Source organism: Arthrobacter sp. Marseille-P9274, from assembly GCF_946892675.1.
In the GTDB taxonomy this organism is placed as follows: domain Bacteria; phylum Actinomycetota; class Actinomycetes; order Actinomycetales; family Micrococcaceae; genus Crystallibacter.
Genome location: NZ_CAMPOV010000005.1, coordinates 1 through 54,350 on the forward strand (window position 1 = coordinate 1; position 54,350 = coordinate 54,350).

Below are 54,350 nucleotides of genomic sequence, written 5' to 3' on the forward strand. Positions count from 1 at the left end.
GGAACGGGGCCGGAACGGACACGCTCGCCGGCGTCACGGACGGCCGCTTCGGCGCCGCGGCCGGTGACCCCGCTGCCGGTGCCGCCGCCCAGGTCGGTGACGCCGTTGCCGGTGCTGCCTGTGCCGGGGAGGTGTGGGGCGGCGGGAACGTGAAGGCGTTTGTCGCGGTGACGATCCCGCTGGCGACCGCCGCGGGCGGGGACGAGCCGGGCGAACTGGCCGGGTACGGGCCGATCCCGCCCGGGATGGCGCGAAGGATCGCGGGCCTGGCGAAAACGTGGCTGCCGGTCATCACCGACGAACACGACAAAGCCGTGATGGTGGCCCGGGAGATGCGGCACCCGCCCGAATGGCTCAAACGCCACGTGCGACTGCGGGACGGGACCTGCCGAGGGCTGGGTTGCCGGACCCAGTGGAAGCACTGCGAACTCGACCACACGCTGGCGTGGGAACACGGCGGCAAGACCGAGCTGGAGAACCTCGCCCTGCGCTGCAAACCCGACCACCTGTCCAAACACAACGACGGCTGGCACACCACACAGGAGCCACACGGGGTGATCCGCCACCAGACCAGGACCGGGCAGACCTACACGAGCTACCCGGACGGGTCCTGGGTCTCCCATGGCATCAAGCCGCCACCGCCCCCGCCACCGGACCCCTTCAACGACACCACACCACCACCCTTCTGAGGCGAGTAGACGCCCAAGCAGCTGAACCCTGCCCGCGGCGCCAGGGTCGAAAGACGAACCCGACGAGCGCAGACGCCTACCAAACAGGCGAGTAATCCTGGCGGAGTAATTGGAGGTCTAGGCAGGAAGGTCCAACTGGGCCACCGATAAGGCAGTCTGTCCGGATCTCATGGGCCGGCCGAGGAAAACGCCGAAGCAAACTGCAAACTGTCAGCCGAAGCAGACTGCAAACCGTGAGCCGAAGCAGACTATTAATGGTCGGGACGACGGCAGCGGAAGGGAACCGCGAAGCAGGTCCCGCCGTCGCTAGTTACTGGCGCCGTGCGACAGCCGGAAAGGTGCCGCCGGGTAGACGCCGAGGATCTTGATCTTGGTGGTGAAGAACTCCAGTTCCTCGAAGGCGTGCACCATGGCCGGGTCCTCGGGGTGGCCTTCGACGTCCACCATGAACTTCGTGGCGGCGAACTCGTTGCCCTCCATGTAGCTCTCCAAGCGCGTCATGTTGATGCCGTTGGTGGCAAACCCGCCCAGGGCCTTGTAGAGCGCGGCCGGGACGTTACGGACCCGGAAGACGAAGCTGGTCACGGCCGGGCCGGGCAGTTCTGCGCGGGTGGGGACCGGGCTTTTGTCCGCCAGCAGGATGAAGCGCGTGGTGTTGGTCGGGTCGTCTTCGGCGTCGGTGGCCAGCACGTCCAGCCCGTACAGGTCCGCGGCCATTGGCGGGGCGAGGGAGACCTTGGTCGGGTCCTGCCACTGGCTGACTTCGCGAGCGGATCCGGCCGTATCGCCGGCGATGACTGGCTTGAGGCCGTGCTGGCGGATGAGCTTGCGGCACTGGCCGAGGGCGTGGATGTGGCTGTGCACCTCGCGGGCCTGTTCAATGCTGGACCCGGGGATGCCGAGCAGGCTGAAACGGATGCGCAGGTAATGCTCGCCGATGATCTGCAGCGAGGTCTCCGGCAGCATCGCGTGGATGTCCGCCACCCGGCCGGCGATCGAGTTGTCGATCGGGATCATCGCCAGCTGGGCCTCTCCGCTGGCGACCTTGGCGAAGGTGTCCTCGAAGCTGGCGCATGGCACGGCTTCCCAATCCGGGCGCACTTCAGTGCAGGCCATGTGGGAATTGGAGCCGGGTTCTCCCTGGTAGGCGATCGCGAAGGTCATGGATCGAATTATCCCATCAGGTGTTCTCGTCGCTGACCACCTCGACCGCCGAGACTTTTTCCATGACGCACAGGCCCTCCACCAGTTGGTCGAGGGATCCGGCGGCGTGCTGGATCCGCAGGTCCACGTGCAGCATGGCCTGACCGTCGTCGCGGCGGAAACGCCGCGTGCGGCTCAGAGCGGCTTCGAAACCCAGTTCGGCAGCCCGCTCCACCACGCGCTGCAGCACGCCTTCTTCGTACTGCACCTCCACGCTGAAGTCGCGGACCTTGTCGCCGGGCGAGACCCACCGGCCGACAGTCGCCAGAACGACGACGGTGGCCAGGTGCAGCAGGGTCGCCAGCACCGCGATCAGCGGCATCCCGGCCGCGCAGGCCATGCCGATGGCGGCGGTCATCCAGATGGACGCGGCGGTGGTCAGGCCGGACACCGCGTTGCGCCGGACAAAGATGACGCCGGCTCCAAGGAAGCCGATGCCGGTGACGATCTGCGCCGCGATGCGGGAGGGGTCCAGGACCACGTCGCTGCCGATCACATTCCCGAAGCCGTAGGCGGAGACCAGAGTGAACAGCGCCGAGCCCAGCCCCACCAGGGTGTGGGTGCGCAGCCCGGCGCTTTTAAGCTTGCGCTCGCGCTCGATCCCCACGACCGCGGAGAGCACGAAGGCCAGCAGCAGCATTGCGAACTGCGTCATTATCGTGTCCGGCAGCAGGTCGATCTCCAGCAATGCATACTCCTTCGCGGCCCCGTTATGCGGCTGCTCTCCAGCCTAATCTCCGGGGCAGGCGGTGCACGGCTAGGTGAGCCTGAGGAGGGAGAATGACGGCGGCGCGAACCCTATGGCGCCGAAGTGAACTTTGCAAAACATCGGCCGAAATCTGTCCTCCGGTCTCGGCTCACCGGAAGTTAAACGATACATTCGAAGGGACGGTGCAGTCCCCAGCTGTGCCGTTTTCTCTGCCCAGAGAACGATCGTATTGATTTCGATTCTGACACCCCCTAATTGAAGCGAGTATCAAAATATGAAAAAGACCCTTTCAACCGTGACGCTGGCCCTGGCCATCGCGTTCACCTCAGGAACGGCCGCCCACGCCAACACCGCCGACTACCCTGCCCCCGAGCAGGCCGTCACCGTCTCCGAGGCCCGCGTCTCGGCCGGCGACAGCGTTGTGGTTTCAGCGAGCGGCCTGGAAGCCAATGAAGAGGCCACCGTCGCCGTGGCCCAGAACCAGTCGGGCAAGAACATCGCCGAGATCGATACCGCGGCGAACGCCGAGGGCGAGGTCTCCGAAGAGGTCACGTTCGAGAAGCCGGGACGGCACTGGGTCACCGTGACCGGTGACGAGACCGGCGTGGTCGGGACGGCCTCCGTCGTCGTGACCGGCGGAGCGGGCGCTGCGGGCAAGGGCCCGGAGAAGCTTGACGTAGACCGCTCCGGCGCCACCACCGAGACCGATCCCGCGGTCCTGTGGGGCATCGGCGGAGCCGGTCTGCTCCTGGTAGCCGGCGCTGCCGGAACCGTGGCGCTCAAGCGTCGCAACAGCTAACAGCTAACAGGTAACAGCTGGAGCAGCTGAGCCGGTCGGTAGTCGGGGGGACTGCCGGCCGGCTCTACTGTTTAAGGACGGCCGGGGTAGCCGCCGGGTCGCGGTGCCTATAAGTCGCGGTGCCTAAAAGGGGGACGCAGTGCTTGGAAGGGGCAGTGCCTAGAAGGGATTGAGCAGCCGGTGCACGAACTGGCGGGTCCGCTCCTCGCGTGGCTCGCGCAGGACCTGGTCCGGGTGGCCGCGCTCCACGACGACGCCGCCGTCCATAAAGACAACCTCTGTGGCCACCTCGCGGGCGAAGGCCAGCTCATGGGTGACCATCACCATCGTCCAGCCTTCCTCGGCGAGTTCCTTGATCACGTGCAGCACGTCGCCCACCAGCTCCGGGTCCAGCGCCGAGGTGGGCTCGTCGAACAGCAGCAGGGCGGGCTTGAGCGCCAGCGCGCGGACGATGCCGACGCGCTGCTGCTGTCCGCCGGAGAGCTGGTGCGGGTACTGGTCCTTCTTGTCCTGCAGACCGACGCGGCGCAGCAGGTCCTCTGCCTCCCGGACGGCCTCGGCCTTGGGCCGCTTCTGCACCTGGACGGGGCCCTCGACGATGTTCTCCAGCACGGTGCGGTGCGGGAACAGGTTGTAGTGCTGGAACACCATGCCGGAGCGGTCGCGCAGGGCGGCGAGCTGGCGGCGGGAGACCTGCCTGCCGAACTCTACGGAAGGTCCGCCGCGGAAGGCGACCCGTCCGCCGTCGGGAATTTCGAGGCCGTTCAGGCAGCGCAGCACGGTGGTCTTGCCCGAGCCCGACGGGCCGATCAGCGCCAGGACCTGGCCCTGCGAGACTGAAAGGTCGATCGATTTGAGCACGTGGTTCTCGCCGAAGGACTTGCGCAGCTCCGTCACGGCCACGACCGGGTCGTTGGCGCCGCCTCCGGGCGGGGTACGGGAATCAGTGGGCGACATAGCGGCCCAGCCTCCTTTCAAGCCGGGTCTGTCCACTGGAGAGGACCAGGCAGAACACCCAGTAGACCGCGGCTGCCTCCAGGTACAGGAGCATGAATTCCTGGCTGAACGCCGCGATCTCCTGCGCCTGCCGGAACAGCTCGGTCACCAGGATCAGCGATGCGAGCGAGGTGTCTTTGACCAGCGAAATGAACGTGTTGGACAGCGGCGGGACGGAAACCCGCGCGGCCTGCGGCAGGATCACCCGGCGCAGCGTCAGTCCGCGCGACATGCCGATCGTGTGCCCGGCCTCCCACTGGCCCTTGGGCACGGAGAGGATGGCAGCGCGGATGATCTCCGCGGCATAGCCGCCCACATTGAGCGAGAATGCGATGAGGGCGCTGGGCCACGGCGGCAGCACGACGCCGATCGAGGGAAGCCCGTAGAAAATCACGAACAGCTGAACCAGCAGGGGCGTGCCGCGGATGACCGACACGTAGGCGCGGCCAATGGCAGCCAGGACGGCGTTGCCGCTCAACCGCATCAGGGCCACTACCAGGGCCAACAGCAGCCCGAGCGCGAAGCTGGCCAGGGACAGCGGTATGGTCCCCGTCAGGCCGGCCCGGACGATCGGCCAGAGCGACGTCCTGAGCAGCTCCCAGTCCACATTCATAGGTTCAGGCTAGTGCACCGGCGGAAGCGGACCGGCCCGGCACTTCCCGCGGCACGCCGGAAGTGGTTGAATCAGCCCATCGCGCGTGACGGGATCCAGCCCAGGGGGACCGGATGGCTGAACATGAACTGGCATTCCTCGCTACCAATGACCCGTGCGCGATCACACGGGGCCGGGCGATGCCCGTGGAACAGCCCGGATATCGGCTCATCGGGTTCCGCAACGCTGCGCGCGTGTACGGGTTGGAGGGCTCATGATTCATTCTGCCGAGGAACTGTTCGAAGCGCTCACGGTGGCGCTGGACGGCGAGTTGGACGCCGCCGTCGCGCTCCGCCACAGTCTGCACCAGTACCCCTGCCTGTCCGGGAAGGAAGCCCCGGCCGCGGCAACCCTGGCCACGGCGCTGGGCCTGCCGGTCAGGTCCATTGCGGGGACCGGGTTCATGGCGCGCACCGGTCCGGACTTCGGTCCGGCCGTGGGCATCCGCGCCGAGCTGGACGCGCTGCCGCTGTATGAGGCCACCGGGGTCGAGTGGGCCGCGGAGAACGGCGTCATGCACGCCTGCGGGCACGATGTGCACCAGGCCGCCATGGTCGCCTTCGTGCGGGCGGCCGGAAGGGTCCGGCTGCCCGCCGCGGTGGTGGCGATCGCCCAGCCGCGCGAGGAAGGGCACCCCTCCGGTGCGCGCGACATCGTGGACGAGGGAGGACTGGAGGCAGCCGGGATCGGAGCGGTGCTGGCGGTCCACGTCCACCACGCCCTGCCCGCGGGCTCCGTCAGCATCCTCGGCGGAAGCGTCAACGCCGCCTACGACGAGTTCACGATCACCGTGCACGGGCGGGGCGGGCACGGCGCCTACCCGCACCTGGCGATCGATCCCGTGCCGGTCGCGGCCCGGATCACGCTCGCGCTCTACGACCTCGTCCGCAGCAGCGTCAATCCGGTCGAAGCCGCGACGCTCACGGTCGGCATGCTCTCCGCGGGCACCGCCCGCAACATCATCCCGGACATGGCGGTGCTGGGCGGCACGCTGCGGAGCATGACCGTCGAGGACCAAGAACGTATGCACCGAGGCCTGCGCGAGGTCGCCGAGCACCAGGCGATGTCCTTCGGGGCGCGCGCGGCGGTAAGCATCGACCGCGGCGATCCCGTCCTGGTGAACGACGACGAAATGGCCCGCCTCGGCGCCCGGTGGGTCCATCGCGCGGGCCTGCCGCTGGGTGAGCCTCTTCGCAGCTGCGGCTCCGACGACTTCGCCTTCTTCACGCAGAAGGTGCCCGGGGTGATGGCCTTCCTGGGCGTGGACGGCCACGAGAGCATGGTCGCTCCGGAGCATCCGCGGGCGCTGCACTCCAGCTCGTTCCTGCCCGCGGACTCGGCGGTGGAACAGACGGCCCGGGCGCTCGCCGGCATGTACGTGGGCGCGGCGCTGCGGCTCGGCGTCGTCTCCGAGCCCTAAGGCCGGGACGGACCGAGCCGCAGCGTCCTACTGGGAGACGTCTTCGCCGAAGTACTTCTCGGAGATCTTGGCCAGGGTGCCGTCGGCGCGAAGCTCGTCCAGGGCCTTGTTGGCGGCGTCCACCAGTTCGGTGCTGCCCTTCTGGAAGGCCAGCCCCACCTTCGACTGCTCCTCCGTCGTGGCTGCGACCTTAATGTCCTTGTTGTTGTTGGTGGACTGGTAGTCGAGGTAGGTGAGGTTGTCGTTGATGGTTGCGTCGACGCGGCCCTGTTCCAGGAGGGAGACGGCCTGCGCCCAGCCTTCGACGGACTCTACGTTGGCGCCGGAATCCTTGGCGAGCGTGTACCAGTTGCTGGTCAGCGACTGCGCTGTTGTCTTGCCGTCCAGGTCTGCGAAGGAATTGATGTCCGAGTTGTCCGCCTTGGTGACGATGACGCCGTTGCTGACCGTGTACGGCTCGGAGAAGTCGTACTTCGCCTTGCGCTCGTCATTGATGGTGACCTGGTTGGCAATCACCTCGAAGCGGCCGGCCTCCAGGCCGGCGAAGATCGCGTCCCACTGGGTTTCCTCGAACTTGGGCTCCACGCCCAGTTTCTTCGCGACCTCGGTGATGACCTCGACGTCGTAACCCGTCAGCTCGCCGGCGCCGTCCTGGTGGAAGGAGAACGGGCGGTAGGTGCCCTCCGTGCCGACGGTCAATACGCCGTCCTGCTTCACCTGTTCCAGCGTGACGGGAGCTGCGCTCGCCGAACCGCTCGAGCCGTCCTGGGCGGGCTGGGAACTTCCGCAGCCGGCCACTGCAAGCGTGAGGGCGGCGGCTGCTCCGAGCAGGGAAAGGCGGCGACGATTCATTGCTTCAAATCCTTTGGACACTGGCCTGGCCGGCGCCTGTTGGCGGCGGCGACGTTGAACGCTAGCACGTACAACAAGCGCGCATCGGCTGATTGTTCCGAAGTGTGACAGGGCCGTGCCCTCCGTCCCGAATTCGGGCGGAAAGCACGGCCCCGCAGGCTACCTCAGGTTCTGCCCGCGGCCTGCAATGTACTCCCGGCTCCGCTGCGACCTGCAATGTACTCCAGGCTCCGCTGCAGCCTGCGACGTACTCCCGGTTCCGCTGCGAAACGGAAATCTGCCGACGGTTCAGAGCGGGGGTGGTCTTCCCCTTCGCAGCAAAGCGGCCGGGCCTAGACGTGCCGGTCCGGAGGCAGGTGGTCCAGGCCGGTGGTTCCGGGGCCGCCGGTGCCCGGGCGGTGGTCCGTGCTTTCCGGGACGCTGCCGGTTCCCGCCTGGCCCGCGGCGGCGGTGCCGGTGGGGCCGCTGTCGCTGACCTCGCCGCGCCACGCGCCGGTTTCGGCGCCGCGGGACTCGATGAACTCCTTGAACTTGCGCAGGTCCGACTTCACGCGGGCGCTGTCGATGCCCAGTTTTGCGCCGGCCTTCTCCACGAAGGTCTCCGGATCCCACGCGAAGCGCACGTTCACCCGGGTGCTGCCCTCGGCCAGCCGCTCGAACGTGACCGTGCCGGCGTGGGACTTGCCGTCGATGCTGCGCCAGGCGATCCGCTGGTCGGGAACCTGCTCCACGATCTCGGCATCGAACTCACGTTCAACGCCGCCAATCTTGGTGATCCAATGGTTGGCCGTATCCGTCAACTGGGCGACGGACTCCACGCCCGACATGAAATTCGGGAAGGACTCGAACTGGGTCCACTGGTTGTAGGCCGTGCTGACCGGAACGGCCACATCGATGGTCTCTTCAACAGTTTCCATGGTGTCCTCCTTGAGCTGGGGATCAATCGGTCCGCCGTCGCGGACCAGCCGTGGCCACTGGTCCCCACGCTACACACGAGGGCAGCCAGCGACAATGGAGAGCGAAGATCGCTAAGCGATCTCTACATGTGGCGCGAACCTCGCTGCCGGCGCCCAATATATTGCATGCCAGAGCGGCTCGCTCCCGTAAAATCATGTGCCATGCCCATCCCGTCGAAACACGGCGTGCACCGCCGTTCGCTGCTGCGCGACCACGTGTATGAATCCATCCGCGACGCTATCGTCGAAGGCACCCTCGTGCCGGGGGAACGGCTGCGCGACAGCGAACTCGAGGAATGGCTCGGCGTCAGCCGCACTCCTATCCGGGAGGCCCTGCTGCGGCTGGAACGCGCGGGGCTGGTGATCGCCGAGCCCGGCAAGGCCACCACGGTGGCACCCTATGACCAGCAATCCACCACCAGCGCCCAGCAGGTCGTGGCGGCAATGCATGAACTGGCCGCGCGACTGGCGGTCCCGTCGGTGGGCGAGGCAGAGATCGCGGCCATGGCCGGCGCCAACGCCGAGTTCGCCGACGCCCTGGAGAAGCAGGATGTCGACCGCGCGCTCGCGGCCGACGACCAGCTGCACGGGGTGCTCGTGGCGGCCTGCGGAAACGCCGCGGTGGCAGCCGTGCTCGAACAGTGGACTCCGGTGCTGCGCCGGGTGGAACGCAGGCGGTTCGGCAGCCTCGCCGCCCGCAACTCGGTGGAACAGCACTCACGGATCATCAGCTGTGCGGAATCCGGGGACGCCGAAGGAGCCGCGCTCGCCAGCCGCGAGAACTGGCTCTCCCTGCGCTACTCCGACGATGACGTGTCCGCGTGAACGGAGAATCCATGGCCGCAAACCCCGGCGCTGCGCCGGCACTGACCCCCGAAGAACGCCAGTCGGTGCGGCGCAGCCTGAAGTCCCCCGGGCTGCTCAAGACGGAAGTCCTGGGCGGCCTCGTCGTGGCGCTGGCGCTCATCCCCGAGGCCATCGCCTTCTCGATCATCGCCGGGGTCGACCCGCGGCTGGGACTCTTCGCGTCGTTCACTATGGCGGTCTCGATCTCCGTCCTGGGCGGGCGTCCGGCGATGATCTCCGCGGCCACCGGCGCCGTCGCCCTCGTGGTCGCTCCCTTGGTGGCATCCCACGGCATCGACTACTTCATCGCCGCCGTGATCCTGGCCGGCGTCTTCCAGGTTGCCCTGGCCGTGCTCGGTGTCGCCAAGCTGATGCGCTTCATCCCGCGCCAGGTGATGGTCGGGTTCGTCAATGCCCTGGCCATCCTGATCTTCCTGGCCCAGGTGCCCGAACTACTCGGCGTCCCGTGGCTGGTCTACCCGCTCACCGCGCTGGCACTGGTGATCGTCTTCGGCCTGCCGCGGCTGACCACGGCGGTGCCCGCGCCGCTGGTCGCCATCGTGGTGCTGACGCTGATCACCGTCCTGGCGTCCATCACCGTGCCGACGGTCGGTGACAAGGGGCAGCTGCCGGACAGCCTGCCGATGCTCTTCGTCCCGAACGTCCCGTGGAACCTGGACACCCTGCAGATTGTCTTCCCGTACGCCCTCGCGATGGCCTTCGTGGGCCTGCTGGAATCCCTGATGACGGCCAAGCTGGTCGACGACATCACGGACACACGCTCCAACAAAACCCGCGAGTCCTGGGGCCAGGGCGCGGCGAACATCATCACGGGCTTCTTCGGCGGCATGGGCGGCTGCGCGATGATCGGCCAGACCATGATCAACGTAAAGGCCTCGGGCGCCCGCACCCGCATCTCAACCTTCCTCGCCGGAACGTTCCTGCTGGTCTTCGTCGTGGCGCTCGGGGACATCGTGGCGCTGATTCCGATGGCGGCGCTGGTCGCCGTCATGATCTTCGTGTCCATCGCGACCTTCGACTGGCACAGCATCCGTCCCTCGACCCTGAAGATGATGCCGAAGAGCGAGACCGCGGTCATGCTGGCCACAGTCGCCGTCACGGTGGCCACCCACAACCTCGCGATCGGCGTCGGCGTCGGCGTGCTGACCGCGATGGTCCTCTTCGCCCGCCGGGTGGCCCACTTCGTCACGGTGGAACGCACCGTGCTCGAACTCAACGGGGAGCAGGTCGCCACCTACGTCGTGGACGGCGAGCTGTTCTTCGCCTCCTCCAACGACCTCTACACCCAATTCGACTACGCCCGGGACCCCCGGAAGGTCGTCATCGATATGCACGCCTCGCATCTCTGGGACGCCTCCACCATCGCTGTCCTGGACGCCATCACCGAAAAGTACCGGACGCACGGCAAGGAGGTGGAGATCATCGGGCTGAACTCGGCCAGCGCGGTCATGCGGGAGCGGATGGCCGGCAAGCTCGCCGGCAGCTGACCCCGGCGCTCCGGTCTCCCGGCGGCGGACCTGACGCACGACCAACCCCGGTTCACCCCAAAAGGGTGATTCGGAACAGCGGCCCGCTTGGCAGTATTCGAACAGGTTCAAATCGCCGCCGGAAATGAAGGGTATGGCCGTGGCAACACTTTCAGTGTGGAAATTCGAAGACGAAAACGGCGCCGAGCAGGCAGAGCGGGTCCTGCTGGATCTGCAAAGCAAGGGGCTCATCGAAGTCCGTGATGCGGCGATAGTGTCGTGGCCTGCGGGAGCGAAGAAACCGAAGACACGGCAAACCCATAACCTGGCCGGTGCCGGGGCCTTGGGCGGAACCTTCTGGGGGTTCCTGTTCGGTCTGCTGTTCTTCATCCCCTTGTTGGGCGCGGCGGTCGGTGCGGCCGTCGGCGGCCTCGCCGGCTCACTGGCAGACGTCGGCATCGACGATTCGTTCATTAGGCGCATCCGGGAAAAGGTCACTCCGGGCACTTCGGCGCTGTTCGTGCTATCGGCCGGAGCAGTGATGGACAGGGTGGCCGAAGCGTTTACCGGAACCAATGCCGAGCTACTGGAAACCAATCTCAGCCGGGAGGAAGAAGACCGGCTGCGCAGCGTCTTCGAACCCGAGTGAGTCTTCGAACCCGGGTGCTAAAGCTAACGACGGCGGCCGCGCGGCCGCCGTCGTTAGCTTTAGCTGAGTGCTACCAGCGGTGGGCTACGTCGATCACCACCATCGTGCGGGAGCCCGGTCCGGCGAGGGTGAAGACGCGGAACGGCAGCTTGGCGCGGACGCCCAGGCCGATGGTGGTCTGGCCTTCGAAGCTGCCGGCCCACGCGATCTGCCGGAAGGTGCGGAAGTCGGAGACGTCGACGAGGTTCTTGCGGTCCCGCGGGCGGTAGGTCGGCTGGCCCTTGCTGTTGTAGGCGGGGGCGCGGACGACGACCTGCAGGTCCGCGGCGCCGCGCAGCGGGACGACGAAGCCCGAGCCTTCGGAACGGACGTGCTTGACGTAGCGGACGTCGAATCCGGCGCGTTTGCCCTTGATATCGACGACCATCCGGTCGAAGCAGGCGTGCCTGCCGGCCCGGACGTTGGTGATCGGTGCTGTGGTCATGCGTGACGACGATTTGGCGAGTGATCCCCAGGTGATGCCGCAATAGGGGGCCGCGGTGGCTGAGCTGGGAGCGACAAGCCCCAGTCCGACGATCATCAGGAGGACCGCCAGCCACGCGTGCAGTTTCTTCATGGCCGGAGCCTTTCAAAAATAGCGCGAATGATGGACCAACTTTAGGCGCGCTGCGGCGAAAAGGACCCGGCGCCCGGCGGACTGAATCCGAACCGTAGCGCGCGTTGCGGAACGGGGCGGATTGGCTGCCGCCACAGCCCCCGGCGGCTCGTTTCACCTGCCGCGGCGGTGGCCGTTCCGCAATGGGCGGTTACGGCGGATCACGCCGGACTCAGCCGTTGTTGGCCCGGATGCGTTCCCGCAGCCTCGCCGTCAGTGCGTCGCAGCCCGCGGCCAGCTCGTCCGCCCGTACCACCGCGTCCTGCAGTCGGCGGACGGCGGCCTCGTCGGCGAGGTGGGCCGCATTCGTCTCCAGGGTGGCGGCGGCGGTTCCGGCGGCCGAGCGGATGGAGGCGACGGCGGCGGCGATGTCGCTGAGCACGTTCGGATTGGCTTCCTGTTCCAGCTCCCGGGCCAGCCCGAGCAGCATGCCGCCGAGTTCCACCAGCCCCAGCGGCGGCGTGGCGGCCTGGCGCAGGCCGTGCTGGACCTCGCGGCTCCGGCGGGACGCGTCCGCTTCGGTATCCGCGGGCAGCTTGTAGGCCGCGGCGGCCTGGCCGAAGGCCTGTTCGTCGTCGTCGGCAAGAGCCAGCGCCTGCGGGATGAGCTTCCGCGCGGCCGCTCCGAGGCGCTCCGCCTGCCGGCCGGTCCCGCCGTCTCCGGTGCTGAAGTTGGCCGCCATGGACAACAGCCCCGCGGCCTGGGCGAGCTGGACTGCCGCCGTGGCACCGCCGCCCGGCGTCGGCTCGCCGGATGCCAGCCGGTTCACATAGTCCTCGATGCGTTCTGCCCGAATCATGGTCCGATCGTAACCACAGTGCCGGACCTGCGCGGGAAGGATCGACAGATCAGCCGCGCGGCCGATAGTTTCAGTAGGGACATTCGAGGACCGGGGGAAATATGCAGCGCGGCGCATTAGGGACAGTACTCGCTTTGGCACTGATCGGTACGGCCACGGCCTGCGCGCCGCAGGACGACGGGCGCGGCACCGCGGACGCGCTCGCGGCGGCGCTGACCAAGGGCGACGTCTCCGGGCTGGCCTTCACCTCGGAGCCGGCGCAGGTCCAGGAAGAGCTCGCAGGCATCCTGGCCGGCGCGGACCCGCTGAAGCCCACAGTCTCGGTGTCTTCCCTCTCCGAGCCCGAGGGGGACCAGGCCACGGTCACCCTCAACTACCTGTGGGACGTTCCGGATTCCGACCAGGACTGGACCTACACTTCCACCGCCGGCCTGGTCCGCTCCGGCAACAACGAAGCCCAGTGGCAGATCGAGTGGAAGCCGTCCGTGGTGGAGCCTTCGCTGCAGGCCGGGGAGAAGCTGTCGCTCGACACGGCGGAGCCGGAACGCGGCGACATCCTGGACGCGGCCGGCAAGCCGATCGTCACCGAACGCCCGGTCCGCGTGGTCGGGATCAGCAAGAAGGGCCTGACGAAAGCGCAGGCCGCGGCCTCCGCCAAGGCGCTCGCCGCCGTCGTCGATATTGACGCCGCGGACTACGCCGCCAAGGTCGAGGGCTACGGCGAGGAGGCCTTCGTGGACGCCATTACGCTGCGCGCGGCCGCCTTCGAAGACCTGGACCAGGAGAAGCTGGACGCGATCGACGGTTTCCTGGCCGTGGAGGACACGCTGCCCCTGGCCCCCACCCGCGATTTCGCTTCGGCCGTGCTCGGCACCGTCCGCGAGGCCACGGCGGAGGACATCGAAAAGTCCGACGGCGCCGTGGTCGCCGGGGAGACGATTGGCGCCTCGGGGATCCAGGCTGCGTTCAACAAAGACCTCGCGGGCACGGCGGGACTGGGCTTCTCGGTCGGGGAGACGGAAGCCGAGGGTGCCGAAGCGCCGCGCCGCGAGCTGTTCAGCACCGATGTGGAGGCCGGCAAGGATGTCCAGCTGACGCTGGAGCCGAAAATGCAGTCCGCCGCTGAGAAGGTGCTGCAGGATACGGAATCGCCCAGCTCGATCGTGGCGCTGAGGCCGTCCACCGGGGAGATCCTCGCGGCGGCCAACGGCCCGGGCAGCGAGGGCTACAACACAGCCTTCCTCGGTCAGTACGCGCCGGGCTCCACCTTCAAGATCGCGACCGCGCTGGGCCTGATGCGGCAGGGCCTGACGCCGGACTCGACCGTCGACTGCGAGGCCAAGTTCACGGCGGACGGGCGGACCTTCGAGAACGTGGACGGCTACGACCCGGCCTTCCAAGGCGAGATCACGCTGACCGAGGCGATCGCCCATTCGTGCAACACAGCCTTCGTCTCGGAATACGAGAAGCTCTCGCAGGACCAGCTGGCGGATGCCGCCGGAGCCCTCGGCGTCGGCATGACAGCGGACATCGGGCTCGAGGCGTTCTGGGGCGGCATCCCGCGCGAAGACAGCGAGGGTACCGCCCACGCGGCGTCCCTGATCGGCCAGAGCCGGGTGCAGACCTCGCCGCTCTCGCTCGCCGTCATGATGGCCAGCGTGGAGAAGGGCGAACTGGTCGTTCCGCGGTTAGTGGACGGGTACGACGGCGAGGCGAAGCCTGCCGAGGGCGCCGAGCTCACCGAGGAGGAGGCCCGGCAGCTGCGCACCATGATGCGTGCGGCCGTCACGGACGGCTACCTGTCCAACCTGGCGGCGCTGCCCGGAGACCCGGTGATCGGCAAGACCGGCACCGCCGAATACGGCAACAAGGACCCGCTGCAGACCCACTCCTGGGTCATCGCCGCCCAGGGGGACCTGGCCGTCGCGGTGTTCGTCGAGGACGGCGACCTGGGTGCCGTCACCGGGGCCCCCATGGTCGAGGCCTTCCTGAAGGCCGTTCGTTGACCGGCGCGGCTGGGTCCATAGACTGAAGACCGTACGTTCCGCTACGAAGGAGGAGACTTGGCCGAGACGACCCCGCACCAGAACCTGACTTTCCCGTCCGCCGGAGGTGAAGCCCACGGATACCTCGCCCTGCCCGAATCCGGCAAGGGCCCCGGCGTCATCGTCATCCAGGAATGGTGGGGCCTCGTGGACCACATCCGCGATGTAGCCGACCGGCTGGCGGCCGAAGGCTTCGTGGCACTTGCCCCGGACCTCTACGGCGGCCGGATCGCCCACGATGGCAAGGAAGCGGCCGAGATGATGTCGAAGCTGCCGGAGGAGGAAGGCGCCCGGCTGCTGGCCGGCGCGGTGGACTACCTGCTCGGCAGCGAGGCCGTGACCAGCAAGACCGTGGGTGCGATCGGCTTCTGCATGGGCGGCGGGTTCGTGCTCGCGCTGGCCGCACAGCAGGGCGAGAAGATCGGCGCCGCCGTGCCATTCTATGGCGTGGGCCAGGGCGTTCCGGACTCCTACGCCGGCGTCCGCGCCGCCATCCAAGGCCACTACGGCAAGCAGGACTCGTCCTACCCCGTGGAAAAGGCCAAGGCCCAAGCGGAGCAGATCAGGCGCGAATCGGGCGCAGAGGTCGAGTACTTCTACTACGACGCCCCGCACGCCTTCCACAATGACGAGAACCCGCAGGGCAATTACCGCCCGGAGGAAGCCCAGTTGGCCTGGAAGCGCTCCGTCGCCTTCCTCAAGGACAAGGTGCGCTAGCTAAGGACAAGGTGCGCTAGCTCCTGGCCGGCCGGCGGACCAGCCGACCGGTCAAATGGCCCGATGAACAGCCGGCAAAGCTGGTCAGCCGTTCATCGGGCCTTCCGCGTGCAGCTTCTCGGCGCCCGGCCCGCTGACCTGGACGGTGCAGCGGACCACGATGCGGCCGCGTCCGGCTTCGCCATGGTCGATCAGGGTGCCATCGTCGTCCACCACGGTGTAGGCCGCGGTGGCGGCGTCGGCTTCCACGCCCTTGCGGCTGGCCTCCTGCAGTGCGTTCTCCAGCGCGCTGCCGCGCAGGGCCTGCTGGTACGCCTCGTCCGCCTCCCGCCCCGGATCGCCGAAGGCCCAACCAAATACTGTGCTTCCATCTGCCATGCCCGCCAGTCTAGCGGCGCACCGGCCGCTACGGTTCGGGACTGACCAGAACGGCCGGGTCCTTCGGGCCATAGGGCATGCGCAGGCGCAGCGAGTTGGGGTAGACGCGCAGCAGTAGGTGCGTGCCCTTGCCGATGTAGTCGCCGTCGATTTCGATGTCCTGCGGCTCGATGGTCTGGACCTCGGCGGACCGGCACTGGAAGTACTCGATCGACGGATCCTTGCCCTTACCGCGGCGGAGCAAATCGGCGAGCACCGCAAACCAGCCCAGCCGCCCCTGCGGCGCCACCGTCATGATCTCCAGCAGTCCGTCGTCGATCTTGGCCCCGGGGAAAATTTCCAGCCCGCCGACGATCTTGCCGCAGTTGCCGCCCATAACGCTGCGCAGCCGGCGGACTAACGGCTTGCCGTCGTCGATCCTGATCCGCGTCTTGGTGGGCTTGCCGGGCAGGTTGCGGATGCCGGCGTCGACATACGCGAGCCAGCCCACCTTGTCCTTCAGCTCGTCGCGGGTGTCGCCCATCAGCGCCGCGTCGAACCCCAGGCCGGCCATGACCAGGAAGACGTGGGACTCCTGCGCATGGTCCACGGTGATGTGGACGACGTCGATCTTGCGTTCCGTTCCGGACAGTGCGGCGCGGAGCGCTCCCTCCGGATTAGTGACGTCGATATCCAGGTTCCGCGCCAGCAGGTTGCCGGTGCCCAGGGGCAGCAGCCCCAACGGCACGTCCGTGCCGGCGAGTTCCTCGGCCACGCACCGCACCGTCCCGTCGCCGCCGGCCGCGATGACCAGGTCCACGCCCTCGTCGATTGCCTTCCGCGCCTGGCCCTGGCCCGGGTCCTCCTTGGTGGTTTCCAGCCACAGCGGCTCCTCCCATCCTTCGCCGCGGCAAACCTTGGCAGCCAGCGTGCGCAGGTCCACGTCGACGTGCTTGATGGGATTAACAACGACGGCGACACGCCGGGGCAAGCGGTGCGCTGAATCGGTCATGGGTGTCCTTTGCGGTCTGCGGCTTCGGCTGTGTTTTTCGAGTCTAGCCGGGCAGGCCTCCACCCGTGCGTGTTCAGCAGGCAGCAGCATCCGTCTGGCGGCGCGGCCGGAACAATGCCGAGCGCCCCACCGGAATCAGTCCGAGGTACTGCGGGTGCAGCCGCATGTACTGCCGGACCAGCGGACAGAACGGAAGAACGCCGATCCTGCGGCGGTGCGCGTCGTCCAACGCCGTCTGGATCAGCGGATCGGTGAGGCCGCGGTCGTGGAAGCCGCGGGTTACGGCGGTGTAGAGCATCCAGATTTCGCTCCCCTCCACCCGGTACCGTACCCACCCGGCGATTTCTCCATCGATATACATGTCGAATTCGGAGTCCGCCGGGTTGTCGTGGACAGTTTGCATGGCAACCTCCTACAGGTTGGCCGCGGGGCCCTGGGGGAGGGCCCCGCGCTGGTCCGGGACGTCAGGCCGGGAGGGGAGCGCCGCGGCGCGGCGAGGAGGCAGGAATAGACAGCGCCGGGCCGCAGGCGGCTTCCCGGCGGTCGAGTTCGATCCGTAGTTCTTCCAGCCGGAATTCGGTTTCGGGATTCGGCCCGCCGGCTTCCACGTACTCGCGTTCGAGCTGGCGGTGCACCAGGCTGTTCAGGACATGGAGCCTGGCGTCGGGCAGGTTCTGCACGTCCGCAGGGAACGGGTCTTCGGGGGACAGAAAGCTCTTGGTAGTCACTTTGGACGACCTTTCGCAAGGGGAGTTCAGGCGTCTGCTTCACCTGTAAGCATACTTAGCACGCTTCCGGGCCAACCCCCAATAGTCTGGGAGAAACTTCCTGAAACTCGGCCCAAAAGCTTGAGCGGGCCCGGCGGGATGGATAGGTGCGTCTCACCCCACGCCGAAGTCGGTGAACTCACCCGTTGCGTGCGAATAGGACGCGTCCAGCCGCTCGATCCTGCCGGGCGTGCGGCCCGACTCCAGTTGCTGCCGGAATTCCTCGACGGCCTGCCGCGGTCCTTCCGCCACGATTTTGACTGAGCCGTCCGGTTCATTCAGCGCGGCACCGGTCAATCCCAGCTGTTCCGCCTGGTCCTTGGCCCAGTAGCGGAAGCCGACTCCCTGGACCCGGCCGAGGGCCCTGGCCAGCAGTCGGGTGCGCGGCGGGGTTCCGTCATTCTCAGCAGCCATGGATCCAAACTATCCGTCCCTGCGGCGCCGGGTCGAGAGGGGACAGGTGTTCGGTGCATCGGCACGACGGATTATGGGCGCGGACTGGCCCGAATCAGGGCGCCGCGCCAGGGGGAGGGATAGTAGTCTTCGATCATGTGGAACGTAGCAGACCTGGCCATCCCGCTGATCGGCGCGCCCATGGCAGGCGGTCCGTCGACTCCTGAGTTGGTCGCCGCGGTGGGCAGGGCGGGCGGGCTTGGCTTCCTCGCCGGTGCCCTGAAGCCGCCGGCCAAGCTGGACCAGGAAATCGCCCGGGTACGGTCTCTCGATCCAGGCCCGTTCGGCGTCAACCTGTTTGTGCCGGCGGCCGGCGCCGGGATCCCGGATGAGGCTGACGTCGCGGCGCTCGCGGCCTACCGGCGGCGGCTGGCCGAGTACCTCGAGCAGCCCGTGCCCGAGCCGGACTGGCAGGACACGGACCAGTACGCGGAGAAGATCGACCTGCTGCTGAGGGTCCGCCCGGCGGTCGTGTCCTTCACCTTCGGCCTGCCGGACACCGGGACGGTGGAGTCGCTGCACGCAGTGGACACCGCCGTCGTTGTGATGGTGACGGACGAGGCGGATGCCAAGGCTGCCGCGGCGGTCGGGGCGGACGCCCTGGTGGTCCAGTCGACCGAAGCGGGCGGGCACCGCTCGACGTTCAGCGTGCGGGCGGATCCGAATGACCTGACGCTGGCCGAACTGCTGCCGCGCGTGCGCGACGAGGTCGACCTGCCGCTGATCGCGGCCGGCGGGATCGGCAAACCCGGCCATGTCCGCGCGGCGCTGGACCTTGGTGCGGCCGCCGTGCAGGTCGGGACCGCGCTGCTGCGTTCACCGGAGTCCGGGGCGGCGCCGTTCTATAAGGACGCCCTGCACAGCCTGCGCGGCGCCGGGACGGTGCTGACGCGGGCGTTCTCGGGCCGGGTGGCGCGCGGAGTGGACAACGACTTCATCCAGCGCTTCACCGGCTTCGCCCCGGCGGTGTACCCGCAGGTCAACCAGGTGACGCGGCCCGTCCGTGCCGCGGCGGCGGCCGCCCAGGATGCCCAGTTGATGTCCCTGTGGGCCGGCGTCGGCTACCGGGAAGCCGACGCCGAGCCGGCCGGGGACATCGTCAGGAAACTGGCAGGCGAAAAGGTGCAGCGGCCCTAGCCTTGCGCGGGCATCCGCCAGATGGAGTAGTCGGATGCGCTGACGGCCCGGCGGCGTCCGCCGGCCTCGTCGCGGATCCAAACCAGTCCCACCCCGGGGGCGGTGCGGACCACGTGGCCGCGGTACTGCACGTCGTTCTGGAAGCGGGCTTCCACGGCATCGCCGCGGCGCAGCGCGCCCAGGTTGCGGATGCGGGTGGGCGTGAGGCTGACCAGGGGATTGTGGGTGGGTGCTGTCATAGGGAATACCTCCTGTGTCGGGCGGAAAGGGTCGTCGGCCCGGGACGGCCGCTCCGAAGGCGGGTGCAGAGGACTGCAGGAACCCGGCAGGAAGGACGGGGATGACATCCGCGCGTCGAAGCTTCCACCGGAGAGATTCCTGCTGCGCACAAGGAACCGGGCTTCAGTATGTCAACCGGAGGGGAGGCAGGTTTATTCCCGCCGCTGCAAGATTATTCAACGACGACAGCAGGGCGGCACAGGGAGAACGAGGAGAAGGCATGGGTGCGGCGCGGGAAGGCCCGGCCGCACCCGGGACCGGGCTTAGCGGACGGTGACGTCCTTGGTCCGGTGGTCGTAGTGGAAGCGGACCGGGCCCCCGGCGTGGTGGATCTCGTGGTTGGCTCCGTCGCGCTGGCCGAAGGCCCCGTAGTTCTCGTCCCAGGAGCGGTTGATGGCCGCCTTGTAGGCATAGGAGCCGGCGGGGAGTTCCACCTCGAGCTTCCAGAGCTGGTCGGAGGGGTCGAGCTGCATCTGCACCTGCTCGAACTCCGGCTGCCAGTCGGAGGCGCCAAGGACGGTCGCGAAGTTGCCGGCAAGGGCTACGGCGTCCGGCTGGGGGAAGGACGGTTCGGCCGGGGCTGCTTCCTGTGCCGGAACGTCGGCGGAGGCCGGGGCTGCTTCCTCGGCGGCGGCCTCGGTGACCACGGGCGGGGCGGACGTGGCGGCGGCAGCGACCTTGGCGGCCTCGGCGGGGCGGTCCGACGGCTGGGCGGCGCCTGCCTTGGCCCGGGGCTTGCGCGCCTTGGCCTCGGCCGGGAGCGGCGGGACCGGCGTGCCGGCGGCGAGGGCCGAGGCGAGCGATGCGCCGTCCGGGAAGGCTGCCGACGCGGCCAGGCCTTCCTGGGTGATCTTCCAACCGCCGCGGCCCTTGGTGATCCAGCCGGCCTTGACGAGCTTCGAGGTCGCCGTCGTCAGTGCCTTATGGCCCCGGGGAATCCCGCCCGAGAGCAGCTCGCCCTCGCGCTCGTCGAACGGGTAGGCAGCGATGGCCTCCGCGAGTACGGCGCTGCCGCCAGCGGTGGTTCCCTCCTGGTGGGCCTTGGCCAGGCCATCGAGTACTGCCTTCAGACGGTTGTCAATGCTCATGCGTCATTCCCCAACATGCGTTTCTTGGTTACTCGTACAGATCCAGTGTCCTCGCCGCAGTGTGAACAGCGCAGGCTCTGCCAAGTAAACACTGCATGTCGGGGACGGTCCAGCATTTACGAAATATGGCGCGATGTGTCGGTGCCGATGCCCGCAGGCACATGCCTGGCCGGGCGCGAAAAGCCTGCCGGCGCCGCCGTGCTCGCGGAACCCGCCGCTTGGAACCGCCTGATACCTCGGCCCGTTCGCCGCCGTCGTACGTCTAGAACGTCGTACGTCTAGAAACCGTCACGGACGGGCAGCTGCTGCAGCGCCCAGGTGTTGCCGTCCGGATCGCTGAAGTAGACAAACCGGCCCCACGGCTGGACATCGACCTCGCTGGCGCCGACGCCCCGGCTGAGGAGTTCCTCGCGGGCGGCTGCGGCGTCGTCGACCACGATCTGCAGCCCTTTCTGGGAACCGGGCGCCATATCGGTGATGCCGGTGCCCAGCACGATCGAGCAGGCCGATCCCTTGGGCGTGAGCTGGACAAAGCGCAGCTCGGGGCTGACCTGGTGGTCGTGGTCGGCGTTGAACCCGACCTGGTCTACGTAGAAGTGCTTGGCGCGGTCAACGTCCGTGACCGGCACGGGGACGAGCTCGAGTTTCCAGTCCATGCGCACACGCTAAACCCGATGGCCTCAGACCGGAAGGGGGCGCTCGTCCGCCACTGCATCGCAGGACCAGACTTCGTGGCCCTCGGCCTTCTCGAACAGTTGGCGCGGGACGGCGCCGTCGTTGGCGAGCCAGAGCAACTCGGCGTCGAGGGAAACCGCGTCCACCCGGCCGGCCCGCACGTGCCGGCCCTTCCGGCGGATCTCCACGAGTGTGCCGGGCATCAGGGCCCAGTTGTCTAGGCGGGACTGCGTCATGGTTCCTCCGCGGGATTGGTTTCGGACAGGATTACAGCATGTCCCACGCGCCGGTTCGGCACCATTGCAGGTGTTGGAAGTTCACGGAGAATTTACGGACCGTCCGGCGCAGGGGCTGTGCAGGATCCCGGTCGCCCCCATGCTGCGGTCGAACAGTGCCTTGCGGTTCACTACCGCCACCACGAGGGCCGCCGTGACGAACAGCCACATGTCCCACGGCTGGGCGTCAGGCCAGACCGGGTTGTTCATCTGCGCGTGAAACAGGAACGCCACCAGCAGGCTCCCCCGTGCCGCGTTGAACATCGGCGTGAGGATAACGCTGATCGCCACGACGCCGAAGAAGAATGGCAAGAACTCCCATTCGGACTGCTTCGTCCCGCTCAGCAAGAACGACGGAGTGTGCCAGATGGCCACCAGCAGACCGAGCAGGAGTCCGGCCCATAGCGGCGAGAACCGCCGCTGGAGCAGCGGCAGTGCCACGCCCCGCCAGCCGAGCTCTTCGACGGGTCCGATGAGGAGCATCGGCAGCAGAGCAGGCAGCATGGCGTACCACGGCGAGAAGGGGAACGGGTCGGTGAGGCTACCCTGGATCGCGGCCCCTGCATAAAACACCGCGGGCATGGCGACCAGCAGAACGAGCCACCACGACAGCGCCATCCGCCACTGTCCGAATCGACGGAAGAAGCTGGCCAGACCCGACAGCCCGTAGTGGCGCCACACCATGGCAACGCCCACAATCCCGGGCGTGTAGACCATGAGGATGAAGACAGGGTTGGTGTATCCCATGGGGCCGAAAATGGCGTCGATCTCCGCCTGGAACAGCATGTACAGTGCGCCCGCGCCCCAGGACAGGCCGAAAGTGGCGAGGAAGAAGGCGGGGGCCGACCGCAACGTCAGGCCTCCCCTCTTCGGCTCTGTTGTGCTGCGTCGGCGCAAGGGTGTTCGCGCGGTCATGGTGACCTCTCTGTCTCGATCGGACGTGGCCGGCTCCGATGGCCGCCTCGTCCAGCCTTCCAGCGGCGGTGGCGCGGAGGATATGGGGGCCCGCCCTGAACGGCCCCTGATCAGGCCCTGGTCCGGGCGTGCTCCGGCCTGCACAAGCACAGCTCCAGTAGCGCTGCGATTCACACGCACGGCAGTTGGTAGATTGGCTGTGGTTCGGCGCAGGCGGGCCACAGGCCCGGCGGAAAGGACTGCAGATGTCGTTGGTGGACAACGCCGTGTACGTGGACGGACAACGGGTTGCCAGCCCCGGCAGCCTGGACGAGACGTTCATGACGATGCGTACGACCGGCGGGATGGCGTGGATCGGGCTGTATCGTCCCGACCCGGGCGACGTGCGGGACGTGGCGCGGGAGTTCGACCTGAACGACCTCGCCGTGGAGGACGCGCTGAACGGCCATCAGCGGTCCAAGCTGGAGCGGTACGGCGGGACCCTGTTCATGGTGCTGCGGCCCGCCCGCTACCTCGACGACGTCGAAAAGGTGGAGTTCGGCGAGCTGCACGTCTTTGTGGGGCCCGACTTCGTGGTGACGGTCCGCCATGCGGAGTCGCCCAACCTAGCCAAGGCGCGGCGGCGGATGGAGGGCAAGCCGGAGCTGCTGGCCAAGGGGCCGCAGGCCGTCCTCTACGCGATCGTGGACCAGGTCGTGGATGAATATGCGCCGGTCGTCGCCGGGCTGGAGAACGACATCGACGAGATCGAGGACGACCTCTTCGGCGGCAGCCCGGAAGTCTCGCGCCGGATCTACGAACTGCACCGCGAGGTGATCGAGTTCCAGCGGGCGACGCAGCCGCTGGACGAAATGCTGGCGACGCTGGAGCGCGGGGCCGAAAAGTACGGGCTGGACATCGACCTGCAGGAGCGGCTGCGCGACGTCCATGACCACGTCTTCCGGGTGGTGGACCGGGCCAACGCGTTCCGGGCGCTGCTGCAGAACGCGCTGAGCGTGCACTCCACGCTTGTGGGGCAGCGCCAGAACGAGGAGATGAAGCGGCTGACCGAGACCAGCCTGGCGCAGAACGAGGAGGTCAAGCGGATCTCGTCCTGGGCCGCCATACTGTTCGCGCCGACGCTGGTGGGCGCCGTGTACGGCATGAACTTCGACCACATGCCGGAGCTGGACTGGCTCTGGGGCTACCCGTTCGCCCTGACGCTCATGGTGGGCATCGGCGCGGCCTTATACGGAGCCTTCAAATGGAAGAAGTGGCTCTGAATCTTCGGCAACGACGACGGCGGGTCAGGGCGCCGGGATGCCCGCGGCTCCGGCCAGGGCCTCGGCTTCGGCCTTCCGCCGGTAGACGCCCAGGAAGGACGAAATCCGCCGGACGGCCTCTTCGATCTCGGCGACGGACGGCAGGATGACGAAGCGGAAGTGGTCCGGCGCCGGCCAATGGAAGGCCGTGCCGTGCGAGACGAGGATCTTCTGGTCTTCCAGCAGGTCGAGCACGAACTGCTCGTCGTTCGTGAAGGGGTAGACCGCCGGATCCAGCTTGGGGAAGAGGTACATGGCGCCGGCGGCCGGGACGCAGCTGACGCCGGGGATCTCGTTGAGCAGCTTGCAGGCCAGGTCGCGTTGTTCGCGCAGCCGGCCGCCGGGCTTCACGAGGTCCCCGATGCTCTGGTAGCCGCCGAGCGAGGTCTGGATGGCGTGCTGGGCCGGGACGTTGGCGCAGAGCCGCAGGGAGGCCAGCAGCTCAAGTGATTCGCGGTACGCGGCGGTGGCGGCGCGCGGACCGCTGACGGCGACCCAGCCGGCGCGGTAGCCGGGCATGCGGTAGGCCTTGGACAGTCCGGAGAAGGTCAGCACCGGGAGGTCTTCGGCGACGGCCGCGGTGTGGATGTGGACGGCGTCGTCATAGGTGATCTTCTCGTAGATCTCGTCGGAGAACAGGACCAGGTCGTGCCGGCGCGCGAGTTCCGCGAACTGTTCGATGACGTGCCGCGGATAGACGGCCCCGGTCGGGTTGTTCGGGTTGATGAGCACGATGGCCCTGGTCCGCGGGGTGATCTTGGCTTCGACGTCCGCCATGTCCGGCCACCAGTTGTTGTCCTCGTCGCAGAGGTAGTGGACGGCCGTGCCGCCGCTGAGCGTGACCGAGGCGGTCCACAGCGGGTAGTCGGGGGCCGGGATGAGCACCTCGTCGCCGTTCTCCAGGAAGGCCTGGAGCGTCATCGAAATGAGTTCCGAGACGCCGTTGCCGATGAAGATGTCCTCCACACCGATCTGCATCAGGCCCTTGGTCTGGTAGTACTGCGAGATCGCGGTGCGGGCCGAGAAGATGCCCTTGGAGTCGCAGTAACCCTGGGAATCGCGCAGATGGTGGATCATGTCCACGACGATCGACTCCGGCGCCTCCAGTCCGAAGGGCGCGGGATCGCCCAGGTTCATCCGCAGGATGCGCTGTCCCTCCGCCTCCATTTTCTTGGCGGCGTGCAGGATGGGGCCGCGAAGTTCGTACCGGACGTTCTGGAGTTTGCTGGAGTGCTGCATGGGGCGCATGGTCCATTTTTTCACAAAGTCCGCCGCCGTTCATGTGGTATTCATCATGAACTGTTCCTGTGGCCGCCGCTCGGGAAGAATGGGATCCTGGGGCCGCCCGGACGGAAGGACAGCCATGGTTGAGTTCTCGCCGAAGACCGCGATCGTGACCGGATCGGACTCAGGCATCGGCCGCGCCACCGCCGTCGCCCTCGCGGAGGCCGGCATGGATGTCGGCATCACCTGGCACAGGGACCAGGCCGGGGCGGAGCAGACAGCCGGCGAGGTCCGATCCCTGGGCCGCCGCGCGGTGACCGCCCGGCTGGACCTCACCGAGCTGCCCGGGTGCGGCGCGGTGATCGATACTCTCGCCCGGGATCTTGGCGGGCTGGACGTGTTCGTCAACAACTCGGGCACGGGCGCGAGCCGGAAGTTCCTCGACACCAGCTACGAGACCTGGCGGGAGGTTGTCGCCACCGACCTGGACGGGGCGTTCGTGTGCCTCCAGCGCGCGGCACGGCTCATGGTCGAGCAGGGCTCCGGGGGCCGGATCATCGCAGTCACCAGCGTCCATGAGCATCAGCCCCGGGTCGGTTCGGCGGCCTACGATGCGGCCAAACACGGCCTGGGCGGCCTGGTCAGGACCATCGCCCTCGAGCTGGCCGAGTACGGGGTCACGGCCAACACGGTGGCACCCGGCGAAATCGCGACGCCGATGACCGGCCAGACGGACCTGGATCCGCGGACGGTTTCGCGCCCCGGGATTCCGCTCGGCAGGCCGGGCGACGCGCGCGAAGTCGCCGCCGTCATAGCCTTCCTGGCGTCGCCTGCGTCAGCGTATGTCACGGGCGCGTCCTGGGCGGTGGACGGAGGCATGCTGCAGATGGGCCCGCAGGCCGGCAGCCACATCACGGGCGACGAGTGGCGGAGCGTCTGAGGCTACCCACCCGCAGCACGCGTACGGCCTCGGCTCCACGGTAACGGTATGGGTGAGGCGCCGACTCGGGGCGGGGGCCGGTGGCCGACCTCTGCTCAGAGGAACTTGTCCGGCGTCAGCGGCAGGTCCCGCACCCGGACGCCGGTGGCGTGGTAGGCGGCGTTGGCGATGGCCGCGGCGGCTCCGACGATTCCGATCTCGCCGATGCCCCGGGCACCCAGCGGGCCCGCGTGTTCATCCACTTCGTCGAGCCAGATGGCATCCATGTCGAGGACGTCGGCGTTGGCCGGAATGTGGTACTCCGCAAAGTCATGGTTGACGATCATGGCGAACCGCGGATCCATGACGCTGTGCTCGTGCAGGGCCATGCCGAGTCCCATGGTCATGCCGCCAAGGAACTGCGAGCGCGCGGTACGCGGATTGACGATCCGGCCGGCGGAAAACACGCCGAGCATGCGGGAGACCCGGATCTCGCCGGTGAAGCGGTGGACCTTCACCTCGGCGAACTGGGCGCCGAAGGAGTGCATGGCGTACTCGTCGGCGGCGGGATTCTTCGGGGCCGCCGCCTCCAGCTCGTCGCCATCCTCCGGCTCCGTGCCGTACTTGGCCAGGAACGTCTCACCGGCTTCGGCGATCGCCGTGCCCCAGCTGGCCAGCCCGGTGGAGCCGCCGGCGATGGTGGCTTTGGGCAGGGCGGTATCCCCGATCTCCAGCCGGACGTCCCCGACCCCTACGCCCAGGGCATCCGCGGCGACCTGCGTCAGCACCGTCCAGGTTCCGGTGCCCAGGTCCGCGGCCCCGATCGAGACGTTGAACAGCCCGTCCGCAAAGCGGATCCGGGCTACCGACCCGGGCTGGCTGCGCGCGGGATAGGTGGAGCTCGCCACGCCGGTCCCGGCCAGCCAGTCCCCGTCGAGCCTGACGCGCGGACGGTGGTCGCGCTGCTCCCAGCCGAACCGCCGGGCGCCTTCGCGCAGGCAGGCGACGAGATGCCGGTTGGAGAACGGGCGGCCGCTTTCCGGGTCGATGTGCGGTTCGTTGCGGACACGCACCTCGATCGGGTCCACGCCGCAGGCTTCCGCCAGCTCGTCCATGGCCACCTCGGGTCCGAACATGCCGGGGCATTCGCCGGGCGCGCGCATCCAGGACGGAACCGGGACGTCGAGCCGGGCCAGCCGGTGCGTGGTCCTGCGGTTCTCCGCGGCGTACATCATGCGCGTCGGCACGGCGGTCTGTTCCGCGAACTCCTTGATTTTCGAGGTCTGTTCGACGACGTCGTGGACGATGGCGGTGAGCCGGCCTTCGCGGTCGGCCCCCAGCCGGACCCGCTGGATGGTTGGGGTGCGGTAGCCGGCGACGGAGAAGAGCTGCTGCCGGGTCAGCGCGAGCTTGACCGGACGGCCGTTGCTCAGCTGCGCGGCCATCGCCACGAGGACCACATGCGAGTGGGGCAGGCCCTTGGACCCGAAGCCACCGCCCACGTGCGGGCTGGTGACGTGGATCCGCTCGATGGGCAGGCCGAAGACCGGCGCGAGCGCCCGCCGCACCTGGTGGACGCCCTGGGTCGAGTCGTAGAGCACCAGCCCCTGGTCCGTCCACTGCGCCACGGTGGTGTGCGGTTCCATCGGGTTATTGTGTTCGGCCGGCGTGGTGTAGGTGCGGTCAATAACGACGGCGGCGCCCGCCAGGGCGGCATCGGGATCGCCCTCGGAGGTGTCGGTGGGGAATCCCGCATTGACCTGTTCGGGCGTATCGAGGTCCTCGCGGTCGGCGCTGAGCCGGGCGTCGTGCGTCTCCTCGTCGTAGCTGACGGCGACGAGGGCCGCCGCTTCGCGGGCGATCTCCGGGGTCTCGGCGATGACGCCGCCGATGAACTGTCCCCGGAAGCCCACGGCGTCGGACTGCAGGATCGCCAGCTCGCCGTCCGAGGTGTCCTCCAGCCGCAGCGCGTTGTGGTGCGTCAGGACGGCGATGACACCGTCCAGGGCCTCGGCCGCGGCGGTATCGATGCCGGTGACGCGGCCGAGGGCAATGGTGGACTGGACCGGATGCAGGTAGGCCGGATGCTCGACGCGCTGTTCCCACGCGTAGGGGGCCGTTCCGGTCACTTTCGCTACGCCGTCGAGCCGCTCGAGGCTGCTGCCCATGGCCCGGGCTTCCAAAGGGGCGGTCATGAATACTCCCGGGTGAGTTCGTGCAGCACGGAAATCATCGTGTTGCGGACCATCGGCACCTTGAAGGCGTTGTCCTCGACGGTGGCGGCCGGTTCAAGCTCGGCGTCGGCAGCCGCCCGGAAGCTCTCGTGCGTGGCTTTGGCCCCGCGCAGCGCCTCCTCGGCGAGGCTGGCGCGCCACGGCTTGTGCGCGACTCCGCCCAGGGCGATCCGTGCCTGGCGGATGACAGGAACCTCTCCCGGGGCGCCGCCGTCGTTCTCCAGTTCCACCGCCGCGGCGACGGAAACCAGCGCGAAGGCGTAGGAAGCGCGGTCGCGGACCTTGCTGTAGGCCGAGCGTCCCGCCCATGGCAGGCCGGGGAGCCGGATCGACGTGATCAGGTCCCCGTGGTCCAGGACGGTGTCCAGATCCGGGCGGCCGTCCGGCAGGCGGTGCAGGTCTGCCAGCGCGATGCTGCGCTCCCCGGAGGCGCTTCGGACGACGACGGCGGCGTCCAGCGCTGCGAGGGCGACGGCCATGTCGGAAGGGTGTACAGCGATGCACTCGGGGGATGCGCCGAGGATGGCGTGGTACCGGGCGTAGCCCTCGAGCGCCGAGCAGCCGGAGCCCGGCACGCGTTTGTTGCAGGGCGTGGTGGCGTCCTGGAAGTAGACGCAGCGGGTGCGCTGGAGGAGGTTGCCGCCGGTGGTGGCGAGGTTGCGCAGCTGGCCGGAGGCGCCGGAGAGCAGGGCCTGCGAGAGCACCGGATAGCGGCTGCGGATGATCGGATGGGCGGCGAGGTCGCTGTTGCGCACGTTGGCGCCGATGCTCACGCCGCCGTCGTCGGTCTCGTCGACCTGATCCAGCGGGAGCGAGGTGATGTCCACCAGCAGGCCGGGGGCCGCGATGCCGAGCTTCATGTGGTCGACGAGGTTGGTCCCGCCGGCGAGGTAGGCGGCGTCGGGGTTGCCGGCGACGTCCGCGATGGCGCCGTCGGGTGAGGCGGCGCGCCGGTAGTCGAACGGCTTCATGCGCCGGTTCCCTCGGCGGCTGCCTGCCGGATGGCGGCGACGATGTTGACGTACGCGCCGCAGCGGCAGAGGTTGCCGCTCATGCGCTCGCGGATCTCGTCGTCGTCGAGGGCTGCAGCCGGGGGCGGGCCGTCCGGCGGTGTGGCCGGCGTGACGTAGCTCGGATCGCCGGCCTCCGCCTCGGCGAGCATGCCGACCGCCGAGCAGATCTGGCCGGGAGTGCAGTAACCGCACTGGAAGGCGTCCTGGTCGAGGAAGGCCTGCTGGACCGGGTGCAGGTTCCCGTCCTCGGCGAGGCCCGCGGCGGTGACCACCTCGGCGCCGTCCTGGGCGACCGCGAAGACCAGGCAGGAGTTGACCCGGCGGCCGTTGAGCAGCACGGTGCACGCTCCGCACTGGCCGTGGTCGCAGCCCTTCTTCGGCGAGTAGACGCCGAGCCGGTCGCGCAGGGCGTCGAGCAGGGTGGTCCGGGTATCGAGGCTGAGCGCACGCCGGCTGCCGTCGACGTGCAGGGTGATTTCGGCTTCCATCGGCGCTCTCCCTGGGCTGGGGCCATGTGCCTGCAACTTATCCCACGGCCGGAGGGCCGACAACCCTTGGCCCGGTATTGCCGGCGGCGCGACACGTCAGTCGTCGAAGTGCGTGCTCGGCGTGCTTTCGAGGTTGGCGACCAGGCCGGCGGCGACGTCGCGGAGCTTGATATTCCGGCTGCTGGACGCGGCCTTGAGGATATTGAAGGCCTCCTCCTGGCTGCAGCGGTTCTGGCCCATGATGATGCCGACGGCCAGGTCGATCGTGGTGCGCGACTCCAGGGCGGCTTTGAGGTGGGACGCGGTGTCGGCCCGTTCCGCCACGCGCAGGGCCAGCTGGAGGGCGCGGGAGGCCTGGTAACCGTAGCCTTCGGCCACCCGGGCCGTTTCGCCGCTGAAGGCTCCGGGCTGCGCGGCGTAGAAGTTCAGGGCGGCGCCGCCGCCGGCCTGCAGCATGAGCGGCACGCCCATCATTGAGTAGTAGCCGTGCTTGGCGACGGCCCCGAAGTACTCCGGCCAGCGGTTGTCGGTCCGTACGTCCTGCACGATGGTTGTCGTGCCGGTGGCGATGGCAGCAAGGCACGGGCCCTCTCCGAAGCCGTGCTGGATTTCATCCAGCTGGCGCGCGATGGGGTCGCTGTGCGCCACGGTCACGGAGCGTTTGTGCCGTTTGAGCGTCACGCCGCAATGGATCTCGGCAGTGTCGCCGAGTATGCGGGTGGAATAGACGGACAGCTCGTCGAGGAACCTGTCCACGTCTTCGTTGTGCAGGATCATGTCCTGCAGTTCTTCGGCCACGGCGGTGGCATTGAGTTGGTCGCTCATTGGCCAAGTCTAGGACGGTGGAGCCGTCAAGGGGAGGCGGCTGCTACTCGTTCCGGTAGTCCTTGTGGGCGTGCGAGGTCCTCAGATCGCGGCCGTCGTTGACCAGGCCGAGGGCCTTTTCGGTGAGCTTCCGGCTGTGCCTGGTGTCGCGCGGGGGGAGCTGGAGCTTCTCCTCGGCCCTGATGCCGGCCTGCAGTTGCCGGCCGCGCTCGATCTCCGCGTCGAGCTCCCCGCCGAACAGGAGCACGACGTTCATGATCCAGATCCACAGCAGCAGCACGATCACGCCGCCGATGGCACCGTAGGTGGCGTTGTAGTTGCCGAAGTTGGCCACGTAGAAGCCGAAGCCGGCGGTGGCCAGGGCCATGACGACGATGGCGACGACGGCCCCGATGCTCAGCCAGCGGAACTTGGGCTGCTTGATGTTCGGGGTGGCGTAGTAGAGCACAGCGATCATGAAGACCACCAGCAGGACGAGTATGGGCCATCGGACGATGTTCCAGACCATGAGGGCCGTTTCGCCGAGGCCGATCATGTCGCCGAGGGCCTGGGCGAATCCGCCGGAAAGGATGAGGAGCAGCATCATAATCACGACGACGGTCACGAGGACGAGGGTCACGCCGAGCATGACGGGGTAGAGCTTCCAGAACGGGCGGCCCTCGTCGACGTCGTACATCAAGTTCATGGCCCGGCCGAAGGCGCGGACGAAGCCCGAAGCGGTCCAGATGGCGCCGATGATACCGACGACCAGCGCGAGCCCGGCACCGGTTGCCGTGGTCATCTGGTTGATGGGTCCCTCGATCAGGCTGAGCGCGTCCGGCGGCGCGCCGAGCTTCTCCAGCAGGTCAATGATGGTGCGGGTGGTGGCCTCGCCCTGGCCGAAGACTCCCAGGATGGAGACCACTGCCAGCAGCCCGGGGAAGATCGAGAGCACGGCGTAGTAGGTCATGCCGGCGGCGAGGTCGGTGCACTTGTCCGCGCTGAACTCGTTCAGGGTGCGCTTGAAGATGTAGCCCCAGGAACGCTTCGAGATGTCGGTGGGCGAATCGGGCTTGCGGTCGCTGTCGGGGGCGGGCCGGTTTTCGTTCTCCAGGCTTCGGTCGATAGTCATGGGTACCTGTTCCTGTTCTTAGGTCAGCGGTTGAGCCGATGATAGGCGGATCCGAAATGGACCAGCGGGTCGAGGACGTCCTGCCCCGAAGCCAAGGTGCCCATGGCCCGGACTTCGCCCACGACCAGGAGATGGGTGGCGGCCGGATGGGCGGCGACGGTTTCCAGTTCGAAAAACGCGAGGGCGTTGTCGATGACCGGCGCCGAGGAGACCTCCCCGCGGCGGAAGGGAACCTGGGTCATCAGTCCCTCCAGCGGCGTGCCGGGGCTGGCAAGCCAATTGGCAATGCCCTGCTGGCCGCGGGTCAGCAGGCTCAGCGTCCAGTAGCGGCTCGTGGAGACGGCCTCGCCGATCCGCGACTCGCCGTAGAGGCTCACGAGCATGGTCGGCGGGTCGTAGGAGACCGGCAGCCAGCCGGTGACCGTGGCGGCGTAGTCGCGACCGCGGGCGGCGGTGGCGACGACGGCGACACCGGCCGCCGCGTTGGCGCTCAGAGTGCGGTAGCGGTCGATGTCCTCCTGGCTGGGCGCGCCGGGCTGCAGGCGGTGGGTGGCCGGCGCTTGCGCGATCTCCATGGCTACATCGTGCCACGCAGGGCCGCCGAACGGATCGGACCCGGACGAATCCATGGTGGGCCGGGACACCAAAGTCCCGCTCCGCCGTCGTACTTTGCTATCTTCTTTGCAAGGCCCCGATCGGGGCCTCCGGACGAGGGATCAGTACCCGGCACGCGACAAGACTGGCCATGAGGTTATTCGATGGAATGGATAATTCTGGTCCTGTCGGGCGTGCTTGAGGCGGTATGGGCGACGGCGTTGGGCCGTTCGCAGAACTTCCGCCGGCTGTGGCCGACGGTCACCTTCTTCGTCGCCATGTCGGCGAGCATGACCGGCCTGGCGTTCGCGATGACGGCGATCCCGGTAGGGACCGCGTACGCCGTGTGGGTCGGCATCGGCGCCGTGCTGACGGCGGCCTACGCGATGGTTTTCGGCGGTGAACGCGCCAGCCTCGCCAAGGTGCTGCTGCTCCTGGGCATCATCGGCTGCGTTGTCGGCCTGAAGGCAGTGGGGTAGCACGGTGCACTGGATCGTTTTGATTGCCAGCGCCGTGCTGGAGGCCGTGTGGGCCACCGCGCTGGACTATTCGGACGGGCTGTCGCGCCCGGGACCGGCGGCGGTCTTCCTGGTCGCCGTAGTGCTGAGCATGGCCGGCTTGGGATTTTCGATGCGCGGCATCGGCATCGGGACGGCGTACGCGGTGTGGACCGGGCTGGGCGCGGTGTTGACGGTGCTGTACGCGGTCCTGTTCTCCGGGGAACCGGCGGGACTCTTGAAGATGCTGTTCCTGGCGGGCATTATCGGCTGTGTGATCGGCCTCAAATTGGTTGACGGCAAGGCCGGTGGCAAGCCACCGCGGCGCGACGCCGGGGCCTGAGCCGCTTCTTCCGGCTTATACCTTCTTCTCCGGGCGCAGGAAAAGATTTCCGGCCGGATTTTTCCGGAAAGCCGTTGCCTTGTAAGCATGCTTATGTTTCTCTGGGGGTGAACGTGGGGTCCAGCCCGCGGCCGCAGAACAGAGAGTGACGCCCGATGAAGCCTGCCCTCAACCACCGCACGACGCTCTTCCGACAGGCCCGAGCCGCCAGTGGTTCGCTCCGCCTGGCGCTCGAAGAGGAACTTGTCCTAGGGCACCTCGAGATCGCGGAGACAGCCGCTAAGGGGTATGCGGGCACGGGGCGGGACCTGGACGACCTGAAGCAGGTGGCGCGGATGGGCCTGATCAAGGCCGTGCGCGGGTTCGACCCGGACCGCGGCACCGATTTCCCGGCCTACGCCGTTCCGACGGTGACCGGGGAACTCAAGCGCTACCTCCGTGACAGCTGCTGGATGGTCCGGCCCCCGCGCCAGCTGCAGGATCTGCGCACCGTGGTGGTCCGGACAGCGCCAGAGCTGGTCCAGCGGCTGGGCCGGGAGCCCTCGCTGGCCGAGCTGGCCGGCGAGGTCGGACAGGCCCCGCGGCTGGTGGCCGAGGCCCTGAACTGCCAGAGCAGCATGCGGCCGGAATCCCTCGAGAGCGCGACGGACGGCCGCAGCCTGGCCGACGGGCTGGGCGGGGCCGACGAACGCCTGGAGCGGACCGAGGAGCTCGTGATGCTGCGCGCCGCCATCCGGGAGCTCGCGCCGCGCGAGCAGCAGCTGCTGTACTACCGCTACTTCGAGGAGGAATCGCAGCAGCGCGTGGGGGAGCGGGTCGGCATGACGCAGATGCAGGTTTCGCGCGCGCTGTCGCGGATTCTGGTGCGGCTGCAGCGCCGGCTGTTGGGCGAACCGGAGGCCGCTCCGGCCCGCCGGCTGCGCACCGCCTAGGAAGGCGCGGCCTACGAATCGGTGCGGATCGCGGGCTCCGCAGAGAGGATGCCGGCGCCGGGCATGACCCCGAGGCCGGCCAAGGCGTCCAGCACGTCGTCCGGAGTCACGGCGAGCAGTGCGGGATCCGGCTCCGCCGAGAACGTGTCGCCGCGCCGAAGTGCCTCATCGGTCAGCACGATGTGCGGTCCGGGCGGCGGCCCCCATTCGGCCACGGGAGCCGGGCCGAACATGACCACGGAGGGCCGCGAGTAGGCCGAGGCCAGGTGCGCGGCGCCCGTGTCGGCGGAGACGACGACGGCGGCATCGCCGATCACCGCGGCGAATTCGGTGAGCGAATACTCACCCGCGACCACGGTGTCGGGACCGAGGCCAGCCAGCCCGGCCACTTCCTCCGCCCGCGGCCGTTCCCCTGCGCTGCCGGTGAAGACGACGTCGTGGCCGGCCAGCCCCAGTTCGCGCGCTACGGCGGCAAAGCGGTCCGCGGGCCACAGCCGGCTCCCGTAGGCTGCGCCCACATGCAGCACGGCGGCGCCGGGCCGGCTGGTCCGCTCGGCGGGGCGGCGCAGCCGGTAGTCCAGCGGGTCCGCCGGGATACCGTGCCAGTCCAGCAGCCTTGCCCAGCGCTCACGCTCGTGCAGCCCGTCCGGCCAGCCGGGGCCGTCCCAGCCGGGGGATGCATGGCCGATCCTGCGCCGGGGCCGCAGGGCTTCGATACGGCCGCGGCTCTCGGTGCCGTTGCCGTGCAGGTTGACCGCGATGTCGACGCGGCCGGGGGAGAGGTTGATGGGAACGTCGAGGCCGTGAGTGTCCAGCAGGTCGTCGACTGAACCGACCAGTTCCATCATCGGACGCAGCCAGGCCTGGGCGGCGTACAGGATCCGGTGGTCCGGGTAGGCGCGGCGCAGGGCGCGCAGCGCGGGCACAGCCACCAGGAGGTCACCCAGCTTCAGCGCGCGCAGCACCAGCAGTTCGGGGCGGCCGTCCGGCTCCAGTCCGTCGGGCGCCGGGTTCCTGCCCGGCTCGGTTTCTGGTTGCATGGCTTCATCCTGCCAGAGCGGCCCGGCGCACGGCACGGCGGTGGGGAAATGCGCGGCAGGCCTGGCCGGCGCCGGGGGGGCGGGGATCCGGCCGCGGCGAAAAGAAGTCGGCGCTGAAGTGTTTAGCCGGCGCCCGGGGCGGGAACAGTCCTGATATGACTTCTTCGGCTCTGCATCCGCCGCGCGCCGTCCTCTTCGACCGGGACGGGACGCTGGTCATCGACGTTCCCTACAACGGCGATCCGGCCCGGGTCCGCCCGATGCCAGGCGCCCGCACGACGCTGGACGCCGTACGGGCCGCCGGCCTGCCCTGCGGGGTGCTGACCAACCAGTCCGGCGTCGCCCGTGGCCTGCTCGACCGGAGCCAGGTGGATGCCGTCAACGCGCGGGTGGAGGAACTGCTGGGACCCTTCGCTGTGTGGGAGGTCTGCCCGCACGGACCCCAGGACGGCTGCGGCTGCCGCAAGCCGCAGCCGGGCATGATCCTCCGGGCCTGCGAACGGCTCGGCCTGCAGCCGGACGAGGTCGCGTTCGTGGGGGACATCGGCGCGGACGTCGAGGCGGCCGCCGCGGCAGGGGCCCGGGGCGTCCTCGTGCCCACTCCGGTCACCCGGGCGGAAGAAGTCCAGGCTGCAGCCCTCGTGGCGCCTGACCTGGCGGGCGCCCTGCAGCTGCTGTTCGGGGCGGAAGGCCCGGCGCCGGTGCCCGAACAAGGAAGCCCCGTCCTGCAGGCGGCGGACGGCCTGCCCGGAGGCGGCCGATGAGCCGCGTGCTGGTGGCGCGGCTGGACAGCGCCGGCGATGTCCTGCTGGCCGGCCCCGCCGTCAGGGCCATCGCGGCGGGGGACGGCGCCGGACCCAACGAGGTGCTAATGCTCTGCGGTCCGCAGGGCGCCGCGGCCGGGCAGCTGCTCCCGGGCGTGGCCGAGGTGTTCACCTGGGCGAGCCCGTGGATCGTGGATCCGGCCCCGCCCGTCAGCGACGAGCATCTTGCCGTGCTGCTGGACTGGGTGCGCTCGCGGTCGGTCACCGAGGCCATCATCCTCACTTCCTTCCACCAGTCGCCGCTGCCGCTCGCGATGCTGCTGCGGCTCGCCGGCGTCCGGCGGATCACCGGGGCCTCGGTGGACTACGCCGGCTCGCTGCTCGACGTCCGGCTGAAGCCGGGCGAGGACTTCCCGGAAGACCAGCCCGAGGCCGAGCGCGCGCTGCGGATCGCATCGGCGGCCGGTTACCGGCTGCCCGACGGCGACGACGGACGGCTGCGGGTGCGCGACGTTCCGGATGCGGGGGACCTGTTTGGCGGCCGCCCGTACGTGGCCGTGCACCCGGGGGCGGCGGTGCCGGCGAGGGCCTGGCCGCCGCTGCACCACGCGGCGGCCGTGGAGCTGCTGGTCGCCGCCGGCTTCAATGTCGTGGTCACCGGCGGCCCGAAGGAGCGCGGCCTCACCGCCACCGTCGCCGGTCCGGACGCGCTGGACCTGGGCGGCGAGACGGACCTGCGCGGCCTGGCCGGTGTGCTGGCCGGGGCCTCCGCCGTCGTCACCGGCAACACGGGACCGGCGCACCTGGCCGCGGCCGTCGGCACCCCCGTGGTGAGCCTGTTCTCGCCCGTGGTCCCGGCCGTGCGCTGGGCGCCGTACAAGGTGCCGGTGGAGTTGCTCGGGGATCAGAATGCGGCGTGCCGGCTGAGCCGGGCCCGCGAGTGCCCGGTCCCGGGGCATCCCTGCCTGGCGGACGTGGCGCCGGAGGAAGTCGTGGCGGCCGTGCAGCGGCTGTGTCTTGGCGTGGCCTCGCTGCCCGCCCGGAGAGAAATGAGGAACGGATGAAGATTCTGCTGTGGCACGTGCACGGCGGCTGGACCGACGCTTTCGTGCGCGGGCAGCACGAGTACCTGCTTCCCGCGACCCCGGAAGGCGGCCCCTGGGGCCTGGGCCGGGCCGGCCGCGAGTGGCCCGAAAGCGTCCGCGACGTGGCGCCGGAGACGCTTGGACAGGAGGACATCGACGTCGTTGTCCTCCAGCGCCCGGAAGAGGTGGACGAATGCGCCCGGCTGCTGGGCCGCCGCCCCGGCAAAGACGTTCCGGCCGTGTTCCTGGAGCACAACACGCCCAAGGGCGGCGTCCCGAACTCGGTGCACCCGCTGGCGGACCAGCAGCAGATCCCGATCGTCCACGTCACGCACTTCAACAGGCTGTTCTGGGACTGCGGCGGCGCCCGCACCACCGTGATCGAGCACGGGATCGTGGATCCCGGCCCGCTCTACACCGGGGAGCTGGACCGCCTGGGCGTGGTGGTCAACGAGCCGGTGCGGCGGTGGCGGGTGACCGGGACGGACCTGCTGCCCGGCTTCGCCGAGGCCGCGCCGCTGGACGTGTTCGGCATGGGTGGCGACGGGCTGCCCGAGGCCGTCGGGCTGGGACCGGACCGGCTGGCCGTGTGCGGCGACCTGCCGGGCAGGCGGCTGCATTCCGAGCTGGCCCGCCGCCGCGCGTACCTGCACCCGCTGCGCTGGACCTCGCTGGGCCTGGCCCTGCTGGAGGCCATGCACCTGGCCATGCCCGTGATCGTGCTGGCCACGACGGAGGCCGCCCGGGCGGTGCCGCCGGAGGCCGGCGCAATCTCCACGGACGTGGACTACCTCCGGGCCGAAGCCGCGCGGCTGGTCCGGGAACCGGAGGAGGCTAGGGCGCGCGGCGCCGTCGCCCGGCAGGCCGCGCTCGAACGTTATTCCCTGGCGGCGTTCCTCCAGAACTGGGACGCCGTGCTGGCCGAAGCCACGGCCGGCGCCGGCAGATTGATGGCAGTGACCGAGAGGAGTCAGCTGTGAGGATATCGATGGTCTCCGAGCATGCCAGCCCGCTGGCCGTGCTGGGGGGAGTGGACGCCGGCGGCCAGAACGTGCATGTGGCCGAGCTGTCCGCCGCCTTGGCGCGGCGCGGGCACTTCGTCACCGTCTACACCCGGCGGGACAGCCGGGACCTCCCGCACCGGGTGTTCATGCGGCCCGGAGTAGAAGTGGTGCACGTGGAGGCCGGCCCCGCGGAGCCTGTGCCGAAGGACGAGCTGCTGCCCTATATGGGCGAACTGGCGGACGGCATCAGCGCGGACTGGGGAGACAGCCCGCCTGACGTGGTGCACGGGCATTTCTGGATGTCCGGCGTGGCCGCACTCGACGCGGCGCGGCGGCACTCTGGCGAGGGCTACCCGGTGCCGGTGCTGCAGACCTTCCACGCGCTCGGCACCGTGAAGCGGCGGCACCAGGGCGCGCAGGACACCAGTCCGGAGCAGCGGGCGTGGCTGGAACCGAACGTCGGACGCAGCGTGGACCGGATTATCGCCACGTGCTCGGACGAGGTGTTCGAGCTGGCCGCGATGGGGATTCCGCGCGGCAACGTCTCGATCGCGCCCTGCGGCGTGGACGTTGACCTGTTCACGGCCGAGGGCGCCGCGGAGGAGCGCGGACGCAGGCACCGCATTGTCACGCTGGGGCGGATGGTGCCGCGCAAGGGCGTGGACATTTCGGTGCGGGCTCTGAAGCTGCTGAAGGACCGGGGCATCGGCGACGTCGAATTGCTGGTGGTCGGCGGATCTGCCGGCCCGGAGGGGCTGGCAGCGGATCCGGAGGCGCAGCGGCTGCTGTCGCTGGCACGCGAACTCGGTGTGGAGGAGCAGATCGTCCTGCGCGGGCAGGTTCCGCGCGAGCAGATCCCGGCCGTCCTGCGCAGCGCGGACGTCGTCGTCTGCGTGCCCTGGTACGAGCCGTTCGGGATCGTGCCGCTGGAATCGATGGCCTGCGGCGTCCCCGTGGTCGCGGCCTCGGTCGGTGGCCTGATCGACACGGTGGTGGACCACAAGACCGGTCTGCACGTGCCGCCGCGGGATCCGGAGGCGGTGGCGGACGCGCTTGCGGCCCTGCTGGCCGACCCGCAGTTCGCCGCTGAGCTCGGCCGGGCGGGCCGCCAGCGGGTGCGGACCCGGTACACCTGGGACCGGGTTGCCGCGGATACCGAGCGGGCCTATGGCCTGGCCCGCAGCTCCGGAGCCCGGCGCGGTTCGCTGCACGTGCTGGAAGGAGAGGCACTGTGAGGCGCATGGCGGCCGCGGCCCGGCCGGCGGGACCGGAAGCGGCCGAATCGTACGCGCCGGTCCCCGCGCTGGTGCCGGTCCCGGCGCGCCCTGCCAGGCAGCCCGGCGCGGACTCCGTCGACGTCGTGCTGGCCCACCTGGACGAGGTTGCCCCGGCGGTCGAGTCCCTGCGGGCCCAGGCGGCACAGCTCGCCGCGTGGGGTGACGAGCTGGCGGGCCGGCTGATGCGCGGGCACCGGCTGCTCGCCGCGGGCAACGGCGGTTCCGCCGCCGAGGCCCAGCACCTGACCGCGGAGCTCGTGGGGAGGTTCGACGGCGAACGCGAGGCCTTTTCCGCCATCTCCCTGCACGCCGAATCCTCCGCCGTCACGGCCATCGCCAACGACTACGGCTACGACCAGCTCTTTGCCCGGCAGGTGCTGGGCCACGGCCGCGACGGCGACATCCTGATCCTGCTCTCCACGAGCGGCAAGAGCCCGAACCTGCTCAACGCGGTCGAAGCGGCCCGAAGGGTTGGCGTGACCACCTGGGCCCTGACCGGCGCGGCGCCCAACCCGCTCGCCCGCAGCTGCGACGAATTCGTGGCGGTAGAGGGGCAACCGGCCAATGCGCAGGAGGGGCATCTGATGGCCGTACACATGATCTGCCGCGCCTTCGACTCCGCGGTGGCACGCCAGGGCCGGGTCGGCGGAGAGGGGGACACGCGATGAGGATCGTGGTGGTAGGAGACCTCCTGCTGGATGCCGATGTCAACGGCGAGGCCAGCCGCCTCTCACCCGATGCCCCCGTCCCGGTCGTGGACGTGGCGGCGACGGAGCGGCGCGCCGGCGGCGCCGGGCTGGTCGCCCGCATGCTGGCGCGCGACGGGCGCGACGTTCAATTGGTCACGGTAATGTCCGACGACGGCGCTTCCGTCCTGCTGCGCCGGGAGCTGGAAGGCATCGACGTCGTTGCCGGCCCCTCGGGCGCCCCCACGCCGGTCAAGACGAGGATCCGGGCCGGCGGCCAGGCGGTGGCCCGTTTCGACGAAGGCTGCGGCGACGCCCCGGTCCCGGCAGCCACGGAGGAGATGCTCGCCGCGGTGGCCGCGGCGGATGCCGTCATCGTGGCCGACTACGGGCGGGGGCTGGCCGCGAATGCCGACCTGCGCGGGCTGCTCACCGAGCTGGCGGCCACGATCCCCGTGGTCTGGGACCCGCATCCCGCCGGCGCCGACCCCGTCCCCGGCGCCACCGCCGTGACGCCGAACCTGTCCGAGGCGCTCAAGGCCGCGGGGCTATCCGGCCGGGATACCGCAACCGCGGCCCGGGCGGCTGCCGATCTGCGGCGGCGCTGGTCCTGCCGGTCCGTCGTCGTCACCCTCGGCGCCGCGGGCGCGCTGGTGCTCGACGACGGCGGCCTGCCGCAGGCCATCCCCGCGCCGAAGGTCAGCGCGGCCGATCCCTGCGGCGCCGGCGACCGGTTCGCCGCCGCCCTCGCGGTAGGACTGGCCTCCGGTAACGGCGTCGCCCCCGCCGCAGAGCGGGCCGTGCAGGAGGCCGCGTCCTTCCTGGCCGCAGGCGGGGTGGACGCCTTGAACGAGGCTCCGGCGCCGCCGCAGCTGCACGGGGACGGCGACGCGTTCGCCGTCGCCCAGCAGACGCGCGCCGCAGGCGGGACCGTCGTGGCCACCGGCGGCTGCTTCGACCTGCTGCACGCCGGCCACGCCCGCACCCTCGCGGCGGCCCGGTCCCTGGGCGACTGCCTGGTCGTCTGCCTCAATTCGGACGCTTCCGTCAGCCGCCTCAAGGGCGACGAACGCCCGATCATGAACCAGCAGGACCGGGCCGAACTCCTGCTCTCGCTCGAATGCGTGGACGCCGTCCTGGTCTTCGAGGAGCAGACGCCCGAGGCTGCGTTGGAGCGGCTCCGTCCGGATCTCTGGGTCAAGGGCGGGGACTACACGGCGGACCAGCTGCCCGAGGCCAAGCTGCTCGAGTCCTGGGGCGGCCAGACGGTCACCGTTCCCTACTATCCGGCGCGGTCCACCACCAAGCTCGCCGCAGCGCTGGCCAAGGTCGGCTGAACGGCGCCGCATGCAGATCCGTCAACTGAAGGAGGAACATTCATGAACGCAGCAGCAAGCAATCCCGGCCGCGTCCTGGTCACGGGAGGCGGCTCCGGGCTCGGCGCCGCTGTGGTCGAGGCCGTCCGCGCGGCCGGCGGCACCCCGGTGGTGCTGGACCGCGACGTGAGTCGGGTGGCCGGAGCCAAGGCGCTCGAAGTAGACGTGGCGGACCGCGAGGCCGTCACCGCCGCCGTGCGCGAGGCGGCGGAGTCGCTCGACGGACTGGACGCCGTCGTGACCGCCGCGGGGATCGACCGCTGCGGCAGGCTGGAGGACGTGCCGGCGGAGGAATGGGAGAAGGTGATCGGCGTGAACCTGCTCGGCACCGTCTCGGTGGTCCGCGCCGCACTGCCCTATCTGGAGGCGAACCACGGCCGCGTCATCACCGTGGCCTCCTCACTTGGTATCAAGGCCGTCTCCGACGCCACCGCCTACTGCGCGTCGAAATTCGGCGTGGTCGGCTTCAGCCGGGCGCTGGCCGCGGAGACCCGCGGCCGGATCGGGGTCACCACGATGATTCCCGCGGGCATGAAAACGCGCTTCTTCGACGACCGCACCGAGCAATACAAGCCGCAGGACGACTCACGGCTGAACGACCCGGAGCGGGTGGCCGAGGCGATCCTGTTCGCGCTCGGCCAGCCGCGCGGCTGCGAGGTGCGCGAGATGGTTATTTGCCACGAAGAAGAAGACTCGTGGCCCTAAGCTGGGCCAGGTCCGCGTAGACATCCTCTGCGCGGACCTGCTCGGTCAATGCGAACGCGTGCCCGCAGTGCGGCGCGGTCCAGCCCACTTGGGTGACGTCCGCGCCGCACTGCGGGCAGTGTGTTGTCCAGGACAGGTGCACCCGGTGCAGGGTGCGCCCCAGCGGCCCGGCCATGATCAGGTTGCCGACCCAGTAGATTCCCACCGTCGGCGTGCCCACGGCCTGTGCCAGGTGCCGCGGGCCGCTGTCGTTGCCGAGCATGACGTCGCTGGCGCGCAGCACGGCCGACAACTCCGCCAGCGTCAGCCGCCCCGCCGCGGAACGGATGCTGCCGCCGTCGTCCGCGTGTTCGCGCGCCAGGGCCACGACCTCTTCGGCGAGCGGAACGTCCGAATCGTCGCCGACCAGCAGGACCTGGCTGCCGTCCGCGGCGGCCTGGGCGGCCACGCGGGCAAAGGACGACGCCGGCCAGCGGCGGCGCGGATCGGTGGCGCCGGGGTGGATGGTCACCAGGGAGGGCCGCCCCGGATCCAGCCACTCGGAGGCCAGCTCCTCTTCGTCCGGCAGCGGAGCCAGTTGCGGCTGCAGCGCTGCCGGAGCGGCGCCGGCCAGGCCGACGACCTCCAGGGCACGCAGGACCTCGTGCTGGTAGTAGAGGTACGGAATGGTGCGTTCCAGGGCGGCGGCGTCTTCGGTGCGGGTGCCGACGGTGTGCCGGGCGCCGAGCCGCAGCAGGAAGGGGTTGGAATGGCGGCCGCCGCCGTGCAATTGGACCGCCAGGTCGAACTTCCGGGCGCGCATCCGCTCCATGAAGTCCTCCACGGCTTCCGGATCCTCCGGGCCGGGGCGCACGCCCTCCGCCAAGGGCAGAGGCTCGATCCGGTGCACCGGTCCGGGGCGTCCGCCGAACAGCGCGGCGTGGGCTTCGGTGCCCAGCAGCGTGATTTCGGCCTCCGGATACGCCGCGGCGAGGGCGTCGATGGCCGGCACGGCGAACATCACGTCGCCCAGCCCGCCGCCGCGCAGCACCGCGATGCGGCGCACGCCGTCGAAGCGTTCGAGAATCGGCCCGATGCCCAGCCCGTGGGCGGCTTCCGGCGCCAGGCGCTCGCCGCCGAAGGCCGCACCGCCGGTGGCGACCTCGGTTCCGTTGAGCTTGGCTCCGTCGCCCTCCGTTCCATTCCGCTGCGCGCGTGGCTGATGCTGCATGGGCTCCTCCGGCTCCGGTCGGCTGGCGTACGGGTGCCGGTCTGCTCGCTGCAGGACCGGCTTCCAGCTTCACCCTAAATGCTGCATCGGGCGGTGGCCAGAGCTCCCAAGAGGTTCGCATGCGCGTGTCTGAAGTCGTCCTCAACGGGGTACGGAAGGGGGAGAAGAGGCCCGATTGCCGCGGCCGGATCCGAACAGTAGGGAGCGTAATGACAACGGTTTCAGGGACCGCTTTGCACGAAGGCCAGGCCACCATCACGATCCTCGACCCGCGCGACGGCAGCTTGGCCGGAACCGTTCGCGAGGCCGGCCGGGCGGAGGTGGAACAGGCCGTCGCGGCCTCCCGGCGGGCGCAGCCGGGATGGGCGCAGCGCGACGCCGCGGAGCGCGGCGGCTTCCTGCACGCCGCTGCGGACGCGCTCCAAACCGGCGCCGCCGAACTTGCCGCGCTGAATGCGCGGGAGACCGGCCGCCCCGAGGACCAGGCGCTGGAGGGCGTCCTCGCCGGGGCGTCCACGCTGCGCCAGTATGCCGAGCTGGCGCCGGTGCATCGCGGCCACAGCCTGCGCGGCGGGCGGCTGGCCGCGGACTACACGATCGCGGAGCCCCGGGGCGTGGCTGCCCTGCTCACCCCATGGAACGATCCGGTGGCCGTGGCCGCCGGCCTGCTCGGCGCGGCGCTGGCCACCGGGAACACGGTGCTGCACAAGCCGAGCGAGCGCTGCCCGCAATTGGGCCAGCGGCTCGGTGAGATGCTGGCCTCCGTCCTGCCTCCCGACGTCCTGATCACGCTGACCGGCGGACCCGCCGTGGGGGAGGCCCTGACCCGCCTGCCCGGCATCGACGTCTACGCCCACGTCGGTTCCAGCGCCACCGGGGCGCGGATCGCCCGGGCCGCGGCCGAGAGGGGCGCCCACGTGGTCCGCGAGAACGGCGGCAATGACCCGCTGCTCGTCGACGACGGCGTCGATCCCGTGTGGGCCGCAGGGCAGGCGGCGCTCGGGGCCTTCGCCAACAGCGGGCAGATCTGCACCTCGGTGGAACGGGTCTACGTGCACCGGTCGGTGGCTGACGCGTTCTGCGAGGCGCTGGTAGCCGAGGCCAGGCGGCGCAATGCCGGCCGCCTGCTCGGCCCGCTGGTGGATGACCGGCTGCGCCGCGAGGTGCACCGACAGGTCGGGGAGGCCATCGACGGCGGCGCCGTCGCCGCGGAAGGCGGTGCCCTGCCCGACGGCCCGGGCTCGTACTATCCGGCCACGGTGCTGCTCGGCTGCACCGAGAGCATGGCCGTCATGCAGGAGGAAACGTTCGGCCCCGTGGCTCCCGTGCGCGTGGTGGACAGCTTCGAGGAAGGACTGGAACTCGCAGCCGTCGGCCGGTACGGGCTGGCCGCCACCGTCCTGACCGCCGACATGGAGCACGCCCAGCGCGCCATTGCCGGCCTGGATGTCGGCACGGTGAAGGTCAACGCCGTCTTCGGCGGGGCGCCCGGCGGCTCCGCCCAGCCGCGGCGGGACAGCGGCCACGGGTTCGGCTACGGGCCGGAGCTGCTGGACGAGTTCGTGCAGGTCAAGGTGGTCCACCTGGGCCTGCCCGGCGGAGCCACCCGATGAGCGCGGGGCTCTCCGGCATCTCGGGGCTGTCCGCCTGGCTGCCGGAGCGGCTGGCCGAGGCGGCACCGCTGGTGACCGTGGTCGGCGACGTGATGCTGGACGGCTGGTTCAGCGGCCGCATCGACCGGTTCTGCCGAGAAGCCCCGGCCCCCGTGGTGGACATGGCGCACCGCGACTACGCTCCGGGCGGCGCCGCCAACACCGCCATGAACCTGGCCGCACTCGGCGCGAAGGTGCGGATGGTTGGCCTCGTCGGCCTCGACGACGCCGGCACCCGGCTCCGCGGCCTCCTGTCCGCCGCAGGCGTGGATACGGCGGGGCTCATCGAGCACCCGGGGGTCGTCACCACGACCAAGTACCGCGTGATCGGCGGCGACCAGATCATGCTGCGGATGGACGAGAGCACGCCGCGGCCGCCGGCCGAGGCCCTGCAGCAGTTGGCCGCCGCGCTGCCGGACGCGGTGGCGGGCTCGGACGCCGTCGTGCTCTGCGACTACGGCTCCGGCGCGCTGGAAGGACCGCTGGGGGACGTGCTCCACCTGCAGCGCGAGGGCAAGCTGCTGGTGGTGGACGCGCACGACCTCCGCCGCTGGCGCACGCTTCGGCCGGACCTGGTGACCCCCAACGCCCAGGAGACCGCGCGGCTGCTGGAGCTGGAGTTCGAGCCGGACGGGGACCGGGCGGGCCTGCTGGCCGAGGCCGCACCCAACCTGCTCGCGGCGACCGGCGCGCGCGCCGTGGTGTCCACCCTGGACCGTGACGGCACCCTGCTGCTGACGCACGACGGCGGCACGCACCGGACATGGGCATCTCCGGTGAGCGAGAAGCAGGCCTCCGGCGCGGGCGACACCTTCGTGGCGTGCCTGACGCTGGCCCGCGCGGCCGGGCTGCCGCTGACCACCAGCCAGGACCTGGCGCAGGTGGCCGCGGACGTCGTCGTCCACCGGCCGGGCACCTCTGTCTGCACGACTGCGGACCTCGCCGGGCACCTGGGCGCCTTCACCGAGGCCGCGCTGGGCGCGGACGAGCTGGCCCGCGCCATCGCGACGGAACGTGCCGCCGGCAAGCGGATCGTGCTGACCAACGGCTGCTTCGACGTGCTGCACCGCGGGCATACCAGCTACCTGACGCAGGCGAAGCAGCTCGGAGACGTGCTGGTAGTGGCCCTCAACAGCGACGCGTCCGCGCGCCGGCTGAAGGGGCCGGACCGGCCGATCAACCCGGCGGCCGACCGGGCGGGCGTGGTGGCCGCGCTGAGCTGCGTGGACTACGTGACGGTCTTCGATACGGACACGCCGATCCCGCTGATCGAATCACTGAAGCCGGACATCTACGCCAAGGGCGGGGACTACTCGGCCCAGATGCTGGCCGAAACCCCGGCGGTGGAAGCCTACGGCGGGCAACTGGCCATCCTGGACTACGTCTCGGACCATTCGACGACGGCGGTGGTCCGGCGCATCCGGGCCCAGGACGGGGCGGGGGAACCGGCCGCCGGAACGGGTCCGGCATGAGCCACGGCCCCGAAGCCACCAGCCAGGGCCCAGGCGACGCGACCGGCCATGCCCCAGGCCGCCGCGGCGCGGGCGAGTGGGCCAACCCCCTGACGCCGGCCGGGACGCCCGAGGTGCAGGTGCTGATCCCCAGCTACGGGCGCCAGGACGCGCTGGCGGTGACGCTCGCCGGCCTGGCCGCCCAGGACGGCCCCTCCTTCGGCGTCATCATCAGCGACCAGACGGAATCCGGCCCGGCGTGGGAGCAGCCGTCGACGGCCGCCATGGTCCGCGTGCTGCAAGCCCAGGGCCGCCCCGTGCAGCTGGAGCACCATCTGCCGCGCCGGGGCATGGCCGAACAGCGCGACTTCCTGCTGGGCCTGGCCGAGTCGCCGCTGGTGCTGTTCCTCGATAACGACATCTGGCTGGAACCTGGCATGCTGGCCCGGCTCACCGCCGCCCTGCGCGAGGCCGGCTGCGGGTTCGTCGGCTCGGCCGTGCAGGGCCTGTCCTACCTGGACGACGTCCGCCCGGACGAGCAGCAGCCGTTCGAGCTGTGGGACGGGCCCGTGCGGCCGGAGCGGATCCGCCGCACGGACGAGGCGTTCGGGCGCTGGACGCTGCACAACGCCGCCAACCTCGCGCACATCGCCGCCCGGCTCCGCATCCCGGCCGGAGGCTGGCGGCTGTACCGCGTGGCCTGGGTGGGCGGCTGCGTCCTCTTCGACCGGCAGGCCCTGCTGGACTGCGGCGGCTTCGCCTTCTGGAAGGACCTGCCGGCCGCCCATGCCGGCGAGGACGTCGTGGCGCAGCTGAAGGTCATGGAGCGCTTCGGCGGCGCCGGCATCATCCCCTCCGGGGCGGTGCACCTGGAGGCGCCGACCACCGTCGTCGACCGTTCCACAGAAGCCACCGAGGTGCTGCTCGACGAGTGACCTGGCACAACTGATTCGTCCAAGCGGCCCGGGCCCCGATACAATGGGCGGAGCGTAAGGGAGTATTCCGAAGCGCTGCAGCCGTCAACACGTAGGGCACCGATGCCCCGCCGGGTGCAGCGCCTGGCAGCAGCCGGGGGAGAGACTTGCGGGTACGTTGCTACCCACCTTACGAAAGAGGAACCTGATGACAGTTCCACCCCTGATCTGGGGAATCACGATTGTCGTGATCCTGGCCCTGCTGGCCTTCGACTACTTCTTCCACATCCGCAAGGCGCACGTGCCGACGCTGAAGGAAGCGGCCATCTGGTCGTCCATCTACGTCGGCATCGCGATCATCTTCGGCATCCTGGTGCTCGTGTTCGGCGGCAGCGCGATGGGCTCGGAGTACTTTGCCGGCTACATCACGGAGAAGGCGCTCTCCGTAGACAACCTCTTTGTCTTCCTGATCATCATCGCCAGCTTCCGGGTCCCCCGCGAGGACCAGCAGAAGGTGCTGCTGTTCGGCATCGTGTTCTCGCTGATCGCGCGGACCGGCTTCATCTTCCTCGGCGCGGCCCTGATCAACTCCTTCGCCTGGGTGTTCTACGCCTTCGGCCTCATCCTGATCCTCACCGCGGGCAACCTGCTCAAGCCGGACAAGGACGGCGACGAGGCGGACAACTTCATCATCCGGCTGGCCCGGAAGATGTTCCACACCACGGACTACTACGACGGCGACAAGCTCACCACCATGGTGGACGGCAAGAAGGCCCTGACCCCGATGCTGCTGGTCATGGTGGCCATCGGCGGCACGGACATCCTCTTCGCCCTGGACTCCATCCCGGCCATCTTCGGCCTGACCCAGAACGTCTACATCGTCTTCACCGCCACGGCCTTCTCGCTGATGGGCCTGCGCCAGCTGTACTTCCTGATCGACGGCCTGCTGGACCGCCTCATCTACCTCTCCTACGGCCTGGCCGCGATCCTGGCCTTCATCGGCGTGAAGCTGATCCTGCACGCGCTGCACGAGAACAACCTGCCGTTCATCAACGGCGGCGAGCCCGTCGAGGTCATCGAAATCACCACCGGGCTGTCGCTGACCGTCATCATCGGCGTCCTGGTGATCACGGTCGTCGCCTCGCTGCTCAGCAAGGCCGGCAAGGCCCAGACGGCCATCAACAACGCCCGCCGGCACGCGGTCAACTACCTCGACCTCGGGTACACCGCGGACCTGGAGGAGCGCGAGCGCATCTTCAAGGCCCTGGTCGAGGAGGAACGCCAGATCCTGCAGATGGAGCCGAAGTACCGCAACAAGGCCAAGGACGTGGACAAGATCCGCGAGCAGGTGGCCGAGGCGCACCGGCAGCACGAGGAATACCTCGCCCGGTAGCCACGCAATGTAACCACAGAACAACGCAAAGAATAACGACGGCGGTGCGCACCGCCGTCGTTATTCTTTGCGTTCCGGGGCATCCCTTCAGAGGACTGCGGGACTGCGGGACTGCGGGATTGCGGGACTACGGGCGCATGCTGCCCGTCTCGACGAACCGCTGGTGCCAGGACAGCGCCTCGCCGAGCAGGTGCGGCGTGTGCTTGCCCAGGCTGTCGCGGCAGGCGCGGTCGAAGTAGTCCTCGAGCATCGGCCGGAAGTCCGGGTGCGCGCACTTCTCGATGACCAGCCGGGCGCGCTGCTTGGGGGACAGGCCGCGCATGTCCGCCAGACCCTGTTCGGTCACCATCACCATCGTGTCGTGCTCGGTGTGGTCCACGTGGCTCACCATGGGCACGATCCCGGAGATCTTGCCGCCCTTGGCGGTGCTCGGGGACATAAAGATTGACAGGTAGGAGTTGCGGGCGAAGTCGCCGGAGCCGCCGATGCCGTTCATCATCTTGGTGCCGGCGATGTGGGTGGAATTCACGTTGCCGTAGATGTCCGCCTCGATCATGCCGTTCATGGCGATGCAGCCCAGGCGCCGGATGACCTCCGGGTGGTTGGAGATTTCCTGCGGCCGCAGCAGGATCTTGTCGTGGTAGAAGTCCACGTTGGCGTTGAACTCCTCCAGGCCCGGGGCGCTCAGCGAGAAGGACGTGGCCGAGGCCATCCGCAGCACGCCGGAACGCAGCAGGTCCAGCATGCCGTCCTGGATCACCTCGGTGTAGGCCGTCAGGCCGCGGAAGCCGCCGGTCGAGAGCCCGGCCAGCACGGCGTTGGCGACGTTGCCGACGCCGGACTGCAGCGGCAGCAGCTGCTCCGGCATTCGGCCGCGCTTGATCTCATGCTCGAAGAAGTCGAGGATGTGGCCGGCGATCCGCATCGACGCCTCGTCCGGCGGGTTGAAGGGCGAGTTGCGGTCCGGCGCGTTGGTTTCGACGACGGCCACGACCTTCGCGGGGTCCACGCGCAGGTAGGGCTCGCCGATCCGGTCATCCGGATGCTCCAGCATGATCGGCTTGCGGTGCGGCGGCAGCGCGGTGCCGTAGTAGACATCGTGCATGCCTTCGAGGCCGTCGGGCTGCCACTCGTTGACTTCGAGGATGACCTTGTCCGCGTCCCGCAGCCAGGTCATGTTGTTACCCACCGAGGAAGAGGGGATCAGCCGCCCGTCTTCGAGGATGCCGGCGACCTCCACGACGGCCAGGTCGATGTGCCCGAAGAACCCGAACCAGGTGTGCTGGGCGACGTGGCTCAGGTGCATGTCTATGTAGTCGATCTCGCCGGCATTGATCTGGCTGCGCAGGGCCGGATCCGACTGGAACGGCAGGCGCAGCTGCATTCCCTTGGCCTCGGCCAGCACACCGTCGAGCTCGGGGGCCGTGGACGCGCCGGTCAGGACGTTGATGCGGAAGTCTTTGCCGGCGTCGTGCTCCCGCGCCATCAGCTTGGCCAGCGATCCGGGCACGGCCTTCGGATAGCCGGCCCCGGTGAAGCCGCTCATCGCGACCGTCATTCCCGGCTGGATCAGCGCGGCTGCTTCGTCGGCGGACATGAGGCGCTCGGCCAAACCGGCGCTGCGGATGCGGTGGTGCATTGACGATCCTTCGTTCTCGGGTTCGGCTCAACTCTAGTACGGGCCGCCTCCAGGGACCGGCCGGAGCCGCTTCAGCGGCGTCATGGCCCCGGCCTTGGGGCGGCCCGCGGCGGTTGCCGGGAGTCCCTTCCACGCCCAGATGGCCGGTGCTACGGTGAGGTTACGGATCGATAAAGCGCACGGCTTGCGCCGCTGCGGGAAGGAGATCGCAATGGTGGAACGGGGCAGCAACAAGCACGGACCCGCGCTGGATGACCAGATGAAGCATGAAGACCAGGGCCTGATCCAGGGCAGCAAACCGGGACACGCCGAGGAATTCCGAGAGACCGAACCCTTCCCCGACGAGACGGACAGTTCCGAGGTGCTTGAGGCGCTGCGGAACGAGTCAGCCAAGCGCAACGCCGAACAGGGCCGCCGGGACAAAGAAGAAGAGGGCGGTGTGACCCGCTGATGGCTGAGCAGCTCAATTCGTACGCGGACCTCTACCGGAAGACCGGCCCATGGACCACGGTCTACGTGGACGCGAGCACCGGAACCGTGGACACCCTCCGGGCCGGCGACGTGCTGCCGGACCGGGTACGTGACGTGCTCTCGAGCCAGGGCATTTCGAAGCCGGACCTGCGCGCGGTCGAGGAAGCCATCGCTCCGGCCACCGGCATGCCGGCGCCGGTCACCCGCTACGTGCTGGTCCGGGATGGCAACGTCGAGGTGAACGAGGTCCTGCCCGGGCCCATGACGGGGCCGGAGAAGATCTCGGTTGACACCGTGCCGGACCTGCTGCCGCTGATCAAGCAGCGCGGCGATGACTTTCCCTACGTGGTGGCGGAGGTAGGACGCGACGGCGGTGAGATCCGCCTGCAGTACGCCCGCCGCGGCGGCGTGGCCGAAGAGCACGCGGTCGAGGGGGACCGGGAAAACCTCAAGAAGGTGCCCACCGGAGGCATGGAGCAGGGCCGCCGGCAGCACCGGACCGAAGAGATCTGGCGCAAGAACGCGGACGAGATTGCCGCTGCCATCGATAAGGTGGTCCGCTCCTGCGGCGCCCGACTGCTGATCGTGGCCGGCGACATCAGGGCGCGGGAACTGGTGGTGGACCAGCTCTCGGAGGCCAGCCGCGCAATCGAGGCGACGGTGGAGTCCCACACCAGGACGGGCGGGGCGGACCCGAAGGCGTTCCAGCAGGAAGTCTCGCGGCTCGTCGCGGAGGTCTGGGCGCGGCAGCAGCAGGAGATCCTGGACAAGCTCGCCGTGCAGAAGGGCCAGAGCCATCCCGTCTCGGCGAACGGCTACGGCAACGTGGTCTCCGCGCTGCAGCAGGCGCAGGTGGACCGGCTCATCCTGGAGGATTCCTCGCTGACCGGACACGAGGCGTTCGTGCTGGACCAGGAACCGTGGATCGCGACGCAGAAGAGCGATGCGCTCGGCGGACGGGTGCTCGGCAGCATGGCCGCACCGGCGGCGCTGGTCCGGGCGGCCGCGCTGACGGACGCCAAGGTTTCGCTGGTGCCGCCCGGCGTCCTGGACCCGGGAACCAAGGTGGCGGCGCTGCTGCGCTGGCCGACCGGGCCGGACGTGCCGCACTCCTGACTTAAACGCCCAACGCGCATCCAACGCAGAACGACTCCGGCGGGATGATCCCGCCGGAGCCGTTCCTCGCGTCGGGCCGGTGCTTCGGACCTCGCGCCGGGCCCTGATGGCTGCCCTTGCGTCAGCCGAGCACGTTGAAACCGCCCAGCGCCTGGGCGATCGGCACCGCGGAGGCGGCGGCCCACGCCTGCGGCCTGCAGGCCGTCGGATAGGGAACCGGCGGCCACATCCGGGACGAGTCGTGTCCCGAGAACAGCTCGGGCAGCCGCCAGCCGAACCCCTCGGCGGCGTCCAGCAGTCCGCGTGCAAGCTTGGCCGCCTGCTCATCGAACCCGTCCCGCATCATGCCCATCAGGATCCACGCCGTGTCGTGGGCCCAGACCGAGCCGGCATGGTGCCGCGTGGGCCAGTACCCGCCGTTGGTGTCCGAGATGGTCCGCACCCCGTAGCCCGTGAACATGCTGCGGTCCATCAGGCGTTCGACCACGAGGGCCTTCTCCTCCGGGTGCAGCAGCCCAGTGCCGAGCAGGTGCCCCATGCTGGAGGCGAGGGCATCCACCGGGCGCTTGTCGCGGTCCAGCGCGGCGGCGGGATAGGCGCCCGCCTCGTCTTCGCACCAGAACTTCTCGCGGAAGCGCCGGGCCAGGTCGGCTGCGAACGCGCGCCATTCGCCGGATCCCGGCAGGCCGAAATGGTCCAGCATCTCCGCGCCGACGGTGGCGGCCTCATGGGCGTAGGCCTGGACTTCCGCGAGGGCGATCGGCCCCTGCGCCACCCGCCCGTCATGGAAACGGATGGCATCAGGCGAATTCTTCCAACCCTGCCAGCCGCCCCCGGAACCCTCGCCGGGCGACTCGAGGAAACCGTCGCCGTCGGAATCGCCGTACTCCTGCAGCCAGGACAGGGCCGCCTGCAGGTTCGGCAGCAGCTGCTGGACCTGCGCATCGGACATGCCGCTGTGCCAGGCGTCGTGCAGCAGGATGATCCACAGGCAGGTGGTGTCGATGGATTCGTAACTGACCGCCGGCACCTGCCGGATCCGCCCGTCGTCGTCCGTCTCGTAGCTCACCCGCCGGACCTCGTGCAGGATCTTTCCCGGCTGCTCGCCCGAATCCCCCGAGCTGTGCGTGCCCTGCCGGGCGGCCAGCGCGCGGAGCGTGCCGGCCGCGAGCTGCGGGTCGATCAGCAGCAGCATCCGGGCCGCGACCAAGGCATCCCGGCCGGACAGCGTCATGGCCCAGGGCGCGCCGGCGGCCAGGAACGAGTTCTGCTGGTACGTCCGGTCCGCGATGCGCAGGCCGTTCAGGTCGCTGATGGACCGGGACATCAGCCGGATCAGGCGGGGGTCACCGCTGACAGAAGGGGTGCGCAGCGGCTGGCCGTCGGCCGCCACCACCGGGAAACCCTCATTGCGCAGGTCCAGCGACCAGTCAACGACGACGGCGTCCGCCGGCGGCAGATCGAATTCCCAGGCCAGCAGGACCTGGCTGCCGTTGAACTCGACCTCGGCTCCCTCGGCCGATAGGCGGGCGCCGGTGCCCTCGCCGCGCCACTGCCATTCGCTGGAGCCGGGTGCCAGGGACCCGGCTGCCGTCGAGGCGCCGGCCTTGACCTGCTCCAGCGGCGTCGAGTCCGCGACCAGTTCCACTTGCACGCTGAGGCGCACCGGGTCTGTCCGGATGGATTTGAAGGTTAGCGACTCTGCCAGCCGGCCGGGCACCGCGGTCCGCATCCTGGTCACCGAGACCAGCGGGTCCGCCGACTGCGCCGGCATCCGGATGACGTAGACGAATTCGTTCTCGCCCGAGGTGTATTCCTGCGTCGAAAGCCACTCCGGCTCGGCGCCGTTGACGCGCAGGACGGCACGGGCCAGGACACGGTCGTCGCCGCAGTAGGCACCCTGCGCGCCCTCGCCCCGGATCTGTCCGTGGTGGTCGCTCCATGCCTGGATGGGCGCGGCGACTACACCGGTCAGGTCGTGCAGGTAGGGCTGCCGGAAGGTCATTGATGCTCCTTCAGGATGCCATTGACACCCGATTTGAACGTTCATACTGTGGTGTTTAAATCTTGGCAGAAACCCTCTTTCACGCAACCCCTGCCTGAAGGGCCAGCGCCTCGCGCGGGGAGCGGAGGCAGGAAAGGCATCGGCGAATGGTGCGGAAAAAGCCCACTCTCGTGAGCCTGGCGGAGGCCGTCGGGGTTTCTCGACAAACCGTCTCCAATGTTCTCAATAATCCCGAACGGGTCAAAGCGGAGACCCGGGACCGCGTGTTGCGCGCGATCGAAGAGAGCGGCTACCGGCCCAGCGCCGCGGCCCGGCAGTTGCGCACCCGCCGGTCGATGGACCTGGGCATGCGATTGCGCCCGGCTGCCGGCGGGATCAGCGGCTCGGTCCCGGACCGCCTGCTGCACGCGCTGACGGAGGCGGCCCAGGATTCGGGTTACCGGCTCACTCTCTACAGCGCAGACGACGACGGCGAAGAGATTGCGCGGATCGAGGACCTGCTGCACGCGGCCGACCTCGACGGCTTTGTCCTGACCGCCGCGCATGCCGGGGATCCCAGGGTGGAGTGGCTGCAGGAGCATGGCGTGCCGTTCGCCTGCTTTGGCCGCCCGGGCGGGGGGCCGGACCCCTTCGCGGTGCCCTATCCCTG

At 69.4% G+C, this 54,350-nt stretch carries 57 protein-coding genes and 1 riboswitch (1 of these 58 running past the window's edge); of the genes, 28 read left to right on the forward strand and 29 right to left on the reverse strand.

What is annotated here, in order from left to right:
• On the forward strand, positions 1–689 hold a 689-nt coding region (locus tag OC550_RS21025), incomplete at its 5' end, for an HNH endonuclease signature motif containing protein (protein WP_262107903.1).
• A gap of 306 nt (positions 690–995) precedes the next feature.
• Here the strand turns inward: OC550_RS21025 and OC550_RS21030 are convergent.
• Both OC550_RS21030 and OC550_RS21035 read right to left on the reverse strand, forming a co-directional pair.
• The gene (locus tag OC550_RS21030; RefSeq protein WP_262107904.1) at positions 996–1,853 is read right to left on the reverse strand and encodes a prephenate dehydratase; all 858 of its coding nucleotides are present in this window, start codon (positions 1,851–1,853) and stop codon (positions 996–998) included.
• A 16-nt stretch (positions 1,854–1,869) separates the two neighbouring features.
• Positions 1,870–2,580, reverse strand: a complete 711-nt coding sequence (locus OC550_RS21035) for an MgtC/SapB family protein (protein WP_262107905.1) — start codon at positions 2,578–2,580, stop codon at positions 1,870–1,872.
• A gap of 295 nt (positions 2,581–2,875) precedes the next feature.
• Here OC550_RS21035 and OC550_RS21040 point away from each other — a divergent pair, with 295 nt between their 5' ends.
• On the forward strand, positions 2,876–3,400 hold the full coding sequence (locus OC550_RS21040; RefSeq protein WP_262107906.1) for a hypothetical protein: 525 nt from the start codon (positions 2,876–2,878) through the stop codon (positions 3,398–3,400).
• Between the two features lie 159 nt (positions 3,401–3,559).
• Here the strand turns inward: OC550_RS21040 and OC550_RS21045 are convergent, their stop codons facing one another.
• Both OC550_RS21045 and OC550_RS21050 read right to left on the reverse strand, forming a co-directional pair.
• Complete coding sequence (locus OC550_RS21045) at positions 3,560–4,357, reverse strand: amino acid ABC transporter ATP-binding protein (RefSeq protein ID WP_262107907.1); 798 nt, start codon at positions 4,355–4,357, stop codon at positions 3,560–3,562.
• On the reverse strand, positions 4,344–5,003 hold the full coding sequence (locus tag OC550_RS21050; RefSeq protein ID WP_306556953.1) for an amino acid ABC transporter permease: 660 nt from the start codon (positions 5,001–5,003) through the stop codon (positions 4,344–4,346). The genes OC550_RS21045 and OC550_RS21050 overlap by 14 nt, the downstream gene beginning before the upstream one ends.
• A gap of 259 nt (positions 5,004–5,262) precedes the next feature.
• On the opposite strand from OC550_RS21050, the gene OC550_RS21055 reads away from it, so the two are divergent.
• Positions 5,263–6,468 (forward strand): M20 family metallopeptidase, encoded by a 1,206-nt coding sequence (locus OC550_RS21055; protein WP_262107909.1) that lies wholly within the window; start codon positions 5,263–5,265, stop codon positions 6,466–6,468.
• 27 nt (positions 6,469–6,495) lie between these two features.
• Here the strand turns inward: OC550_RS21055 and OC550_RS21060 are convergent, their stop codons facing one another.
• Together OC550_RS21060 and OC550_RS21065 are read right to left on the reverse strand one after the other, a co-directional pair.
• A complete protein-coding gene (locus OC550_RS21060) occupies positions 6,496–7,320 on the reverse strand; it encodes an amino acid ABC transporter substrate-binding protein (protein ID WP_262107910.1) in 825 nt (274 codons plus the stop codon).
• Between the two features lie 332 nt (positions 7,321–7,652).
• Complete coding sequence (locus OC550_RS21065; RefSeq protein WP_306556950.1) at positions 7,653–8,237, reverse strand: SRPBCC family protein; 585 nt, start codon at positions 8,235–8,237, stop codon at positions 7,653–7,655.
• A gap of 201 nt (positions 8,238–8,438) precedes the next feature.
• Between OC550_RS21065 and OC550_RS21070 the strand changes: the two genes are divergently transcribed.
• From OC550_RS21070 to OC550_RS21080, 3 genes are all read left to right on the forward strand, one after another.
• Positions 8,439–9,101 carry a GntR family transcriptional regulator gene (locus OC550_RS21070; protein WP_262107911.1) on the forward strand — a complete coding sequence of 221 codons (663 nt, stop codon included), beginning with the start codon at positions 8,439–8,441 and terminating at the stop codon, positions 9,099–9,101.
• 11 nt (positions 9,102–9,112) lie between these two features.
• Positions 9,113–10,630 (forward strand): SulP family inorganic anion transporter, encoded by a 1,518-nt coding sequence (locus tag OC550_RS21075; RefSeq protein ID WP_262107912.1) that lies wholly within the window; start codon positions 9,113–9,115, stop codon positions 10,628–10,630.
• A gap of 133 nt (positions 10,631–10,763) precedes the next feature.
• Entirely contained in the window at positions 10,764–11,258 is a 495-nt protein-coding gene (locus OC550_RS21080) for a DUF1269 domain-containing protein (RefSeq protein ID WP_262107913.1), read from the forward strand.
• A gap of 70 nt (positions 11,259–11,328) precedes the next feature.
• Here the strand turns inward: OC550_RS21080 and OC550_RS21085 are convergent, their stop codons facing one another.
• Positions 11,329–11,874, reverse strand: a complete 546-nt coding sequence (locus OC550_RS21085) for a hypothetical protein (protein ID WP_262107914.1) — start codon at positions 11,872–11,874, stop codon at positions 11,329–11,331.
• A gap of 211 nt (positions 11,875–12,085) precedes the next feature.
• Positions 12,086–12,712, reverse strand: a complete 627-nt coding sequence (locus tag OC550_RS21090; protein WP_262107915.1) for a cyclodeaminase/cyclohydrolase family protein — start codon at positions 12,710–12,712, stop codon at positions 12,086–12,088.
• Between the two features lie 134 nt (positions 12,713–12,846).
• Here OC550_RS21090 and OC550_RS21095 point away from each other — a divergent pair, with 134 nt between their 5' ends.
• Both OC550_RS21095 and OC550_RS21100 read left to right on the forward strand, forming a co-directional pair.
• Complete coding sequence (locus OC550_RS21095; protein WP_262107916.1) at positions 12,847–14,718, forward strand: penicillin-binding transpeptidase domain-containing protein; 1,872 nt, start codon at positions 12,847–12,849, stop codon at positions 14,716–14,718.
• 57 nt (positions 14,719–14,775) lie between these two features.
• Entirely contained in the window at positions 14,776–15,474 is a 699-nt protein-coding gene (locus OC550_RS21100) for a dienelactone hydrolase family protein (protein ID WP_262107917.1), read from the forward strand.
• 84 nt (positions 15,475–15,558) lie between these two features.
• Here the strand turns inward: OC550_RS21100 and OC550_RS21105 are convergent, their stop codons facing one another.
• The 5 genes from OC550_RS21105 to OC550_RS21125 all read right to left on the reverse strand — a co-directional run bounded on the left by OC550_RS21105 (position 15,559) and on the right by OC550_RS21125 (position 18,024).
• Positions 15,559–15,852: a hypothetical protein gene (locus OC550_RS21105; RefSeq protein ID WP_262107918.1), complete on the reverse strand. Its 294-nt coding sequence runs from the start codon at positions 15,850–15,852 to the stop codon at positions 15,559–15,561.
• Between the two features lie 28 nt (positions 15,853–15,880).
• The gene (locus tag OC550_RS21110; protein WP_262107919.1) at positions 15,881–16,843 is read right to left on the reverse strand and encodes a diacylglycerol kinase family protein; all 963 of its coding nucleotides are present in this window, start codon (positions 16,841–16,843) and stop codon (positions 15,881–15,883) included.
• 73 nt (positions 16,844–16,916) lie between these two features.
• The gene (locus OC550_RS21115) at positions 16,917–17,246 is read right to left on the reverse strand and encodes a GNAT family N-acetyltransferase (RefSeq protein ID WP_262107920.1); all 330 of its coding nucleotides are present in this window, start codon (positions 17,244–17,246) and stop codon (positions 16,917–16,919) included.
• A 61-nt stretch (positions 17,247–17,307) separates the two neighbouring features.
• Positions 17,308–17,571, reverse strand: coding sequence for a hypothetical protein (locus OC550_RS21120; protein ID WP_262107921.1), 264 nt, complete (start codon positions 17,569–17,571; stop codon positions 17,308–17,310).
• Between the two features lie 153 nt (positions 17,572–17,724).
• Positions 17,725–18,024: an acylphosphatase gene (locus OC550_RS21125; RefSeq protein ID WP_262107922.1), complete on the reverse strand. Its 300-nt coding sequence runs from the start codon at positions 18,022–18,024 to the stop codon at positions 17,725–17,727.
• 135 nt (positions 18,025–18,159) lie between these two features.
• Here OC550_RS21125 and OC550_RS21130 point away from each other — a divergent pair, with 135 nt between their 5' ends.
• The gene (locus OC550_RS21130) at positions 18,160–19,200 is read left to right on the forward strand and encodes a nitronate monooxygenase (protein ID WP_262107923.1); all 1,041 of its coding nucleotides are present in this window, start codon (positions 18,160–18,162) and stop codon (positions 19,198–19,200) included.
• On the opposite strand, the gene OC550_RS21135 is transcribed toward OC550_RS21130, so the two are convergent.
• From OC550_RS21135 to OC550_RS21155, 5 genes are all read right to left on the reverse strand, one after another.
• Complete coding sequence (locus OC550_RS21135; RefSeq protein WP_262107924.1) at positions 19,197–19,439, reverse strand: hypothetical protein; 243 nt, start codon at positions 19,437–19,439, stop codon at positions 19,197–19,199. The two genes, OC550_RS21130 and OC550_RS21135, sit on opposite strands and share 4 nt — an antisense overlap.
• A gap of 303 nt (positions 19,440–19,742) precedes the next feature.
• The gene (locus OC550_RS21140) at positions 19,743–20,567 is read right to left on the reverse strand and encodes a glycosidase (RefSeq protein ID WP_262107925.1); all 825 of its coding nucleotides are present in this window, start codon (positions 20,565–20,567) and stop codon (positions 19,743–19,745) included.
• A gap of 278 nt (positions 20,568–20,845) precedes the next feature.
• The gene (locus tag OC550_RS21145) at positions 20,846–21,223 is read right to left on the reverse strand and encodes a glyoxalase superfamily protein (RefSeq protein WP_262107926.1); all 378 of its coding nucleotides are present in this window, start codon (positions 21,221–21,223) and stop codon (positions 20,846–20,848) included.
• Between the two features lie 24 nt (positions 21,224–21,247).
• The gene (locus OC550_RS21150; RefSeq protein WP_262107927.1) at positions 21,248–21,478 is read right to left on the reverse strand and encodes a hypothetical protein; all 231 of its coding nucleotides are present in this window, start codon (positions 21,476–21,478) and stop codon (positions 21,248–21,250) included.
• 81 nt (positions 21,479–21,559) lie between these two features.
• Complete coding sequence (locus tag OC550_RS21155; protein ID WP_262107928.1) at positions 21,560–22,432, reverse strand: CPBP family intramembrane glutamic endopeptidase; 873 nt, start codon at positions 22,430–22,432, stop codon at positions 21,560–21,562.
• A gap of 245 nt (positions 22,433–22,677) precedes the next feature.
• On the opposite strand from OC550_RS21155, the gene OC550_RS21160 reads away from it, so the two are divergent.
• Positions 22,678–23,694 (forward strand): magnesium and cobalt transport protein CorA, encoded by a 1,017-nt coding sequence (locus OC550_RS21160; protein ID WP_262107929.1) that lies wholly within the window; start codon positions 22,678–22,680, stop codon positions 23,692–23,694.
• Positions 23,695–23,718: 24 nt separating this feature from the next.
• Here the strand turns inward: OC550_RS21160 and OC550_RS21165 are convergent, their stop codons facing one another.
• On the reverse strand, positions 23,719–24,981 hold the full coding sequence (locus OC550_RS21165) for a pyridoxal phosphate-dependent aminotransferase (protein ID WP_262107930.1): 1,263 nt from the start codon (positions 24,979–24,981) through the stop codon (positions 23,719–23,721).
• 115 nt (positions 24,982–25,096) lie between these two features.
• On the opposite strand from OC550_RS21165, the gene OC550_RS21170 reads away from it, so the two are divergent.
• A complete protein-coding gene (locus tag OC550_RS21170) occupies positions 25,097–25,897 on the forward strand; it encodes an SDR family oxidoreductase (RefSeq protein ID WP_262107931.1) in 801 nt (266 codons plus the stop codon).
• A gap of 95 nt (positions 25,898–25,992) precedes the next feature.
• Here OC550_RS21170 and OC550_RS21175 read toward each other — a convergent pair whose 3' ends face one another.
• The 6 genes from OC550_RS21175 to OC550_RS21200 all read right to left on the reverse strand — a co-directional run bounded on the left by OC550_RS21175 (position 25,993) and on the right by OC550_RS21200 (position 32,122).
• Positions 25,993–28,071 carry a xanthine dehydrogenase family protein molybdopterin-binding subunit gene (locus tag OC550_RS21175; protein WP_262107932.1) on the reverse strand — a complete coding sequence of 693 codons (2,079 nt, stop codon included), beginning with the start codon at positions 28,069–28,071 and terminating at the stop codon, positions 25,993–25,995.
• Positions 28,068–29,081: a xanthine dehydrogenase family protein subunit M gene (locus tag OC550_RS21180; protein WP_262107933.1), complete on the reverse strand. Its 1,014-nt coding sequence runs from the start codon at positions 29,079–29,081 to the stop codon at positions 28,068–28,070. Before OC550_RS21180 ends, OC550_RS21175 begins: the two co-directional genes overlap by 4 nt.
• Positions 29,078–29,611, reverse strand: a complete 534-nt coding sequence (locus OC550_RS21185) for a (2Fe-2S)-binding protein (protein WP_262107934.1) — start codon at positions 29,609–29,611, stop codon at positions 29,078–29,080. The genes OC550_RS21180 and OC550_RS21185 overlap by 4 nt, the downstream gene beginning before the upstream one ends.
• Positions 29,612–29,707: 96 nt before the next feature.
• Complete coding sequence (locus tag OC550_RS21190) at positions 29,708–30,436, reverse strand: GAF and ANTAR domain-containing protein (protein ID WP_262107935.1); 729 nt, start codon at positions 30,434–30,436, stop codon at positions 29,708–29,710.
• A gap of 43 nt (positions 30,437–30,479) precedes the next feature.
• Entirely contained in the window at positions 30,480–31,547 is a 1,068-nt protein-coding gene (locus tag OC550_RS21195) for a YihY/virulence factor BrkB family protein (RefSeq protein ID WP_262107936.1), read from the reverse strand.
• Positions 31,548–31,570: 23 nt separating this feature from the next.
• Positions 31,571–32,122, reverse strand: a complete 552-nt coding sequence (locus tag OC550_RS21200) for a flavin reductase family protein (RefSeq protein WP_262107937.1) — start codon at positions 32,120–32,122, stop codon at positions 31,571–31,573.
• 108 nt (positions 32,123–32,230) lie between these two features.
• Positions 32,231–32,295, forward strand: a riboswitch (guanidine-III (ykkC-III) riboswitch).
• A 10-nt stretch (positions 32,296–32,305) separates the two neighbouring features.
• On the opposite strand from OC550_RS21200, the gene OC550_RS21205 reads away from it, so the two are divergent.
• From OC550_RS21205 to OC550_RS21215, 3 genes are all read left to right on the forward strand, one after another.
• Complete coding sequence (locus OC550_RS21205) at positions 32,306–32,620, forward strand: multidrug efflux SMR transporter (protein WP_262107938.1); 315 nt, start codon at positions 32,306–32,308, stop codon at positions 32,618–32,620.
• A 4-nt stretch (positions 32,621–32,624) separates the two neighbouring features.
• Entirely contained in the window at positions 32,625–32,981 is a 357-nt protein-coding gene (locus OC550_RS21210) for a multidrug efflux SMR transporter (protein WP_262107939.1), read from the forward strand.
• Positions 32,982–33,136: 155 nt separating this feature from the next.
• Positions 33,137–33,913, forward strand: a complete 777-nt coding sequence (locus tag OC550_RS21215) for a sigma-70 family RNA polymerase sigma factor (RefSeq protein ID WP_262107940.1) — start codon at positions 33,137–33,139, stop codon at positions 33,911–33,913.
• 11 nt (positions 33,914–33,924) lie between these two features.
• On the opposite strand, the gene OC550_RS21220 is transcribed toward OC550_RS21215, so the two are convergent.
• A complete protein-coding gene (locus tag OC550_RS21220; protein ID WP_262107941.1) occupies positions 33,925–34,953 on the reverse strand; it encodes a glycosyltransferase family 9 protein in 1,029 nt (342 codons plus the stop codon).
• 155 nt (positions 34,954–35,108) lie between these two features.
• Between OC550_RS21220 and OC550_RS21225 the strand changes: the two genes are divergently transcribed.
• Genes OC550_RS21225 through OC550_RS21255 form a run of 7 tightly spaced genes read left to right on the forward strand, consistent with a single transcriptional unit; the run spans position 35,109 to position 41,850 of the window.
• Positions 35,109–35,717 carry an HAD family hydrolase gene (locus tag OC550_RS21225; RefSeq protein WP_262107942.1) on the forward strand — a complete coding sequence of 203 codons (609 nt, stop codon included), beginning with the start codon at positions 35,109–35,111 and terminating at the stop codon, positions 35,715–35,717.
• Positions 35,714–36,781: a glycosyltransferase family 9 protein gene (locus tag OC550_RS21230; RefSeq protein WP_262107943.1), complete on the forward strand. Its 1,068-nt coding sequence runs from the start codon at positions 35,714–35,716 to the stop codon at positions 36,779–36,781. The genes OC550_RS21225 and OC550_RS21230 overlap by 4 nt, the downstream gene beginning before the upstream one ends.
• On the forward strand, positions 36,778–37,782 hold the full coding sequence (locus tag OC550_RS21235; protein WP_262107944.1) for a glycosyltransferase family 1 protein: 1,005 nt from the start codon (positions 36,778–36,780) through the stop codon (positions 37,780–37,782). Before OC550_RS21230 ends, OC550_RS21235 begins: the two co-directional genes overlap by 4 nt.
• Complete coding sequence (locus tag OC550_RS21240; RefSeq protein ID WP_262107945.1) at positions 37,779–39,041, forward strand: glycosyltransferase; 1,263 nt, start codon at positions 37,779–37,781, stop codon at positions 39,039–39,041. Before OC550_RS21235 ends, OC550_RS21240 begins: the two co-directional genes overlap by 4 nt.
• Positions 39,038–39,751: an SIS domain-containing protein gene (locus tag OC550_RS21245; RefSeq protein WP_262107946.1), complete on the forward strand. Its 714-nt coding sequence runs from the start codon at positions 39,038–39,040 to the stop codon at positions 39,749–39,751. Before OC550_RS21240 ends, OC550_RS21245 begins: the two co-directional genes overlap by 4 nt.
• The gene (rfaE2, locus tag OC550_RS21250) at positions 39,748–41,106 is read left to right on the forward strand and encodes a D-glycero-beta-D-manno-heptose 1-phosphate adenylyltransferase (RefSeq protein ID WP_262107947.1); all 1,359 of its coding nucleotides are present in this window, start codon (positions 39,748–39,750) and stop codon (positions 41,104–41,106) included. Before OC550_RS21245 ends, rfaE2 (OC550_RS21250) begins: the two co-directional genes overlap by 4 nt.
• A gap of 42 nt (positions 41,107–41,148) precedes the next feature.
• Entirely contained in the window at positions 41,149–41,850 is a 702-nt protein-coding gene (locus OC550_RS21255; RefSeq protein ID WP_262107948.1) for an SDR family oxidoreductase, read from the forward strand.
• Here the strand turns inward: OC550_RS21255 and OC550_RS21260 are convergent.
• Positions 41,816–43,060, reverse strand: coding sequence for a glycosyltransferase family 9 protein (locus OC550_RS21260; RefSeq protein WP_262107949.1), 1,245 nt, complete (start codon positions 43,058–43,060; stop codon positions 41,816–41,818). The genes OC550_RS21255 and OC550_RS21260 overlap by 35 nt on opposite strands.
• Before the next feature lie 209 nt (positions 43,061–43,269).
• On the opposite strand from OC550_RS21260, the gene OC550_RS21265 reads away from it, so the two are divergent.
• The 4 genes from OC550_RS21265 to OC550_RS21280 all read left to right on the forward strand — a co-directional run bounded on the left by OC550_RS21265 (position 43,270) and on the right by OC550_RS21280 (position 48,470).
• Positions 43,270–44,673 carry an aldehyde dehydrogenase gene (locus OC550_RS21265; RefSeq protein ID WP_262107950.1) on the forward strand — a complete coding sequence of 468 codons (1,404 nt, stop codon included), beginning with the start codon at positions 43,270–43,272 and terminating at the stop codon, positions 44,671–44,673.
• Positions 44,670–46,184, forward strand: coding sequence for a D-glycero-beta-D-manno-heptose 1-phosphate adenylyltransferase (gene rfaE2, locus OC550_RS21270; RefSeq protein ID WP_262107951.1), 1,515 nt, complete (start codon positions 44,670–44,672; stop codon positions 46,182–46,184). The genes OC550_RS21265 and rfaE2 (OC550_RS21270) overlap by 4 nt, the downstream gene beginning before the upstream one ends.
• Positions 46,181–47,098 (forward strand): glycosyltransferase family 2 protein, encoded by a 918-nt coding sequence (locus OC550_RS21275; RefSeq protein ID WP_262107952.1) that lies wholly within the window; start codon positions 46,181–46,183, stop codon positions 47,096–47,098. The genes rfaE2 (OC550_RS21270) and OC550_RS21275 overlap by 4 nt, the downstream gene beginning before the upstream one ends.
• A gap of 187 nt (positions 47,099–47,285) precedes the next feature.
• Positions 47,286–48,470 (forward strand): TerC family protein, encoded by a 1,185-nt coding sequence (locus OC550_RS21280; protein ID WP_262107953.1) that lies wholly within the window; start codon positions 47,286–47,288, stop codon positions 48,468–48,470.
• A gap of 127 nt (positions 48,471–48,597) precedes the next feature.
• Here the strand turns inward: OC550_RS21280 and OC550_RS21285 are convergent, their stop codons facing one another.
• Positions 48,598–50,109: an acetyl-CoA hydrolase/transferase family protein gene (locus tag OC550_RS21285; protein ID WP_262107954.1), complete on the reverse strand. Its 1,512-nt coding sequence runs from the start codon at positions 50,107–50,109 to the stop codon at positions 48,598–48,600.
• A 211-nt stretch (positions 50,110–50,320) separates the two neighbouring features.
• Here OC550_RS21285 and OC550_RS21290 point away from each other — a divergent pair, with 211 nt between their 5' ends.
• Positions 50,321–50,560, forward strand: a complete 240-nt coding sequence (locus OC550_RS21290; RefSeq protein WP_262107955.1) for a hypothetical protein — start codon at positions 50,321–50,323, stop codon at positions 50,558–50,560.
• Positions 50,560–51,696 (forward strand): Vms1/Ankzf1 family peptidyl-tRNA hydrolase, encoded by a 1,137-nt coding sequence (locus tag OC550_RS21295; protein ID WP_262107956.1) that lies wholly within the window; start codon positions 50,560–50,562, stop codon positions 51,694–51,696. The genes OC550_RS21290 and OC550_RS21295 overlap by 1 nt, the downstream gene beginning before the upstream one ends.
• 121 nt (positions 51,697–51,817) lie before the next feature.
• Here OC550_RS21295 and OC550_RS21300 read toward each other — a convergent pair whose 3' ends face one another.
• A complete protein-coding gene (locus OC550_RS21300; protein ID WP_262107957.1) occupies positions 51,818–53,701 on the reverse strand; it encodes a glycogen debranching N-terminal domain-containing protein in 1,884 nt (627 codons plus the stop codon).
• A 146-nt stretch (positions 53,702–53,847) separates the two neighbouring features.
• Here OC550_RS21300 and OC550_RS21305 point away from each other — a divergent pair, with 146 nt between their 5' ends.
• A protein-coding gene (locus tag OC550_RS21305) for a LacI family DNA-binding transcriptional regulator (protein WP_262107958.1) crosses the window boundary here: on the forward strand, positions 53,848–54,350 show its 5' end (the start). Its footprint extends 538 nt past the window's final position; 503 of the gene's 1,041 nt are visible here — the first part of the coding sequence; the start codon lies at positions 53,848–53,850; its stop codon lies off the right edge, out of view.

Bases quoted from the DNA above. Each gene is read 5' to 3' on its own strand.
- OC550_RS21030 (WP_262107904.1), bottom strand. From the start codon at position 1,853: ATGACCTTCGCGATCGCCTACCAGGGAGAACCCGGCTCCAATTCCCAC.
- OC550_RS21040 (WP_262107906.1), top strand. From the start codon at position 2,876: ATGAAAAAGACCCTTTCAACCGTGACGCTGGCCCTGGCCATCGCGTTC.
- OC550_RS21045 (WP_262107907.1), bottom strand. From the start codon at position 4,357: ATGTCGCCCACTGATTCCCGTACCCCGCCCGGAGGCGGCGCCAACGAC.
- OC550_RS21055 (WP_262107909.1), top strand. From the start codon at position 5,263: ATGATTCATTCTGCCGAGGAACTGTTCGAAGCGCTCACGGTGGCGCTG.
- OC550_RS21060 (WP_262107910.1), bottom strand. From the start codon at position 7,320: ATGAATCGTCGCCGCCTTTCCCTGCTCGGAGCAGCCGCCGCCCTCACG.
- OC550_RS21065 (WP_306556950.1), bottom strand. From the start codon at position 8,237: ATGGAAACTGTTGAAGAGACCATCGATGTGGCCGTTCCGGTCAGCACG.
- OC550_RS21070 (WP_262107911.1), top strand. From the start codon at position 8,439: ATGCCCATCCCGTCGAAACACGGCGTGCACCGCCGTTCGCTGCTGCGC.
- OC550_RS21075 (WP_262107912.1), top strand. From the start codon at position 9,113: ATGGCCGCAAACCCCGGCGCTGCGCCGGCACTGACCCCCGAAGAACGC.
- OC550_RS21080 (WP_262107913.1), top strand. From the start codon at position 10,764: ATGGCCGTGGCAACACTTTCAGTGTGGAAATTCGAAGACGAAAACGGC.
- OC550_RS21085 (WP_262107914.1), bottom strand. From the start codon at position 11,874: ATGAAGAAACTGCACGCGTGGCTGGCGGTCCTCCTGATGATCGTCGGA.
- OC550_RS21090 (WP_262107915.1), bottom strand. From the start codon at position 12,712: ATGATTCGGGCAGAACGCATCGAGGACTATGTGAACCGGCTGGCATCC.
- OC550_RS21105 (WP_262107918.1), bottom strand. From the start codon at position 15,852: ATGGCAGATGGAAGCACAGTATTTGGTTGGGCCTTCGGCGATCCGGGG.
- OC550_RS21110 (WP_262107919.1), bottom strand. From the start codon at position 16,843: ATGACCGATTCAGCGCACCGCTTGCCCCGGCGTGTCGCCGTCGTTGTT.
- OC550_RS21115 (WP_262107920.1), bottom strand. From the start codon at position 17,246: ATGCAAACTGTCCACGACAACCCGGCGGACTCCGAATTCGACATGTAT.
- OC550_RS21125 (WP_262107922.1), bottom strand. From the start codon at position 18,024: ATGGCTGCTGAGAATGACGGAACCCCGCCGCGCACCCGACTGCTGGCC.
- OC550_RS21130 (WP_262107923.1), top strand. From the start codon at position 18,160: ATGTGGAACGTAGCAGACCTGGCCATCCCGCTGATCGGCGCGCCCATG.
- OC550_RS21135 (WP_262107924.1), bottom strand. From the start codon at position 19,439: ATGACAGCACCCACCCACAATCCCCTGGTCAGCCTCACGCCCACCCGC.
- OC550_RS21140 (WP_262107925.1), bottom strand. From the start codon at position 20,567: ATGAGCATTGACAACCGTCTGAAGGCAGTACTCGATGGCCTGGCCAAG.
- OC550_RS21145 (WP_262107926.1), bottom strand. From the start codon at position 21,223: ATGGACTGGAAACTCGAGCTCGTCCCCGTGCCGGTCACGGACGTTGAC.
- OC550_RS21150 (WP_262107927.1), bottom strand. From the start codon at position 21,478: ATGACGCAGTCCCGCCTAGACAACTGGGCCCTGATGCCCGGCACACTC.
- OC550_RS21155 (WP_262107928.1), bottom strand. From the start codon at position 22,432: ATGACCGCGCGAACACCCTTGCGCCGACGCAGCACAACAGAGCCGAAG.
- OC550_RS21160 (WP_262107929.1), top strand. From the start codon at position 22,678: ATGTCGTTGGTGGACAACGCCGTGTACGTGGACGGACAACGGGTTGCC.
- OC550_RS21165 (WP_262107930.1), bottom strand. From the start codon at position 24,981: ATGCGCCCCATGCAGCACTCCAGCAAACTCCAGAACGTCCGGTACGAA.
- OC550_RS21170 (WP_262107931.1), top strand. From the start codon at position 25,097: ATGGTTGAGTTCTCGCCGAAGACCGCGATCGTGACCGGATCGGACTCA.
- OC550_RS21175 (WP_262107932.1), bottom strand. From the start codon at position 28,071: ATGACCGCCCCTTTGGAAGCCCGGGCCATGGGCAGCAGCCTCGAGCGG.
- OC550_RS21180 (WP_262107933.1), bottom strand. From the start codon at position 29,081: ATGAAGCCGTTCGACTACCGGCGCGCCGCCTCACCCGACGGCGCCATC.
- OC550_RS21185 (WP_262107934.1), bottom strand. From the start codon at position 29,611: ATGGAAGCCGAAATCACCCTGCACGTCGACGGCAGCCGGCGTGCGCTC.
- OC550_RS21190 (WP_262107935.1), bottom strand. From the start codon at position 30,436: ATGAGCGACCAACTCAATGCCACCGCCGTGGCCGAAGAACTGCAGGAC.
- OC550_RS21195 (WP_262107936.1), bottom strand. From the start codon at position 31,547: ATGACTATCGACCGAAGCCTGGAGAACGAAAACCGGCCCGCCCCCGAC.
- OC550_RS21200 (WP_262107937.1), bottom strand. From the start codon at position 32,122: ATGGAGATCGCGCAAGCGCCGGCCACCCACCGCCTGCAGCCCGGCGCG.
- OC550_RS21205 (WP_262107938.1), top strand. From the start codon at position 32,306: ATGGAATGGATAATTCTGGTCCTGTCGGGCGTGCTTGAGGCGGTATGG.
- OC550_RS21215 (WP_262107940.1), top strand. From the start codon at position 33,137: ATGAAGCCTGCCCTCAACCACCGCACGACGCTCTTCCGACAGGCCCGA.
- OC550_RS21220 (WP_262107941.1), bottom strand. From the start codon at position 34,953: ATGCAACCAGAAACCGAGCCGGGCAGGAACCCGGCGCCCGACGGACTG.
- OC550_RS21225 (WP_262107942.1), top strand. From the start codon at position 35,109: ATGACTTCTTCGGCTCTGCATCCGCCGCGCGCCGTCCTCTTCGACCGG.
- OC550_RS21230 (WP_262107943.1), top strand. From the start codon at position 35,714: ATGAGCCGCGTGCTGGTGGCGCGGCTGGACAGCGCCGGCGATGTCCTG.
- OC550_RS21235 (WP_262107944.1), top strand. From the start codon at position 36,778: ATGAAGATTCTGCTGTGGCACGTGCACGGCGGCTGGACCGACGCTTTC.
- rfaE2 (WP_262107947.1), top strand. From the start codon at position 39,748: ATGAGGATCGTGGTGGTAGGAGACCTCCTGCTGGATGCCGATGTCAAC.
- OC550_RS21255 (WP_262107948.1), top strand. From the start codon at position 41,149: ATGAACGCAGCAGCAAGCAATCCCGGCCGCGTCCTGGTCACGGGAGGC.
- OC550_RS21260 (WP_262107949.1), bottom strand. From the start codon at position 43,060: ATGCAGCATCAGCCACGCGCGCAGCGGAATGGAACGGAGGGCGACGGA.
- OC550_RS21265 (WP_262107950.1), top strand. From the start codon at position 43,270: ATGACAACGGTTTCAGGGACCGCTTTGCACGAAGGCCAGGCCACCATC.
- rfaE2 (WP_262107951.1), top strand. From the start codon at position 44,670: ATGAGCGCGGGGCTCTCCGGCATCTCGGGGCTGTCCGCCTGGCTGCCG.
- OC550_RS21275 (WP_262107952.1), top strand. From the start codon at position 46,181: ATGAGCCACGGCCCCGAAGCCACCAGCCAGGGCCCAGGCGACGCGACC.
- OC550_RS21280 (WP_262107953.1), top strand. From the start codon at position 47,286: ATGACAGTTCCACCCCTGATCTGGGGAATCACGATTGTCGTGATCCTG.
- OC550_RS21285 (WP_262107954.1), bottom strand. From the start codon at position 50,109: ATGCACCACCGCATCCGCAGCGCCGGTTTGGCCGAGCGCCTCATGTCC.
- OC550_RS21290 (WP_262107955.1), top strand. From the start codon at position 50,321: ATGGTGGAACGGGGCAGCAACAAGCACGGACCCGCGCTGGATGACCAG.
- OC550_RS21295 (WP_262107956.1), top strand. From the start codon at position 50,560: ATGGCTGAGCAGCTCAATTCGTACGCGGACCTCTACCGGAAGACCGGC.
- OC550_RS21300 (WP_262107957.1), bottom strand. From the start codon at position 53,701: ATGACCTTCCGGCAGCCCTACCTGCACGACCTGACCGGTGTAGTCGCC.